Raw genomic sequence first — 57,671 nt, 5'->3', positions numbered from 1 at the left:
TATATTCATATACTGCCTTACACCTGGGCTAGACATTCCGTATTTTGTGATATTAGGATTGATAATCCCCGATATATAGTTTCGCATATAGGATACAAAACCATCTATTTGAAAATAAATATTCGGCTTTCTAAAACTTAATACCATATCTGCCTGATGATTGGTTTCAGGCTTTAGTTTGGGATTCCCCACCATTTCATAAGCATCTAAACCTACTACAAATCTATTGATAAACCGCTCGGTAAGGCTCGCACTTCTCTGCCCTCTCCCTGCCAAAAGGGATAATGTAAAGCCTTTGCCCAACTGCTGTGTATAATCTACACTAACGCTATGATTGAGCTGCTGACTCTCCACATCTCCATATAACGCTCTGAACAATTGGGATACTTCCTCTGCATTTGCATTACTATAATCCATTCGGTAGGCTAATGTAAGACTTCCTTGATTCAATTTTCGTTGATATTCATTGAACCAACCCATCTGGAAGATGCTTGAATTTTGCCAAGCAGAACCATCTCTAGCAGGCATCATCATTGGCATTATCATACTGATATTTTCAGCGTGTTCGTATTTATAATCCAATCCCGTGTATAGGGTATTATCCCGATGGGATAGTTTAAGCTCTGTGCGTGCTCCATAGGTCTGAGATGCTACATCAGAAACCATTGTACGGCTGGTATTTCCCATAGAATGTTTTACATTGGTATAGTAGGCATTCACATCCAGATGCTTCACAATAGCGTTTCTAAACTTAGCCAAATGTTTTGCTTGAATCATCCAAGTTTTATCGTAGATTAAATCCATATGAAGGGCAGCAAACTCCACATCTCTACTCTGGTTGGTATTGATGTGTAAAGATGAAACATTATTCTCATTCCACTTAAAAGTTCCCTTCGTGCCACCGCTATATCTAAGAAACGCTGACCGAACTTCATTACCATTACCATCTTTATACGCTTCCCCCGATTGATATGTTCCCAAAATATCCCACACCAGCCGAGGTGAAGCGAGAGTAGCAGAAAACTCATTTCTTAGAATATTGCCATTGCTTTCATATCCTGTGGATAATCTTCCTCCTAAAGTAGGTTTTTCAGAAAAAGATGCCATTTTAGTCACGAAATTGATGCTTCCTCCAAGTGCTGTACCATACCGCAACTGGTATGGCCCTTTATAAATCTCCACACTTTGCATTGCATTCATATTCACCTGACTAATGGCGGGGTCCATTCTACTAGGACAAGCATTGATGGCATTAGCCGCCCCATCTACCACTATGCTGAGCTGTTCATATTTAAACCCTCTCAACACTGGGTCTGTAGCGTAGTTTCCCGCCTTTCGGATACCACTCATCTCAGGCGTATGATTAAGAAACTGACCTGCATCGTGCCCTAGAAAATCAGAAGACAACACTTCCACTCTTTTTTGATTTCCCTTTGGTGAAAGTTTCAAAAGCTCTATCACTTTGATATTGTGCAATAAGCTATCTCTATCTTGTTGTCCGTACACATTTTGCCCTAAAAGGCATATTACGGATAAATTTAAAATTGTAATCTTTATGGTTTTTTGATTCATAATTCTTGATTTTTTGTTCATAACAAACGATACAATACACAGCAAAATGTAGCGACTTTCTGCTCATCGCTATTAATTTCGGTGTACTGTAATAATTTCAAATCCTTAAAAAAAATCAAGAAATGGGAGGGCGTAATAAACGGCATAAAAAACCAACACTCTCCGACTGTAATCGATGAAAAATAAGTTGTGGTGCGTATTGCTCTATTTTTTTGAGAGGTTCTATCTTAAAAGGCGTGGAAGACGCATAAAAATCAAATTTTAAAGTTGCCATACCATAAGGCAGCGTTTTATTTTCGGTATTTTTTCTCACCTGACACTTCCCGTGGCAGTCCAACTGTGGCTCTGCTTGATTGATACAATATTGCTCGTAGAAAGCTCTATTGATATGATAATCTACCAAGAGTATCATACTTTGAACCCCCAATAGGAGTGCCAATAAAAGTGATATGAAATAATGAGCAACCTTCATATTACAGAACTTCGCAAAAGTAATCAATAAATATTTTAAACCTCAACTGATACATATCAGCAAATATCCTAAATCCATTTTCTTCCCAGCGACACAAGCCCCATCAACCCTCTGATTATTAAAACCATCCCCTCACAAAACCTTGACCATTCACCTTGATTATTAACCAAAAATTCATTTATTTTTTTCAGTCTTCATATCGTTTTCATTGTTTTTATTTTGTAAATTTGCTAAGTCAATAGAAAAGTAGATTATGACGACAAATTCCAGAGTAAAAAAAATAGGTGTTCTTACCTCGGGAGGAGATTCTCCTGGGATGAATGCTGCCATCCGTGCAGTAGTGAGAACCGCCATCTACTACGATATAGAAGTTGTAGGCATTAGAGAGGGGTATAATGGTTTAATACAAGGTAACTTTACCAAATTAGGGGCTCGTTCTGTGAGTAATATCATCAATATGGGGGGAACTATCTTGAAGTCCGCTAGGTCTCTTGAGTTTAAAACCAAAGAAGGAAGACAGAAAGCGTATGACAATTGCGTTGCCCACGGTATAGATGCTTTGGTATGCATTGGTGGTGATGGTACTTTTACGGGAGCTCAGATTTTCGGGGAAGAGTTTGGCATCAAAGTCATTGGCGTACCTGGAACCATTGATAACGATATCTTCGGGACAGATAATACCATTGGCTACGATACCGCTCTGAATACCGCAATGGAAGCCATCGATAAGATTAGAGATACTGCCACCTCGCACAATAGAATTTTCTTCATTGAAGTGATGGGGCGTGATGCTGGCTTTATCGCCCTAAATAGTGGTATTGCTACGGGGGCTATAGACATCCTAATTCCAGAAGAAACAGATAGCCTGGAAGAGATGTTCAATACCTTTGAAAAAGCGAAAAAGAGAGGAAAAAATTCCAGCATTGTAGTAGTAGCAGAGGGAGAAACACTTGCCACGACTTATGAATTAGCCAAAAAAACCAAAGAACAATTCCCAGAAGCAGACATCCGCGTTACCATCTTAGGACACATCCAGAGAGGAGGAGCCCCAAGCTGTGCCGACCGCGTTTTAGCTTCTAAGCTAGGCTATGGTGCCGTAACAGGACTTATGAAAGGACTGACTAATGTAATGGCAGGGGTGCGTTCTAACCATATTGTGTACACGCCAATAGAAGATGCCATTAGAAAGCATAATGAAATCAACCAAGAATTATTAACAATTTCTGAAATTTTAGCACTTTAAAATCATTAAAAAAATAATTTATTAATCTAATAAAAATCAATTATTATGTCAAAAATCAAAGTAGGTATTAACGGATTTGGTAGAATTGGGCGTCTTGTTTTCAGAGCAATGACGGAGAGAGACAACATCGAAGTAGTAGGTATCAACGACCTTATCGATGCTGAGTATATGGCTTATATGCTAAAATACGACTCTGTACACGGGGAGTTTAAAGGAGAGGTTTCTGTAGAAGGTAGCGACCTTGTAGTGAACGGAAAAAAAATCCGTGTAACTGCAGAAAAAGACCCTAACAACCTTAAATGGAACGAAGTAGGTGCTGAGTACATCGTAGAATCTACAGGTCTTTTCCTTACCAAAGAAGCTGCACAAGCTCACATCAATGCTGGTGCTAAAAAAGTAGTGCTTTCTGCTCCTTCTAAAGATGATACTCCAATGTTTGTAATGGGTGTAAACCACACTACGCTGACAGATGATATCAAAATCTTCTCTAACGCTTCTTGTACTACCAACTGTCTTGCTCCTTTAGCAAAAGTGGTACACGATAACTTCGGAATCGTAGAAGGTTTGATGACCACGGTACACGCTACTACAGCGACTCAAAAAACTGTAGATGGTCCTTCTGCTAAAGACTGGAGAGGTGGGCGTTCTGCTCTTAACAACATCATCCCTTCTTCTACAGGTGCTGCTAAAGCAGTAGGAAAAGTAATCCCTTCTCTTAACGGAAAACTTACAGGGATGTCTTTCAGAGTACCTACAGTAGATGTTTCTGTAGTGGACCTTACTGTAAGATTGGAAAAAGAAACAACTTACGAAGAAATCTGCAAAGCAATGAAAGCTGCTTCTGAAGGTGAATTGAAAGGCATCTTGGGTTATACAGAAGATGCAGTAGTTTCTCAAGACTTCGTAGGTGAAAAGAGAACTTCTGTTTTCGATAAAGATGCAGGTATTATGCTATCTCCTACCTTCGTGAAACTTGTATCTTGGTATGATAACGAAATGGGATATTCTAATAAATTGGTTGACCTATTGGTACACTCTGCTTCTTTGTAAGAAGATTGTTATATTGATATTTCATAAAAAGGAACTTCCAGCGATGGAGGTTTCTTTTTTTTGTTGGATTAAAGATTCAGTTTAACGCTTAAAATCTATGGTTTAATCTGAGTTAAAATACAAATACCCTTTTACTACCTATTAAATACCCTTCATTAATGTATTAAATACCCTCCCGAAGGGGATAAAATACCTAACCCAACCCTATTAAATACCCTTTATTAATACATTAAATACCCTTCCGCAGGGGATAAAATACCTAACCAAACCCCATTAAATACCCTTTATTAATGTATTAAATACCCTTCCGAAGGGGATAAAATACCTAACCAAACCCTATTAAATACCCTTCATTAATGCATTAAATACCCTCCCGAAGGGTATTTTTTTCTGTTCTAAAGAGTATTCTGATATGAAACCAGCTATTTTAGGCTTGTGTAGAGGTTTTTCATTTCCTACAGGTTAAAGTTAGCATTTTAAACTTGTTTTGGGAAGCATTATATTCTGAGAAACCCATAGCAATTAATTTTCTAAAAGAAATCATCCGTGATTTTTAGTGCTTTTAACCTAATGACTAAAATATTATCATCTAAAATCTAAAATTTTCCGTACTTTTGAAAAAATTTATAGACAATATGAGCACATCTGAAGATAAAAAAAACAGCACAGCAGAAGGCAAGAAAAGCGGAACTATAGAAGACAAGAAAAAAGCCTTAGCATTAGCCCTTGAAAAACTAGACAAAACCTACGGAAAAGGTACCGTAATGAGAATGGGCGATGCCAATATAGACGACTCTATAGAGGTGATTCCATCGGGTTCATTAGGCTTAGACCTTGCTTTGGGCGTTGGTGGTTATCCTAAAGGAAGAATTATAGAAATCTATGGTCCAGAATCTTCTGGTAAAACCACCCTTACCCTACACGCCATTGCCGAGGCTCAAAAACAAGGGGGCATTGCTGCCTTCATAGATGCAGAGCACGCTTTTGATAGCATCTATGCTAAAAAATTAGGCATCGACTTAGACAATCTGATTATTTCTCAGCCAGATAACGGAGAACAAGCATTGGAGATTGCAGATAACCTCATCCGTTCAGGAGCCATAGACATTGTGGTGATAGACTCCGTAGCTGCCCTTACCCCAAAAGCCGAAATAGATGGCGATATGGGTGATTCTAAAATGGGGCTTCACGCAAGGCTAATGTCTCAGGCATTGAGAAAACTTACCGCTACCATTTCTAGAACCAAATGTACTGTGATTTTCATCAACCAATTAAGAGAGAAAATAGGCGTAATGTTTGGAAATCCTGAAACCACTACTGGAGGTAATGCCTTGAAATTCTATGCTTCGGTAAGAATCGATATCAGAAAAGCGAGTGCTCCCATCAAGCAAGGTGATGAAGCCATCGGAAGTCGCGTAAAAGTGAAAGTGGTAAAAAATAAAGTAGCACCGCCTTTCAAGCAAGCAGAATTTGATATTATGTATGGTGAAGGGGTTTCTAAAACCGGAGAGATTCTAGACACTGCTGTGGATTTAGGTATTGTAAAGAAGAGCGGCTCTTGGTTCAGCTATGGAGATACCAAACTGGGACAAGGTAGAGATGCCGTGAAAGACATCATTAAAGACAACCCTGAACTGGCAGAGGAACTGGAAAATCAAGTAAAAGAAATGATTCTAAACAAATAATCGTTTCACTGAAACTAACAATTTAATTATTTCTATCTTTGCGAAAATCAAAAAATATGAGCAATAAACCCATTACAGAATTTATCGAGAAATATTACCTACACTTTAATGCCGCTGCATTGGTGGACGCTTCCAAAGCTTATGTTGCCCACCTGAAAGAAGGTGGAAAAATGATGATTACCCTTGCAGGTGCTATGTCCACAGCTGAGTTGGGAAAAATCTTAGCCGAGATGATTCGTCAGGATAAAGTACAATTCATCTCTTGTACAGGAGCCAATTTGGAGGAAGACCTAATGAACCTCGTGGCACATACCCATTATAAAAGAGTACCCAACTATAGAGATTTGACCCCAGAGCAAGAGTGGGAGCTTTTAGAAAAAGGACTCAACCGCGTTACCGATACTTGCATCCCAGAGGAAGAAGCTTTCAGAAGATTGCAAAAACACATCTACGAAATTTGGAAAGATGCGGATAACAAAGGAGAGCGTTACTTCCCACACGAATATATGTACAAAATGTTGCTTTCTGGCGTATTAGAGCAATATTATGAAATTCCAAAAGAAAACTCTTGGATGCTTGCCGCAGCAGAGAAAAATCTACCGATTGTAGTGCCAGGTTGGGAAGACTCCACAATGGGGAACATCTTTGCAAGCTACTGCATCAAAGGAGATTTAAAACCATCTACAATGAAATCTGGTATTGAATATATGACTTACCTTGCAGATTGGTATCCTAAAAACTCTGGAGGGAAAGGTGTAGGCTTCTTCCAAATCGGTGGAGGTATTGCAGGGGATTTCCCAATCTGCGTAGTGCCAATGCTTTACCAAGATATGGAAATGCACGATATTCCGTTTTGGTCTTATTTCTGCCAAATTTCAGACTCTACCACTTCTTACGGTTCATACTCTGGAGCGGTGCCAAACGAGAAAATCACTTGGGGCAAGCTGGACATTAACACACCTAAGTTCATTGTGGAATCTGATGCTACCATCTGTGCACCACTGATGTTCCAATATATTTTGGAAAACTCTTAATCATCAACAATCTTTAACAATAGAAAAAAAATGCTCAGCTTGCTGGGCATTTTTTAGTATCGGAATTTCCGTTGCTCCTTCTTTTCAGACATTTTTTTCTTAGCCTGCAAGCGTTTTTCAATTTGAGATTTTGAAGGCTTGGTTTTCAGTCGTTTTTTCGGAATAATCAACGCTTGATTGACCAATATGAGGATTTTCTCCGTTGCCAATTTCTTATTCTGAAGCTGAGTACGGTATTCCGATGCAGAAACTTGTAATAAGCCCTCCGCACTGATTTTATTTTTCAGCTTTACTCTAATCCTTTCAATTTCAAGCTCGGAAAAACATTCAGTTTCTTCCACATTCCAAAGAGCCGTCACCGCCGTTTCCACCTTGTTCACATTCTGCCCTCCTGCTCCACTACTCCGCGTGGTTTTATATTTTATCTCGTTGCTAAAGTCTTTCATTTTCTATTTGGTTTAGAAGTTTTTTTCGCTCCACTTTTCCATTTGGGGTTCGGGGGATTTCTTCAATGAAAATAACATCCTTAGGACGGTGATATTTTTTTTCAAACGCAAGGTTTTGCACCAATTGCTTCAGCTGCTCAGAGGGGTCTCCTTCAATCACAGCAATCAATCTCTGTCCCAATATCTCATCAGGAATCCCTAAAAACACCACTTCATTCTGGATTTCTTTTTTAGCCAAAGCTTCTAATGCTTCGGGAACTATTTTCGCACCACCAGAGTTGATGATATTATCTACCCTACCTAAAAACCTAAATTGTTTTTCATTTTTAAGTTCCACCATATCATTGGTTTGCAATACTTCGGCATTAAGTTTCGGTGCAAAAATCCTTAAACAATCCCTTTCATTTGTAGAAATACCTACCCCTTCCAAAATGGTAAAAACCTTTTCTTCTTTGGGAAAAATTTGCCTCAAAGCAATGTGAGAAAGAGTTTCGCTCATTCCATAGGTTTCATAAATCGTAGTTTGATGATGGTCATCTTCTAAAGTTTTAGCTTCCAAAGCCTGATAGATTTTCTTTTTAAGTTGCTCAGAAACAGCAGCTCCGCCAATGATGAGTTTTTTTATCAAGTGTAATTTGTCCAGCGAATGTTCCACTTGGAGTGGCGTCATCGCACAGAAATCTACTGCTTTCACTACATTTTTTAGAGGCGTAAGTGATGGCGACGAAGCGATGAGTTGCAAATTTCTTTCCAAAGCTCTCACTACCATCATTTTTCCAGAGATATACTGCGTAGGCAAGCAGAGCAATGCCGTTTGATTCTCCTTCAAATCCAAAAAATCACAAGTCATTTTAGCAGAATTGCGCATTTTTTCTTTCTCAATCTCAAAAATTTTTGGTATTCCTGTAGAGCCAGAAGTCTGCACAGATACCTTATCCGAAGTAGAAAACCATTCTTCAATAAAAAAAGTTACTTCTTCCTCATATTTTTTATCTTCTGATAAATAATTTATTTTCAAATCATTAAAAAAATCACCACGCATAGTAGAGTAAAAATTTTAGGTAAAAATAAAAAAAATACTGCAATCCTCTTGCATTGAATAAAAAAAGTTGTATATTTGCACCACGAAAAACAAAGACCCATAGTGTAACGGTAGCACACCAGATTTTGGTTCTGTTTGTCGGGGTTCGAATCCCTGTGGGTCTACAATCACACTCCAATAACTCGTTGATTTTCAGCGGGTTATTTCTTTTTATAACTGATTTTGCCGACATTTTACCGATTTTCGCCAACAAAACAAAAAGCCTCAGCGTATTTGTTTGCTGAGGTATCTAAAAAAAGTATTAATCTTGATTCATAGAAGATGAAAAAAAATAGTTCCACCTCGCCCCTTGAAGAACTGAAAGAAGGAGAAGTATTATTGGAGTTAACCCTCAAAAAAACAAAAAATAATTAAATTTGAACCCGATTATCAACTTAAATTCGCTTAAATTTTGGATACAGTATAGGGGATACCATATAGGGTATAAATTTAGCTCCACCTCCAAAAGACAACTTATTCATTTTTTTTATTAAAAAGTGGTACTGTTGTAACAATCCGTCCAAAATTGTTACTTATATAAGAAAAACAACCGCAATGCTGAAGATAGAAAATCTCCACAAATCTTACGATATTGGACAAAGCCAACTCCACGTTCTTAAAGGAATTAATCTGGAAATATCAGAGGGAGAATTTGTTTCCATTATGGGGAGTTCTGGCTCTGGAAAATCTACACTACTGAATATCATCGGAATTTTGGACGAGAAAGATAGCGGAACTTACGAGCTAGACGGCATTCCCATAGAGCATCTCAATGAAACTAAAGCCGCTGAATACCGCAGTCGGTTTTTAGGATTTGTCTTTCAGTCATTCAATTTGATAGGTTATAAAACGGCATTAGAAAATGTGGCGTTACCTCTATACTATCAAAATGTTCCCCGAAAAGAAAGAAACCAAAAAGCCTTAGAATATTTGGAAAAAGTAGGCTTGGCTCAGTGGGCGAATCACTATCCAAATGAGCTTTCAGGAGGACAAAAACAAAGGGTTGCCATTGCCAGAGCTCTTATTACCAATCCGAAAGTGATTCTTGCCGATGAACCTACGGGAGCATTAGACAGTAAGACCACCCACGATATTATGAAACTTTTACAAGACATCAACAATGAGGGCAAAACCATCATCATCGTTACCCACGAGCCCGATGTAGCTGCACAAACCAAAAGAAATGTCTTCCTAAAAGACGGCGTGATAGAGACCGATGAAATCATCACACAGCAGGTATTAGGAGAATATTCAGCGTCTGTATAGAGGAAATTTACAGAAGTATAACCAGCCAAAAAAAAGAAAAAATGTTTGATATAGATCGTTGGCAAGAGATATTCAGCTCCATTCGCAGTAATGTCTTGCGTACCGTACTTTCGGGGTTTACGGTAGCTTTGGGATTGTTTATTTTCATTGTTTTGTTTGGCATCGGTACAGGATTGCAAAACGCGTTTACCGATGGATTTGCAAGAGATGCCAAAAACTTGATTCAGATTTTTACCGACCGTACCACCATTGCCTATGGGGGAATGCAATCTGATAGGCTCATTGTTTTGAAAAATGAGGATTACCAAGATATCATTGACCAGGAACCTGAAAAAATAGAATATGCCTCACCACAATACAGTGCAGGACTGATGGTAAAGTACGATAATGAAGGCGGTGTTTACCGTATTTCTGGTTCCAATGGTGATGAAAAAAACATCGAAAACAGAACGCTGGTAGAGGGACGCTACATCAACGAAGGGGATATTGCTAGAGGACAATATGTGGCGGTTATTGGGCGATTGGTTCAGAAAGATTTAATCAAAAAGAGCAATCCCATAGGAAAAGATATCAATATCAATGGAACGATGTTCAAAGTGATTGGCGTATTTGCTGATGAGGGAGGCGATTGGGAAGAGCGTGCCATCTCTGTACCCATCAGTACCTTACAAAAGATGAAGAAAAACTCCGATACCCTTAGCAATATTCGGCTTACCTACCATCCAGAGCTTACCCCAAAAGAGGCTTTGGAATACAGTGATAGGATAGAAAAACACCTGAAAGCAAAACATAAAGTTTCCCCTGATGATGAAAATGGCATCTGGGTAAGAAACAACGCTAAAAACCTAGAAGACACTTTTTTATTTATGTTTGTGCTTACCATCATTGTAGGGTTTATTGGTTTGGGGACGCTTTTGGCTGGGATTATTGGCATCAGCAATATTATGGTGTACATTGTGAAAGAACGCACCCAAGAGATTGGCGTAAGAAAAGCCATCGGAGCCAAACCGAATAGCATTATCGCATTGATTCTTCAGGAAAGTGTTTTTATTACTGTGATTTCAGGATTTGTAGGAGTTGGTGCAGGGGTTTTGACCTTAAAAATGATTGGCAATAGCTTAGAGAAATATTTCATCAAAGACCCTAATGTAGGGATAGGGCTCATCATTGCGGCGTTCTTTTGTTTGGTCCTTTCTGGGTTGCTAGCAGGGTTTATCCCCGCATACAGAGCCAGTAAAATAAAACCGATAGAAGCGTTGAGAAGTGAGTGATTGTGAGATGTTAGATGTTAGATGTGAGATGTTAGATGTTAGAAGGTTAGAAGGTTAGAAAGCTGTAGAGATAATTGTTAATTGTCAATTGTTAATTGTAAACCAACTCAAAACTCAGCACTCAACACTTAAAACTCTTAAGAAAGTCTTTTCTCTTTCCTCTTTCTTCTTTCTTCTAAAAAAAATAAAAAAATGAAAATATTATTGAAATACGATACTTGGCAAGAGATTTATTATTCCCTTCAGAATAACAAACTGCGTACTTTCCTTACAATGATAGGGGTAGCGTGGGGAATGTTCCTCTATGTTTCGCTTTTGGGTGCTGCCAAAGGTATGGAAAATGGTTTTGATAAATTGTTTTCTGGCTTTGCTACCAATACGATTTTCCTTTGGCCACAGAGTACCAACATTCCTTATGCTGGTTTTCCCAAAGGACGAATAATGGAGCTCAAAATAGGGGATATGGACTATCTCAAAAGTAAAATTCCAGAAATTGATTATATCTCTCCTCAAACCTCCAAAGGAAATTTTGGTTCCGAAGGTGTCCAGATGTATCGCAACGAAAAGAAAGCTACCTATACCCTGAATGGTGACTATCCCATCGGGAATAAAATATCAGAAAAAGCATTGATTTTTGGGCGTTATCTGAACGATGCCGATGTTGCCGAAAGAAAAAATGTAGCCGTAATAGGCGAGGAAATTTATAAAAACTTTTTCGACCATAAGAAGAACGAAAATCCCATTGGAAAATCCATCAATATCAGAGGAACTTTCTTCAATGTGATTGGCGTTTTTAGAACCAAAGGCGTGGGAATGGAAAATGACCAAACGGTATATATCCCACTATCCACCTTTACACAGATGTTTAATGAAGGGGATAATGTAGGGCATTTTGCCATCGTAGGAAAACCCGATGCCGATATTACCGCCATAGAAGAACGGGCAAAAAATGAACTGAAAAATAAATACAATGCCTCGCCAGAGGACGCCAACGCTTTTGGAAGTTTTAACCTAGGGAAAGAATTTGCCAAGCTTACAGGCTTTCTACAAGGAATGCAGCTGCTCACCATCATTGTAGGGACACTCACTATCTTAGCGGGAGTTATTGCCATTTCCAATATCTTGCTCATCACCGTGAAAGAAAGAACCAAGGAAATCGGTATCCGCCGTGCTTTGGGTGCCAAGCCATCGGAGGTACGCAATCAGATTTTACTAGAAAGCATCGTCATTACACTTTCCTCAGGTTTATTAGGATTTATGATGGGAATGCTCCTGCTGATGCTTTTGGACACACTCACACAGGGACAAACGGAATTTCCGTTTTACAACCCGAGCGTAGATTACACCAATGTATTCTCTGCAATGGCAGTAATGCTCACCTTAGGCTTGGTGGTGGGGATGATACCGGCACAAAGAGCCATCAAAATAAGACCGATAGAAGCATTGAGAAGTGAATAATCACAATAGATTTATGCAAAAACAAAAAATATAAATAGAAAAAACTTTGAATTAATAAAAATAATTTTGCATTTGATTTCCCGCAATGTGTTTGAAATAAAATGTAATTGCAGGAGAGGACAAACAAGGTTGTTTGTAACCAAATGCAATCGCAGGAAAGGAGAAATAAGGTTGTTTATAACCAAATTCAACCGCAGGAAAGGACAAACAAGGTTGATTATAACCAAATGCAACGGAAGGAAAGGAAAAACAAAGTTGTTTTAAATAAAATACAGTATTAGGAAATCACAAACAAGGTTGATTGAAATCAATTAACCATTAATAATTAACCATTAACAATTAAAAAAAATGAATAAAAAATCCAAATTTAAAAAAGCACTATACATTGTGCTAGGTATTGTAGGACTTGGAGTTTTGGGTGCCGTACTGAACTATTTCATCAGCTCCAATTCTGAAAAGCAAGAAGAGTTTCTTACCAAAAAACCTTTTGTACAAACCCTAGAAGACAAAGTGATGGCAACGGGGAAAATTGTTCCGAGAGAGGAAATTGAAATAAAACCCAATATGCCAGGTATTTTGGATAAAATCTTGGTGAAAGAAGGCGATGTGGTAACGGCTGGTCAGCTCATTGCAACCCTTAGAATCGTACCGAATGTACAAAGTGTTAATGCCGCTCAGCAGGAGGTGAACAACGCCAATCTACAAATCAGCAATGCTAATCTGAACCTAAGCAATCAGCAGAAACAATTTGAAATGCAACAAAAACTGTATCAGCAGGGCGTTATCTCGAAACAAGAATACCTCACTTCCCAACAACAATTGCAGTCGGCTCAAATCCAACTGAAAAATGCCCATCAGCAACTGACCACAGCACAGAAAAGTTTGCAAATTGCCAGAACAGGCGTTACGCCAGAGCTTCAAAACCTTGCCACTACGCAAATTCGTTCCAAGGCATCGGGCACCGTACTAGAAGTACCCGTAAAGGTGGGTGAGCAGGTGATAGAAGCCAATTCCTTCAATGCTGGGACTACCATTGCTTCTGTAGCCAATCTCAATTCCTTGATTTTTGAAGGCAATATAGACGAAGCCCAAGCAGGAAAACTGAAAGAAGGAATGCCTATGAACATCATCATCGGGGCTCTTCAAAACAAAAAATTCTCTGGGCGACTTACGATGATTGCCCCTAAAGGAAAGGAAGAAAGTGGCACCATCAAATTTCCTGTGGAAGGTGATGTTTTCAACCCTGATAACGAGTATATCCGTGCTGGCTTTTCTGCCAATGGAGAGGTGGTGCTTAGTTCTCATAAAGATGCCTTGCTTTTAGACGAAAGTTTGGTACAGTATGAGAAAAAAGATGGAAAAGATGTTCCATTCGTAGAAGTGAAACAAGCCGATGGTAAGTTTAAAAAAGTATTCGTAAAACTAGGCGGTAGCGATGGTATCAATGTTCAAATTCTTTCTGGCTTAACCAAAGATTCTGAGGTGAAAGTATGGAACCCTAGCGATAAAGACAAAGAAGCCCTAAAAGAGAAAAAGTAAAAATCTAAAATCTAACCTCTAACCCTCTAATTTCTAACCTCTAACCCCCAACTTCCAATGAAAAAAACATTCGTTATACTATTCTCCTTATCCTCCTTCTGGGCATTTTCTCAAAAGAAATGGTCTCTGAAAGAGTGCGTGGATTATGCACTAAACAACAACCTTCAGATTATTTCCAACCAATATCAGAAACAAATCCAAGACAAAAATCTGGCAATAGCAGAAAATGAATACTTGCCCTCAGTAGGTGCTAATGTGAACAACTCTGTAAGCTTTGGACAGACCCAAGGCTTCCAAGGCAGCATTGGACGAAATGATAACTTTAACAATAGCGCTAATATCTCCGCCAATGTATTGCTCTACAATGGTAAAAGATTGGAGAAGCAAGTCCGAAGAAGTCAGTTTAATGTAGAAGTGGCTCTACACGATTTGGAAACCGTGAAGAATAATATTTCCTTACAAATTGTACAGCAATATTTGGCTGTTCTACTCAATAAGGAAATTCTAAAAATCAATACCAGTGCCTTAGAAAACGCTCAGAAACTCTATGACAGAGCCAAAATCACTACAGAAGTAGGCACCACAGCACAGACGGTATTGGCAGAAGCAGAGGCAGCATTAGCAAGAGAAAAACAAAACTATAAAACCGCAGAAATAGACATCAAGCGGAATCTTTTTGCCTTAGCCCAACTGCTTCAGTTGAAGGATTATCAAGATTTTGATGTGGAAGATATTCTCCTGCAAGACCAGCTAGACCCTGCACAGCAACAGTCATTAGAAACAGTACTGAACAATGCCTATACCCAGCAACCTGAAATAAAATCTGCTGAGCAAAAAATTAAAATAGCGGAAACCGAAACCGAAATTGCTAAGACCAATTTCCTACCTACTGTAACGGCAAATGCAGGATTGGGCTCTTTCTACTTCAATTCTTTGGTCACCGATATCACGGGGATGGATGCTTTCGGGAATATCATCAAAGAGAAAAACTTTTTTGAGCAGTATAAAAACAATTTTTCCCAGCAACTGGGGTTATCCATTAACATCCCAATTTTCAATAAAGGAAATACCAAGCTGCAAGTAGAACAGGCTAAAATAAATGAAGCCATCGCCAAAAACAATTTAGCATTACAGAAGCAAGAATTACTGCAAAGCATCCAAAAAGTTTTCTTTGATTTAGAAGCCAATTATGAAAATCACCTAGCCGCCTTAGAAGCCGAAAAAAGCTCTAAGTTGGCATTAGAATTTACAGAAAAAAGCTATCTAGCGGGGCGTTCTACCATCTATGACCTTAATATTGCCAGAAATAACTTTGCCAATGCCCAAGGCACTGTAGCCCAAACGAAATACAATTTTATGTTTAATCTGAAGCTACTTCAGTTCTACACCGATGGAAAATTGGAATTGTAAACATAATCTGTCACATATTGAGATTCTTCTAGGCAAAGCTCAAGCGTATTAGGAGATAAAAAGCCTGCTTTCACTAATTGTGAGCTGGCTTTATTTTTTTTTATGAAGTTCATCTTAAATTATGCAATAGGCTTTAAGCCGTAAGTCATAAGCTTTGAAACAGTTCAAAGAACAAATTGTCAGCCTGAGCGAAGTCGATCCGCCTGAACGAAGTCGAAGGCTGATTCTGTCCTCTGCATAAGCCCTTTGTGTCCTTTGTGGTAAAAAAAACACCGCTAAGACGCCAAGAAACGCGAAGATGTTAATTGTTAATGATAAATTGTTAGCTGTCAACCAACTCAAAACTCAAAACTCAAAATTTAAAAAAAATCACTGCACTTCCACTGCATCATAGTCGCTTTCGTTGCCCAATCTATCCACTGCTTTGATGGCAACATCCGTTAGATTTCGTCCATATTTTTGCATTGGCAATAGTTTGTTTTGCTCCTTTGCAGTCAAAATTTCGGTTTCCCATTGGTTGCCATATTTGGCGTATAAAATCCAAGCTCTTACCTGCTTTTCGTTTCGGGATAGCCATCTCGTTTCCAGATTATTCCCTATTTTTCTAGCTGTGAGTTCTGGCTTTACGATAGCCTCCGCTTTCAGCCAAGGACTAACGGGCACTAGGGCTTTTTCTTTATAAGCGTCTTTCAGAGCAGAGAGCATCGCTGGGCTTTTAGAAATCCCATCCATACTATAATGGATTTCCCCCGCTTTCTTCCCTAGTAGCGAGCGAGTGGTACGGATTTGCCCTACAATTTCCGCTGGGCGATCGCTAGATTTTACACCAATAGTATTAAGCCCTGCCCAAAGATGGATGTTTTTATAGTTTTCATCATTCCACCATTTTAGAAGTGCGGAGAAACTCTGGGCTCCCCCTTCTTTCCAATACAACTGTGGAGCAAAATAATCACACCAGCCTTCATTGAGCCACAATTTGGCATCAGCAAACAATTCATCATACTGAGATGACCCCGTAATTCCTTTAGGATAGCCAGGTTTCCAAATTCCAAATGGCGAGATACCAAATTTTACAAATGGCTTTTCTGCTTTGATTTCATCGTGAATCCTTTTGATAAATTTATTGACATTAGCCCTTCTCCAATCTGCTCGGGACAGTGTTCCTCCTTCATTCTGATAAGCTTTCCAAGTTTTAGCATCGGGGAAATCCTTACCACCGTTATAATCTCTATAAGGATAGAAATAATCATCAATATGAATGGCATCTATATCATAGCGTTTTACCAAATCTTTTATCACTCTGGAAGTATGATTTTGCACTTGTTGATCAGACGGGTCCATCCAATACATCCCATTTTGTAAACGATGGATAGATTCAGGCATCTGATGCACAATGCTTTTACTTGTAACTGCTCCTCCCGAAGAATGGTGAGCACGATAAGGATTCAGCCATACGTGAAGTTCCATTCCGCGTTTGTGTGCTTCTGAAATCCAAAATTCTAGTGGGTCATAAAACGGCGAAGGCGATTTCCCTATCTGCCCTGTAAGAAAATAAGACCAAGGCTCTAAATCACTTTTATACAAAGCGTCTCCCGAAGGTCTTGCCTGAAATACCACCGCATTGAAATTGGCTTCTTGCAGCATATCTAAGATTCTTATGGCTTCCGCTTTTTGCAATTCTGTATTATAGTTGCCTTTAGATGGCCAGTTGATATTAGCCACCGTAGCAATCCAAGCGGCACGAAACTCTCTATTCACCGAAGGCAATTGATATTGCTTCACAGCTTTAGGTTTCTCTGCTCTGGGTTTTTCGGCAGGTTTTGTAATAGGCTTTTGTTGAGCTACAACAGGTGTTGTTTTTTTAACAGTTGTTTTCTTCTGTGTAGCACATCCTCCGAGTACAGCCACCGAAAGAATAAGTATAGCGTGTTTTAATTGACTTATTTTCATATCGCAAAAATAAAGTTTTTTTGATTATAGATGTTAGAAATTAGATGTTGGAGGTTAGAAATTAGAGGTTAGAGATTGGAAATTGGAGGATTAAGAAGATTTACTTTGTTTTAGATTCCTCTTTACCCTCAATAAAAACCACTTTATACACTACCTTGTAAAAAATATTAGCTTTGATTTTCAATTGATTAAAAATAAATATACTACTTTGTATTGCAAGTTACTATTTTATTTTTATATCTTTGCGATGTAATTAAGAGAAGAAGAACAATTAAAATTTAACAAACCTAAAAAATATGAATACCGAAAATACGAAAGCACAGATGCGAAAGGGTATTTTGGAGTTCTGCATTCTTTCGCTTATCAATAGAAAGGAAATGTATGTTTCTGACCTGATAGATGAATTGAAAAAAGGACAATTGGACGTTGTGGAAGGCACACTCTACCCTTTACTCACCAGATTGAAAAATGGAGAATTTCTCTCTTACAGATGGGAGGAATCCACGGGAGGTCCTCCAAGAAAATACTATCAAATTACCGATAAAGGTAAAATATTCTTGCAAGAACTTCAGAATACTTGGAACGAACTTACCAGCTCCGTCAATCAAATCACTCAAAACCCAAACTAAAAACATTACCATTATGAACAAGACACTTTCCATAGCACTCGCAGGTTTCTCTTTCATCATAGAAGAACACGCCTATATCAAGTTGAGCGATTATCTCGCTGCCCTCAGAAATACTTTGGATGCCAACGAAGCCGATGAAGTAATGCACGATATCGAAATCCGAATGGTGGAAATTTTTAAAGAACATCTGGGCAAGAGAGAAGTCCTCAATACAGAAGATGTAGAACGCGTTATCGCCCAAATAGGAAAACCAGAGCAAATAGAAGAGCAAGAAGATGCTTATTTCTCTGAATACTCTTCTCAACAAACTAAAACCAACGCCACCACAGCGCAAAAACAACTCTTCCGCGACCCTTCTCAGCAAAAAATTGCAGGGGTATGTGCTGGCTTGGCTCAGTATGTGGGCTTAGATGTCAGCCTAATGCGTGCCATCTGGCTAGGAATGGCATTCTTGGGTATCTTTACTGCAGCGGTTTCTACCACACTCATTATCATTGTTTATATCATCCTTTGGATTGTATTGCCAACGGCTAAAACAGCATCAGACTTTCTGAAAATGAAAGGACAACCCGTGAATTTTGACACTCTGAAAGAGGAATCCAATAAACTGCTAAAATTTGCCAACGATTCTTCCCAAAAAGTAGGTGAACTGTATAACGAAAACAAACCCTACATCAATTCCGCAGGGCAAGGCATCTGGAATGTAGTTCGCTATGTGTTGGGAGGTACTCTCGCCTTTATGGCAATATCTTGTTTCTTGGGCATCTTTGCCATCTTCGGACTTTTCGGTATTGATAATATGGAAGGGTTCAATCAATTAGATTATATCTTTGAAGACCAAACCTCTTTCCTTCTCAAAATATTGATGACCATAGGCATTTTAATCCCTACTTTATTGTTTGGATTACTGTCCATCAAACTTCTTTCGCCAAAGACTAAAATCCGAAACTTAGGTTTTGTATTGGGGGGACTATTTGTGGTACTTTTAGGCTTGGGAACTTATTTCGGGGTTGCCATTGCCAAGAACGATATGCTCTACAAAGGCTACAAGGAAGACACGGAGGAGATTGCCATCAATACCGATAGAGATACCCTCTATGTAGATTTGAAAAAAGTAGAAATTCCTCAGAAATTGACCGCTTACGATTCGGATTTATTCTCGGATAAAAAGATAGTATTCGAAGGTGATCATCCCGATATAGAAATTACCCAAAAGGCTGATGTAAAAACCCCTTACCTCATCGTGAAGAAAAATGCTAAAGGGTATAATGTGCCAATGGAAATGAATATCCCTGTAGAGATTATCGGTAATAAAATATTGCTTCCTAACTTTATAAAGTATCCATACCAGCACCGTTTCAGAGATTATAATGTAGATTATGAATTGGTGGTTCCTGAAAATACTTCGGTCATTTCACTCTCGGATAAAATTGACATCGATGATGATGAAAATTTTAGCAACCCTAATGCACAGGATAATAGCAGTAGCTCTAGTTCTATCTCCATAGACAACGGAAAAATTACCATCAATGGCAAAACACTTTCCTTTAGTGATAAAGACAGCGTTATTATAGATAATAAAAAATACTCTAAAAAAGAGGCTGAAAAAATCATTGGGAAAGATGTAGATAACATTAAAAAAGAAGTGGAAACCGAAATGAAAAATCTGGAAAAAGATATGAAAGACTTAGAACAAGACTTAAAAGAGCTTTCTAAAGAGTTTTAACAGCAGATTTTATAGCTTATCCAGCAAATAGAAGAGAAAAAAGTCAGATGATTATCCATATTAAACTAACTACTGATAACCATTAACGAAACTAACCATCTGGCTTTTCTCTTGCCTATCCCCACCCATACGGTGAACATCTGCCACATCTTCTGCCACTTTTCCTATACCATAGTGCAGATTTCCCAAACCTTAGCACAGCTCCCCCGAAGAATAGTGAAGGTCTCCCAAACAATAGTAGAGCTCTCCCGAAGAATGGCAGACCTCTGCGGAGAAACGGCAGAGATTAAAATTCAAAAAACATCATTTACTATTAAAAAGTCTATCTATACTAAACCTCAGGAGAGATACACTATTCAATAGATAAGATTAAAATTTGAAATATTCATTATTGACGCCCATTCTTTTACTGAAAAAATATCATTCAAGATGTAATGAAACGGCTCGTTCAGTTGTCTTAATTAAGGAAGAAAGAAGAAAGAAAACTTAAATACCTTATTAAACATTAAATCAAAATTATGAAAAAACTAATCATCACTACCGCAATGCTATCATTTGTAATCCTAACGGCACAAGAACAGCCTAAGAAAGATAGCCTATCTACCAAGAAAATAGAAAGCGTTACCATTACTAAAAAGGTGGTGCAGCATAAAAGCGACCGTCTGGTGTTTGATGTTTCTGCAACGCCCTCTACCAAAGGGAACTCCGCTTTTGAAGTGCTAAAACAAACCCCTACCGTAAGCACTACCGATGATAAAGATTTTAAAATATTAGGTAAAAACAGCGTGGTGTTTTACATCAATGGGCGTCCAAGTAATATGAATAGCGATGCTATTCTTCAACTTCTAAAAAGCACCCCTGCGGAAAACATCTCCAAGATAGAAGTCATCTCTACCCCTGGTAGCGAATATGATATCCCTTCTGGAATGGGCATCGTGAATATTCTGATGAAAAAGAAAACCACCGATGGCTACAATGGCACTCTGAAGCTGGAAAACACCCAAAGAGTCTATAATAACAGTAATTCTAATGTAAACCTCAACTTCCGAAAGAATAAACTGGCAGGAAACTTTAATATAGGCTATAGTGATTTTACAAACAAACAAGATATGGTCTTGGAAAGCGGCTCCAGCAGCATCAGCACCAAGAGCGTTGGAGAAAGCATCACTCCTAAAAAGGACCTCAGCCTTAATGCTTCTTTGGATTATGATTTAACGGATAAAAGCTACCTCAACTGGACGCTCAATAGCTACTTCTCCGATTCTAATAATGATATCATGAAGTTTTACAATGAAACCTTTGTTAATAGTCTTTTTCAAGAATCTACTTTAATGGAAAACCGCTCCACGAAAAATACTAAAAACTTTTCCATAGGGCTCAATTATGATTTGAAACTAGACGACAAAGGGAGTAAACTGATGCTGAAAGCTGCCTATATGCACTATGAGAACCAGCAACATCAGCAGAATAGAAATTACCAAGCGTCTTCTATGGCATTGCTGTATGGGTTCAATCAATCTTTGCCACAAATTATTGATAATGTTTCTTTCAAAACCGATTGGATTAAGAAATTTAAAGATGAATCTACACTGTCCATCGGCGGAAATTATAACTTTACCAAAACTGATAATAACACTTATTTTGAAAAAGGAGATGGCATCCACTTTGTAAAAGATGATGAGCAAAGTAATCACTTTACCTATCAAGAAAATGTAGGAGCCCTCTATGCCAACTATGAAAGAATGTTGAGCGAGAAAATCAGTTCCAAAATAGGGCTACGCTATGAATTGACCCATACCAAAGGCGATGTACTGGGCAAGGTGGGAGATTTTTATCACTTTAAAAATCAGTACGGCAATCTTCTTCCTTTCTTGAACTTGGCATATAACATCAGTGACCAGCACAATCTGTCTTATAACTTCAGTAGCAGAGTGGGAAGACCATCTTTCTGGGAAATTAACCCTGTGAGAACCTATGTTACTAATACCAACTATATTCAGAACAGCCCTTTTCTACTGCCTATCAAAAGTTACATCCAAGAGCTGACCTATATGTACCGACAGGCTTATTTCCTTTCTTTGGGATACGGCTATTATGATGATGAGAGCACCCAGATTCCCTTGCAAAGAGATAATACCATACGCTATATCCGTACCAATTATGGCTCTAAACAACAGATGACTGCCACGCTGGGAATGCAAAAAACATTCTTCAAAAATAGATGGGTTGCCAACTATACCTTTACTATAGTACACGATATTTTCAAAGGAAAAGTAGATACAGACCCTATTACTCAAGAGAAATTTACGCCTTATGTTTTAGATAGGACTTCCTCTTTCTTTGTCATCAGTACCAATAATCAGGTTGGTTTAGATAAAAACAAAACCCTTTGGCTGGGGATGAATTATGTCTATGTTTCTTCCCAGAATATGGAGCTTGGAAAACTAAAACCTATACAAGGATTAGATATTTCATTAAGGAAAAATTGGAAAGATTGGACCTTCAAAGCCAGCGTAAATGATATATTCAATAGTATGGGGAAAATCACCATTCGCAATTTCCAAAATGGACACTTTAATAATGTTTGGCAAAATTCTAATATGAGAAGCTATGCCCTCTCCATCACCTACAACTTTGGAAATCAAAAACTGAAATCCATAAGGAAAAGTGAAAATGCCAACGAAGAAATACGCAGCAGAACGGGAAAATAAAAAAGACTAATAAAAGAGGTAGGATTCAATGGAAAATCCTGCCTTTTTCTTCTAAAAATAAACCGTACTTTTGCAAAATGATTTAGCACAATGCTAAAACGCAACAAAAAGAAACAATTTTTATGGAACTAATACATCGCAATCTTCTCATCGGTATTCACGATGCTCTGAAAGAAACCTTTTTTGAAAAAAATAAATACGCAGACAAAGTTATAGAACGATTGCTGAAAGCTCATAAAAAATGGGGAAGCGAAGATAGAAAAACCGTTTCTGAAATTTTCTACAACATCATCCGTTGGAAAAAACGCTTAGAATACTATATGGGCGAAGGGGTAAAGCCTGGCAATATCTACAAGCTAATCTTGGCGTATCTTCTGTGGAGTAAAACCAAATATAAAAAATTTGAAGAATTTGAAGGGATTAAAATCGCAGATATTCTGAAAAAATTAGACAAAAATACCTTCCCTTCCAAAGCGATAGAGCACTCTATTCCAGATTGGCTGGCAGAGACCTTAGAGAAAGAGTTGGGCAATCATTGGGAAAAAGAAATGAAAGCCCTCAATGAGCAGGCTCCTACGGTATTGCGTGCCAATACACTCAAAATTACGGTGAAAGACCTCGTCCAAGAGCTGAAAGAAGAAAATGTAGAAGCTATGCCACTAAGCCACTATCCAGATGCGGTGCAATTGGCTGAAAAGAAAAATGTATTCCTCACTTCCGCTTTCAAAGATGGTTGGTTTGAAGTGCAAGATGCCAGTTCGCAGAAAATTGCCCACCTTTTAGATGTAAAAGAAGGAATGCGCGTAGTAGATGCCTGTGCAGGAGCAGGAGGGAAAACCCTTCATCTTGCTGCTTTGATGAAAAACAAAGGGCAAATCATAGCCTTGGATATTTTTGATTGGAAACTCGCCGAGCTAAAGCGTAGAGCAAAGCGTGCAGGGGCTCACAATATAGAAACACGCCTTATCTCTGATAATAAAGTCATCAAACGCCTTCACGAAAAAGCTGATAGGCTTCTGATAGACGCACCTTGTTCTGGCTTAGGTGTTCTAAAGAGAAATCCTGATAGCAAATGGAAAATAGACCAAGATTTTATCAATCGCATCAAGGAAGAGCAACAAAGCATCTTGCAAGATTACTCTAAAATATTGAAAAAAGGAGGAAAGATGATTTACGCCACTTGTTCCATTTTACCTTCTGAAAATAATGAGCAAGTCACCATCTTTTTAGAAAGAAACCCTGATTTTAAATTAGTGAAAGACGAAAAAATAATGCCAAGTGAAGGCTATGATGGCTTCTATATGGCATTGATAGAAAGGGTATATTAAATCATTATTATAACCCGATGTAAAAAAAAAGTAGTACAAATATGTATAGTAATGGCTTCCAATTTTTAGGAAGCCATTGTTGCTTAAAACTGATAACTAATGGTTGCTCTCACATTGCGTCCGCGTCCTAGGTAGGCTTGCATTGCAGATTGATACACTTCGTGAGCAGGGTCGTTGCTGTACAAATCGTTATTAGACAATGCACTTCGGAAGTACAATTGATTGAAAATATTTTCTACATTCAAACCAAAACGAACTTTACTTTTCGTTTGGTAATACACTGTTCCGTTGGTTAAAACATAGGAAGGCAAAGTCTGGGTGTTGAACTGGTTTTGATAAGTTTTATCCGCATAGTACACGCCAATACCCACACCGAAACCTTTTAGTTGGTGGTCAAATTCATAATTCAGCCACGAGTTGAAGGTATGTTTTGGTGTCCACGGAGTGCGGTTGCCAATGATGTCTTGGCTTTCGGTGCTTTGTCCTTTGGAGATGAATTTAGCATCGGTAAAGGCGTAGCCTAATTTTAAATACACTTGGCGGGTTGGCGACCAATCGGCATCGAGTTCAAATCCTTTAGACGCAGCACCGCCCACTTGGGAGATGATATTATGCCCTACCAAAACATTGTTTTTCTCTATGTAGAACCCCGCCAGATGGATGTTGTATTGCTTAGGCTTAGACCATTTTGCACCAGCTTCCACCTGATAGCCTCGTTCTGGTTTGAAAGGTTCATTAGTTCTATGGTTGTGCGAACGCATTGGCTTAAAATAATTGGATGTAGAAGCATAAACGCTCAATAATTCAGGGATGGGCTGGTAAGAAATGCCTAATCGGTAAGTTAAATTATTAAACTCATCTCTGTTGAATTGCTCTGGAGCTGAAGGAGCTTGTCTCGGCATATATTTCCCTGAAAAATAATCGTACCGAAGACTTACCAAGGCTTGTAATCTTTCCGAAAACTGTATCCAATCGCTGAAATAAGTTCCAATCATCAATTCATTGATTTTCAAAATACCCCACGCATCACCAAGGTATTTGTTTCCCATAGTATGGAAATTGTCCACGGGGATATCTGTGTTAGCTACTGAGGTGTGCACATCTCTGTAAATGGTTTTTCTGTCCAGATAAGATATGGTATTGCCCACAAGGAACTGATGTTTGGTTCTCCCTAAATCAAAATTGAAATGATAGTGCAACTGATTGCTGGTAGGACGCGTAAGGTGGTTGAAATGGTATTCCCCATTATAAAACGAAATGGTTTGTTGATTCGGGTTGAAAAACAGCACTTCATCCATCATATAATCAATGTTGTCTCTGTAATGCGAGAGAACATTTGTGAGTTTGCTATTGTTATTGAAACGGTGGGTGAATTTCCCCTGAATTTCGGTTCTTTTGTTTTTGATATAGTCAAACGGGCTGGTGTAGTTTTTTTGATAATCAATCCCCGAAATGACATCACCGTGATTGTCTGTAGGGATTCCTGCATCGCCGCCATAATGGTCTTTGTTGTATTGTACATAAAGTTCAAATTCCGTTCTTGGCGAAGCAAGATATTGAAAGGTTGCCGAGATATTATTGGTATTTTCTGGGACATTTCGCCAGCCATTAGATTTGTTAAAACCAGCATCTATGCGATATCTCAGTTTATTAGAAATAGGGCCACCCACTCCAAAAGTAGAGTAATAAGTATCATAACTTCCGTAGGTAACCGCAGCATTTCCTTTAAGGCTTGCCGAAGGTTTTTTTCTCACGATATTGATGATGCCACCCAATGCAGAATGCCCAAAGATATCTCCACTAGGGCCTTTTAGAAACTCTATTCGCTCTACATTGGCAAGGTTGGTAGATGGGGCACTTTGGGTAATGTTATGCCTTTCATCTCTCACACCGTTATTGAGAATCACAAAATTATCAAACCCACGAACATTGAAAAACTGAAATCCTCCGTATTGATTCACCGAATGAACCCCTGGAATGTTTTGTACCACATCTTCCATTTTGGTAATATTTTGTTCTTCAATGAAGCTATGAGGCATCACATTGATGGACATTGGTGCTTTTAGCCCAGAGATATCCAAATGATTCACTTGTAGTTTCTTTTCTGCATTGATGATGATTTCTGCAATGGTTTGTACAGAATCTTTTTGGGTTTCGATATGTTGTGCCGTTGCAGAAGCGGATAACAATAGAATAGGAATAAGTATTTTGTTCATAAATTGTAGTTTTTTTTAAAAAAAAGTTTTGAGTTATCCCCCTCACCCCCGAAGGGGGAAGAAGTGTTTATATTATTTTTTTTCTAAATTTTGAGTTTTCACTAATTAACAATTGACAATTAACCACTAAAAATTAATAGAGGATCATCAACCGAGAACTGACAACTATCAACCACTTTTTAAGTTTTAAATAAGTTTGCTGGTTACCAGTTTCCCGTGGATAATGCCTTTTAGGCTGATGAGTTGCTTGGCGAGGTCGGTAAGCCTTTCCGCTTTGCCTTTCACAGCAATGATTTCTAAACAATTATCGTGGTCTAGATGAAAATGCTGAGATGAAAGAATTTCCTCAAAAAAATGATGCTGAATGTGCGTCATTTTTACACCTATATCCGATTTATGATGGTCAAATAAAAGGATGATAGCCCCTGAAACCAATTTGTTTTTGTTCCAATTATTTTCAATAGAATTGCTTTCTATCAAGTGCCTGATGGCTTGTGAGCGATTGGGAAACTGATGCTCTACAACAAAATTGTCTAAGGTATTGAGCACCTCTTCATCCAAACTCACACCGAATCTTACTTTTGACATCGTGTTACGATTTTTATAATTAGTGCTACAAAGTTAAAGAATATTTTATTAATATTGCAACTACAACAGAAAAGCAGTAGGCGGTATTTTAAGTTGAACAAAACGGAGGTCTTTCATTTTGTTTTGAAGCAAGATGACGCACCAATTGATTTTGGATTTTTAAATAATTCAAATGAATTAATTTAATAGTTAATTTATTTAAAACAAGATTAAAATTATATTGAAAATTTATACTTTAATTTTCCGCATTGTGTTTGAAATAAAAGAAGGACTACGGAAAGGAAAAACAAGGTTGTTTGTAATCTCACGAGCAACATTAACTAAAAATCCAATGCTTATCTGCATAATTAAAACCATTAAATGATGAAAATGAAATTAATATTAAATCTATTATTTGCGATTATACTTTTATCAGCTTGTGGGCAAAAAGACACTCAGGCTACGCATTCCGCCGCCATTTCTGTAACCGATGCCAAAGGGAATGCTGTTCAGCTGAATCAACCTGCCCAAAGGGTGGTGGTGCTTTTTGAGCCATTGCTAGATGCGGTGTATATGTTGCAGTCGGAAGACGCTTTGGTGGGCATTTCGTCTAAATTGTATCTTAATGAAGATACCTTTCATCAGCTTCGCTTGATAGATGATAGGGTGAACAATAAAACGCTGGCAACACCAGGCGATGAAGAAAGCCTCAATATAGAAAGCGTGGTGGCTCTGAACCCAGATTTGGTGGTGGGCTACAATATCCCAGAATCTGTGGTGAGCAGTTTGCAAGATATGGGGATAGCGGTTTACATTGGGCGTTCGGAGACCTATGCCGATACTGAAAAGGAAATTCAAGATTTGGGAAAACTTTTAGGAAAGGAAAAACGAAGCCAAGAGCTGCTGGACTTTGCAAAAGAGGAATTTAAAAAGCTACAAAACAACACGAAAAATATAACACCCAAAAAGGCTTATTTTTCTTGGGCAAACGGCAGAATTTTTACCACCGCAGGTACGGGAAGTATGATGGGGCAATGTTTAGAATTTGCTGGCGTGAAGAATGTAGTAGCGTCAAAGATTGATGTACCGAATATCAACCCAGAGACTTTGGTATCTTGGAATCCTGATGTGATTTATATGTGGAATGATAGTCCAGAGTTGTTTTACAAACACCCGCAATTACAATCGGTTCAAGCGGTGAAAAACCGCCAAGCGTACAATCTATTGCCGATGTTTTTCTACAATCCTCATACTTTAAAGGCTTTACTGACTACGCTTAGGATTCAAAACTGGGCATACCAATTAAAAACCGAAGAGGAAGTGAAGCAAATGGAGCAATCTTATTTGCAAAAGCTTTATGGAAAAGAAAGAGGCGAGAAATTTCATTTTTAAACAATGAACAAAACACTGGTCTTCATATTATTCTATCTTTTGCCGTTGCCTGTGGTGGTTATATCCTTGTTTGTAGGTTCCAGCGAGCAGGCTGCTTTGAGCGAATATATCCCCATTGTCCTGAAAAAACTTTCGGGCGCCCCCTTGCATCAAGCAGAATTGCAATATTGGCAAACCGCTAATAATATCCTTTGGAATATTCGTTTGCCAAGGGTATTGCTCACCTTTATCATCGGGGCAGCATTGGGCGTTTCGGGCACGGTATTGCAAGGAATTCTCAAAAATCCGTTGGTAGATTCCTATATTTTAGGCATATCTTCAGCATCAGCATTTGGAGCCTCTTTGTCGTTGGCATTTGGTTTTTTAAACACCAATGTTACGGCATTTGCATTCGCTGTTTTATCGGTATTATTTACTTTTCTCATTAGTAATAACAAGGGCGTTCACAGTATCGTATCTGTGGTGCTTTCGGGGATGATAGTTTCTGGGATTTTCACGGCATTACTTAGTGCGATACAATATATCGTAAACCCGTTTAAACTTTCCGCTATCGTACAATGGACTTTGGGGAATCTACACGCTGCCTCGTGGAAGGAGCTTAATACCGCTTTGTTTCCGATAGGCATTGCGATGCTGGTGGTTTTTGCACTACGCGAACGGATGAACCTCCTTGCTTTGGGTGATGATACTGCAAAAGCAGTGGGCGTAAATCCTCTTGTGGATAAAGTTTTGCTCTTTATTGCTGTTACGGTAATGACGGCGGCTTCGGTTTCTGCTGTGGGGATTATCAGTATGTATGGACTGTTTTTGCCTCATATTGTGAGAATGGTAGCGGGGGCTAATCACAACATTACAATCCCTGGCAGTATATTGTTTGGTGGTACTTTTTTATTGATAATAGATAATGTTTCACGAACTCTTTTTGAGTTTGAAGTTCCTATAGGGATTTTTACAATGATTTTAGGAGGTGTGTTTTTTATTTATCTGATGAAAAAAAATAAACTCAATTGGTTTTAAGATGAAAGAATCAGAAAACGCCATAGAAGTGCATCAGCTTTCGGCATCGTATGGAGATGTGAAAGTTTTATCCGAAGTGGAAGTCGCTTTCCCTTCGGGGAAATTTTCCGTTTTGCTAGGGGCTAATGGCAGTGGAAAATCTACACTCTTTAAAATTCTTTCAGGATTATTAAAGGCAGATGGTGGTGAAATAAAATTTTTCGGAAAGGCAAAATCTGAAATATTGAAACAATACCAGAAAAATGAAAATACCTCACTTTTAGGATTCCTTACCCAGAGCTTTAGCTCGATATTTCCGTTTACCGCCAAAGAAATAATGCTTACGGGCAGAGCATCTTATTCACGATTTTCGTCTTCAGCTAAGGATTGGGAAAAAGTACAGCAAGTTGCACAGCAACTGGAGATAGAGCATTTGCTTGAGCGGCCGTTTCATCACCTTTCGGGAGGGCAACAGCAGATGGTGCTCATTGGAAGGATTTTGGTGCAGAATCCTCGCATCATTCTTTTGGACGAGCCTACCAATCATTTGGATTTACCGCATCAGCATCATCTTTTACATCGTCTAAAAACCCTCAAAGAGCAAGGTTATACGGTGATTGCTATTATGCACGACCCTGTTTTGGCACATCAATATGCCGATGAGGTATTTTACTTAAAAGACCAAAAAATATTAGGTTCTACACTTTCCACAGTACCTCATCTTGATTTTTTACAACAAGTTTACGAAATGGACTTTGAGCTGATTGAAACCCGAGAAGGAAAGAGATTGTTTGTTGTTCCTCTTACTTCTGTACAAAAAGCTTAGCGATTCTTAGCGGTTGTTTTTTTTTATGTTCCAGTAAATTTGTTAATCCTCTTTAAGAAATTTCATTTTCTTTATCAGCGGTTTTAAAGGGTTTTCAGAAGTATTTGTGATTTAATATGTTAAAAAGTGTTAAATAAAACATTTTGACTCTACTTTTATAAGGCACAATTCTCCTTTGTTTGTATTTTGGCGTTTCATATCTAAAGTAAACGATTTCACTTTAATTGATTGTAAATGAGTGAATTTTAAAATATTTTAGATGCTAAATAGAGGATGATGGATGGAGGAATGCTTTGGAGAAGCCTTTGGTGATAAAAATCAGAATAGAAAAGAGGTAGCTGAAAGCGAAAGTATTTGTAAATCAAATAAAAATAAGTATCTTTATCACGAGATAAAAAAATAGAAAAAGAAAATATAGAAACAATATGAGACTTACACCAAGAGAAGTAGAAAAGTTGTTGCTACACCAAGCGGGTGAATTGGCAGCAAAAAGACTGAAACGAGGGGTGAAACTAAACTACCCTGAGTGTATTGCTTACATTTCTAGCGAACTGATGGAAGCCGCAAGAGATGGAAAAATGTCTGTTTCTGAGATGATGGAATGGGGAACCAAATTACTCAGAAGAGATCAAGTAATGGAAGGTGTTCCAGAAATGATCCACGATGTACAGATTGAATGTCTTTTCCCAGATGGAAATAAATTAGTAACCGTTCACGACCCAATTAAGTAATGGATAAGTTTAAAAAAGTAGAAGGCAAAGCCTCATCAGGAAAATCTGGAGCTATGATTCCAGGGCAAATCATCCTTAGAAAGGAGGATGTAGCGTGTAATGCTGGGAAAAAGACCATTGCCATAGAGGTGAAAAACTCTGGTGATAGACCAATACAAGTAGGTTCTCACTTTCATTTTTTTGAAGTGAATAAGAAATTGACATTTGATAGAGAAAAAGCTTTTGGAATGCGTCTTAATATCCCTGCAAGTACGGCAGTGCGTTTTGAACCGGGAGAAGCGAAACAAGTAAATCTTGTAGAAATTGGAGGTAATAAAAAAGTCTTCGGACACAATAACCTCGTGAATGGTAGCGTAGATGAAGCTTCTAAAGCTAAAGCACTAGAAAAAGCAAAAGAATTGGGATTTATTCCATAAATTAACCATTAAAGGAACTAAAAATGTCAAATCAAGATAATAAAGAAAACAACAAGCCTCTTTCTACAGAAAATCAAAAGGAAGAAGGCGGATGGTCTCGAAGAGATTTTATTAAGGTGGTAGGTGTGGCTACAGCAGGGGTTTCCCTTATGGGATTAAGCCCACTTTTGGCGGCGAACTCCAATGATGTAAGAATAGAAAACGGAAACCTCTATGTGAAAAGAGAGCTCTACGCTAGCCTTTTTGGAGCTACCACAGGAGACAAAATCCGATTGGCAGATACCGAACTTTTCATCGAAATTGAAAAAGATTTCCAAACTTACGGGGAGGAAAATAAATTCGGTGGTGGTAAAACCATTCGTGACGGTATGGGGCAGTCTGCATCTGTTTTAGATAAAGACGCTTTGGATATGTGCCTTCTTGGTGCTACCATTATAGACCACTGGGGAATAGTAAAAGCGGATATCGGTATCAAAGATGGTAAAATTGTAGGCATCGGTAAGGCAGGAAATCCCGATACTCAAGATGGTGTAACAGAAGGTATGATTATAGGACCAGCAACGGAAGTACACGGTGCGTGGGGCTATATCGTTACAGCAGGAGGGATTGATACCCACATCCACTACATTTGTCCAGAGATTGTAGATACGGCATTATACAGTGGGGTTACTACCCTCATTGGTGGAGGAACAGGACCTAACGATGGTACCAATGCTACTACCGTTACGGGAGGTAAGCACCATATCAGAAAAATGCTAGAATCTTCCGAAGAAATGCCTATCAACACAGGGTTCTTCGGGAAAGGAAATGCAACCAATTTTGAAGCTCAGGCAGAAATGATAAAAGCAGGTGCTTGCGGTACTAAAATCCACGAAGACTGGGGAACAACACCAGCTACGATAGATATGGCACTTCAGGTGGCAGATAAATATGATGTGCAGGTGGCTATCCACTCTGATACATTGAATGAAGCTGGCTATTTGGAAGATACCGTAAAGGCTATTGGCGATAGAGTAATCCACTCTTTCCACACGGAAGGTGCAGGCGGTGGACACGCCCCTGATATTATGAAAATTGCTCAGTATCCAAATATCTTACCAGCATCTACCAACCCTACCAAGCCTTATACCGTGAATACTGCGGCAGAGCACTTGGATATGTTAATTGTGTGTCACCACTTGGACCCTAATTCTAAAACAGACTTAGCGTTTGCAGATTCTAGAATCCGTCCTTCCACTATTGCAGCAGAAGATATTTTGCAAGATATGGGGGCATTGTCCATTATGAGTTCAGACTCACAAGCAATGGGGCGTGTAGGAGAAGTGGTTACCAGAACTTGGCAAACGGCTCACAAGATGAAAATCCAGCGTGGAGCATTGCCAGAGGAGAAAGGTAAAAATAACGACAACTATAGAGTAAAACGCTATGTGTCTAAATATACCATCAACCCCGCTTTGGCTCACGGTATTTCTGAATATGTAGGTTCTATTGAAAAAGGTAAAATTGCAGACCTTATCGTGTGGAAACCAGAAATGTTTGGCGTAAAACCAGAGTTAATCTACAAGGCAGGGATGATTGCAGGTGCTAAAATGGGAGACCCTAATGCGTCTATCCCTACACCACAGCCTATTATTTATAGAAAAATGTTTGGTTCATTAGGTAAAGCAGTAGCAAAAACTTCTTTCAACTTCGTATCAAAAGCTTCTATAGATGAAGGTGTTATCGCATCTTACGGATTGGAGAAAACTTGTCTTCCAGTGAAAGGATGTAGAACGGTAAGAAAAGCAGACCTTATCCATAACAATGCTACACCTACCATTGATATAGACCCAGAAACATACGAAGTAAAAGTAGATGGTAAAGTGGCGACTTGCGAACCATTGAGCGAATTGCCAATGGCTCAGCGTTACTTATTATTCTAAAATAATGACAATAGAGATAAAAAGAATAAATGGTGATAGCAATATCACCATTTGTTTCATAAATCAAAACCTAATATGATTCTTGTAGATTCTGTATTAAAAGATTTTGTTCCCGCCCCTCATCAGAAAGAAGATGTTTTGCAAATAGAATGGTATGAAACTTCAAAATCCGTTCTGAGAAGAAAAACACTGGGCAACAGAGAGATTGGTCTAAAGAAAAACAATAGAATACCCCTGCAAGATGGTGATGTCCTCTATGCAGATGAGGAAGTCCACATCAAAGTAGAAATAAAACCTTGCGACTGTATTGTGATACAACCCAGAACCATTACCGAGATGGGCATCGTTTGTTTTGAAATAGGAAATATGCACTTGCCTATTTTCATAGACGAAGCAGAGCAGATTAATGTAGCCTACGAAGCTCCACTTTATGATTTTTTGCAACGGAAAAATTATCCTTGCTTCATAGAACATAAAAAACTTTTGCAGAACCAGATGCTCAATATCCACCAGATAAAACGATAAGCTATGCAGCAACTTCTCACATTATTACAAATCAATGATTCTATGTTTCCCATCGGAGGGTTTACGCACTCCTATGGGTTAGAATCTTATATTGCTGCCGATTTGGTAAAAGATACACCCACGGCAAAAAAATATGCAGAAAATATGCTCAGGTACAATGTGTTTTACAATGATGCCGCTTTTCTGAATAAAACCTATCAAGAATTTTCTGGGCGAAAAGTCATCAAAAAACTGATAGAATTAGATGATTTTGTTACCGCACTGAAAGCCCCTTACGAGATACGAGAAGCCAGTAGAAAACTCGCCATTCGTTTTCTGAAAACCGCCCAAGAACTAAAACCACACACTTTCTGTCAAAAATATTTGGATTTGATACAGAAGAAAGAAGTTTCGGGGCATTATGCCATTGCTTTTGGTCTATATGCAATGCTCTCTGGGATTGAGAAGAAAGATGCCCTTACGGCGTTTTATTATAATACCCTCAATGGTATTGTAACCAACTGTGCCAAAGCGGTTCCTATAAGCCAGATGCACGGACAGAAAATCCTTTTTGATTTGCAAAGCACCATAGAGGAGCTGGTAGCACAGCAAGATGGCTTGGATGAAGAAATGATTGGCTTGTGCTGCATTGGGCAGGAAATCAAATGTATGCAACACGAGAAACTCTATACAAGGATTTATATTTCGTAAAGCTAAAAGGTTTAATGATTTAAGAGATTTTAAAATTTAATCCTTGATTTTACAATAAATAAAAATATTAAATAGAACAAAATGGAAAAAACATATATAAAATTAGGAATTGCAGGGCCAGTAGGTTCTGGTAAAACCGCACTCATTGAAGCACTTACAAGGATAATGAGCGAAGAGTATAGCATAGGCGTTGTTACCAATGATATCTATACCAAGGAAGATGCTCAGTTTATGATAAAAAACTCCAAGCTACCCGAAAGTAGAATTAGAGGGGTAGAAACGGGAGGTTGCCCACATACTGCCATTCGAGAAGATGCTTCTATGAACCTCGAAGCGGTGGAAGATTTGGTAATGCAGCACCCAGATATAGAGTTGGTATTCATAGAAAGTGGAGGTGATAATTTGGCGGCAACTTTCAGTCCAGACTTAGCAGATTTAACCATCTTCGTTATCGATGTAGCCGAAGGGGAAAAAATCCCAAGAAAAGGAGGACCAGGCATTACGCGTTCGGATTTATTGTTGATTAATAAAATAGATTTGGCACCGTATGTAGGGGCAAGCCTAGAAGTAATGGAAGCTGATGCTAAGAGAATGCGTGGTGAAAAACCATTCTTAAAGACCAATCTGAAAACCAAAGAAGGACTCGATGAAGTGATTGATTGGATTAAGAAATATGCACTTCTAGAGAATTAAACTCTTTTTTTTAAAAACAAAAATGAATATTAATAAAGACAATTCCCTAAGCAGCAAAATCTTCCTTTCTTGCCATAGAAGCGAAGAAAAAACCGTTTTAGGAGAACGCTATTTTGATATTCCTTACAAGCTTACCCACTATGGCAATGTAAGGGATACCGACCATCTGGAAATGATTCTGATGAGTTCTTCTCCAGGCATTATGGGAGGCGATACCCTACAGCAAGATATCATTTGTGAGGAAAATGCAGCGTTTAAATATTTTACCCAATCGTTTAACAAGGTGCATCCTGCCCATAAAAGCGAAGGTTCAAAGCAGATTTGCAACTTTACCTTAGAAGCAGGAGCCAAGTTTCTCTATGTGCCGCATCCTACCATTCCGTATAGAGATTCCTCTTTTGAAGCGTTGAATACCATCAAAATGACATCTTCTTCGCATCTTATTTGGGGCGACATCATCAGCGGAGGACGCATCCACTCTGGAGAGCGATTTGAACTGAAAAAATACCATACCAAGACCAAAGTATATAGAGATGAACGGTTGATTTTATTTGATAATCAATTGATAGAACCTTCTACCCAGCCTGTGGAAGACCTTTTGTTTTTTGAAGGCTATACCCATCAGGGAACTTTACTCTTGATAAGTCCCTATGCAGAAGCATTTAAAAGAGAATTGGATGAAATACTCTTGGAGCAATTTACCGATAGCAGCTATGGTTTTACAATGTGTGCAGAAAATGCAATAATGGTAAGGATAATGGGGTATAGTGGCGAGGCGTTGCACGATTGGCTATTCAATATCGGAAATATGGCGTGGAGTTTCTTTGAGTATCAAGAAAAAGAAGCATCGGAAGCGAAACAAACCAAGGCAGAAATCAAAGAAATCGCAGTGAAAAAGCAAGAGCCTAAACCTAAAAAAAAGGTAACAGCAAAAGCAAAAACTCCCACAGCGAAAAAGCCCAAGACCACAGCGAAATCTAAACCATCTGCTAAGAAAAAAACGGAGAAATAATGCACGAAGTATCCATCGTAAGAGATATTATCCACAATTTGGAAGAACACTATGGCAACCGATTTTCCGAAATTTCTTCGGTGAAAATAGAGGCGGGATTGCTCTGCAATGTTCAGCCTATTTTGATTCAAAATGCTTTTGAAGCCTTGGTTTTAGAAGATCCAAGGCTAGAAAATATAGACCTGCAAGTGGTATTACTTCCCATCATTGCCCATTGCAAAAGTTGTGAAGAAGATTTTGAAGTGAAACGGCATCGTTTTGTATGTCCCAACTGCGAAACGCCTTCACGCAACATTGTGCAGGGAGAAGAATTGAGAATTAGCCAAGTAGAGTTTTTTTGAAAAATTGAAGAATTAAAAAATAGAAAGCACAAGAATAATCTTTTAATCCTTTAATTATTAAATTTTTAAATCTATAAAAAAATGAATACAAAACCTAAAAGTAATCAGATGCCCGTAGGCTCTGTGCAATGCGATAATACAACGCTAAATCTATTGAAAGCCAACGATTTTGTGGCAAAAGCCATCAGAGAAAGATTACCCCATCTACTGGTGGTTAATATCTGCTCATCACCAGGTAGTGGCAAGACCACTTTGCTCCAAGAAACAGGAAGAAGATTGGGCAAAGAGCTGAACCTTGCCGTATTGGTGGGCGACCCAGAAACAGAACGAGATGCAGTAAGACTAAAAGAGGCAGGGCTGAATGCCTTGCAAATCGTAACGGGAGGAATGTGCCATATCGAAGCACAGATGATTCTCCAAGCCTTAGACCATATCAACCTAGAAGGAACCGACATTTTATTTATCGAGAATGTGGGTAATTTGCTTTGTCCATCGGCATTTGATTTGGGTGAGGATGCCAGAGTAACCCTTTTGGCATCAACGGAGGGCGATGATAAGCCGAAAAAATATCCTAGAATGTTCCTCACCAGTGAGCTGATGCTGGTATCCAAAGCTGACCTATTGCCGTATGTGCCGTTTTCTGTAGAAGCAGCTGCCAAAGATGCAAGAGAAGTCAATCCAGATTTGGAAGTTATCCCTATCAGCACCCTAAAAGGCGATGGGCTAGACGAGTGGTGTGAGTGGCTGAAAAAGCAATTGGCTAAAAAGCGAGGGGGTTAATCTTTGAAATAAAAATGAAGCTAATAATGAAAAAGTATCTTTTGAGTTTGGCTCTTTTAGGGGCTTATTCGCTGAACGCCCAGTCGCTTAGTGATAACATTAACGAATTGAAAGAAAATTTTGATATTAATTTTTACCTACGAAGCTCCTATGAAGTTTCGGATAACGATGCTAAAGCCAATGCCTTTAAATTGAATGAAGCGCGTATGGAAATTATGGGAAACATCACAGAAGACCTTTCGTTTCGTTCCAGATGGCGTATGAATAGGCAAGTGGAGACATCCACTATTAGTAATGCTCCAGGTTCTTTAGACTACGCTTATCTCAGCTATAAGTTTGGCGAGGATAAAAAGTATGCCCTTACGGTGGGTAAGCAGATGAATAATTTCGGAAGCTGGGAATTCTTTGATAATCCCATTTTTGAATATCAATATTCTAATTACATCAATAAGCAGCAGAACCTTTTCCCTGTAAGTGTTGAGTTCTCATATAAACTTAATCCTCATCATACTTTCCATCTCCAAGCTTTTAATCCATCAGAATATAGTTTTGATGAATTGCACGAAAACACAGGCTATACAACCAATGGGCTGGAAATGGCAAAACTACCTTATGGAGTCAATCTAACTTGGGAAGGGAAAATGTGGGATAATAAATTCCGTACCATCTATACCGTTACTTCCTCCAAAATAGCAAAGGATAAAACCAACTTCCAAGTATCATTGGGTCATAAACTCGTATTGGATAAATTCAGTGGATATTTAGATTTACATCATACGGATATGGCGGTAGATTATGTGAATATGGCCTCTCCTGCTCTCAATACTTACCATACAACCATTAATCCTAATTATACCAAAGGATTTGCACAAGATTTACAATTTCAATCTGCGGTAATGAGGCTTAACTATGCCATCACGCCAAAATGGCATATCAACGGCAAAACCGTTTTTGAAAGTATCTATGCAAAGAATAATTCGGATTTGAAGCATATTACCAAGCATTATGTCAATCAGATTGCATTAGAATACAAACCTTTTGAAAAGCAAGATTTCAAAATTTTCGGATACTATGCTCATTTTAATACCAACTATGCTGATAAACTAAAAGCAACTACGCCTAATACCCAATACGGAATGTTTGCCATTGGAGCCCTTTGGTATTTAAACGCTTTATAAAATGATTTAAAGCAATATAAATCCCCGTAAAGCATTACGCTCTACGGGGATTCTAAAACATATGTACTATGAAAAACTACCTATCTAAAAAGACGCATCAGAAAATCTGAAACTTCTATCACTATTTCTATTAAAATCTGTATCATAATTTTTGTGTTTTCTATCCGTTGCTAAGATAAAACTAAAAATTGAATTATACAAGTCAAGAAGTCTTTCCTCTTTCTTCAAAAAAACTCAAAACTTTTTAATCTCTTTCATAAAATTCCAAAGGGAGTCCATCGGGGTCTTGGGTGAAGAAAAAGGATTTCAGGGTAAATTCATCGGTGCGTATGGCTTCGCAGGGCAATCCTTTGGCGATGAGCTGATTTCGGGTAGCTTCTACATCTTCCACCGAAAAAGCCAAATGCCGCAGTCCACAGGCTTCGGGATGCGAAGGTCTTTGGGGAGGATGAGGAAAGGAAAACAGCTCTATCACATAGTGGCTGCCAATGGCTAAATCTAATTTGTACGACTGTCGCTCTGCACGATAAACTTCTCGCAAAATATTAAGTCCCAAAATTTCAGTATAAAATCTTTTGGACACCTCGTAGTCTGAACAGATGATGGCAATGTGGTGGATGGTCATTTTTTTTTGGTTAGAGGTTAGAAGTTAGCTATTGGAGGTTAGAAGTTAGATATTGGAGGTTAGAAGTTAGATATTAGAGGTTAGAAGCTAGAAAGTTAGAGGTTAGAAATCTATAAAGCTAAGAAGTCTTGTTTCTTTCTTCTTTCTTCAAAAAAACTAAAGAGAAATAGTATTAGAGCATCTTCTCCCTTCGGGGGTGAGGGGGCTAACTCAAAACTTCATCTCATCTTTCACTACGCCGCCTTTCTGGGTATGCTGAAGGAGCTCGCTTTCAATAAAGCTTTTGATTTGATCTTCCTCACCATTATTCGGGAATAGAAGGTGGACATTAGCCCCAGCATCTAAGGTGAAGAACAAGGGTAAGCCTGTTTCGTTTCGGAAGTTCCAAACTTTATTAATCACCTCCATTGTTCCAGTTTTCATTAGGATAAATGCAGGCTCGCTCATCATCATCATAGCGTGGAGGGTAAGCGCCTCGTGCTCTACCAGCGTGATGAAGCGTGCCATATCTCCAGATTTTAGAATGTCTTTCAGCGGAACAAAATTATCTCTTGCTTCTTGGAAACGCCTTTCAGCATAGGGATTGGTGTTCATTAGTCCGTGTCCTACAGTAGAGCTTACAGACTTTTGTCCCTCGTGAATGAGGAGTACCCAGTCATTAAAATTCTTGAAAATAGGGTGAATATCATCATTGGGATACGGCACCGCAAAGAGGTCTGAACTGCCTTCTACTTCAGGTGTTTCGCCCCAAACTACCAATCCGTTATAAAGACTTCTACACGCACTACCACTACCCAAACGAGCCAAAAAAGAGGCTTTTTGATTGATGGCAGTTGGCTGATGGCTGGTGGTAAAAGCCTGCTCTATTTCTACCAAACATTTTGCAATGGCACCAAACCCCGAAGCCGAACTGGCAATGCCTGAACTGTGGGGGAAAGTATTTTCAGTAGAGATGGTATAGCTGCCCTTTAATATCCAAGGTAGGTAAGGCTCTATATTTTGGAAATAACGCTTTATTTTTTCTGCAAATTGAATTTCCTCTTTTCCTGCCAAAAAGGTTTTTACTTCAAAAGGTGCATCGGCTTTGAAAACCATCGTAGTATTGGTTTTACAATGGTTTAGGGTATAGCTGATGCTGGGATTGGCAGGAATCTGATTGGCATACTTACCCCAATATTTTATCAATGCAATATTGCTGGGGCAACTGACAGATACTTCAATATCTTTTATCGTGAAATGAGGATTTCCTAAAAATTGTTCAGACATAGTTTTAAGTGTTGAGTTTTAAGTCAGCCCCCTAGCCCCCGAAGGGGGAAGAAGCTCTAATACTATTATTTTTTTTAGTGTTGAGTGTTTAGTTTTTTTTTGAAGAAAGAAGAAAGAGAAAAGACCAACAACCATATTCTTAGTTTTGAGTGTTGAATTTTGAGTTTTCATCAATTAACCATTAATAATTAATAATTAATAAAAGACCATCTAACCTCTAATCTCTAATCTCTAATATCCAACTTCTAATATCCAACTCTAATGATGATACATTTGCTCTATCAGGTCGGCGTATTTAGCAAGCACCACATTGCGTTTTACTTTTAGCGTAGGGGTGATTTCTCCAGTACCGATTTCAAACTCCGCAGGCATCAGTGTAAATTTTTTTACCTTTTCAAAACCTGAAAGCGTCTGCTGTATCTCTTCTATTTTGTGGTGGTAAAACTCTTTGATGCGTTCCATAGAAACGATATCTTGCCAATTGGTAAAGGTGATATTCATCTTTTTGAGCTGTTCTTGTAGTGCCTCAAAGTTGGGGATAATCAGTGCTGTAACGAAGGGTCTGCCCTCTGCTACCACCATTGCCTGCTGGATGTATTGGTTGTTAGACAACAGATTTTCAATAGGCTGTGGGGTGATGTATTTTCCGTTGGAAGTTTTCATCAGGTCTTTGATTCTATCGGTAATGAAGAGGTTGCCGTTCTCATCCATATAGCCAGCATCACCTGTTTTGAACCAGCCATCTTCTGTAAAGGTAGCGGCGGTTTCCTCGGGCTTATTGTAGTAGCCTTTCATAATGCCACTGCCTTTGGCAAGGATTTCATTGTTTTCGCCAATTTTAACCTGTGTGTCTCCCAAAGTAATTCCCGCTGAACCGTGTAGGTAATTCTGAAATGGGAAAGCGGTAAGCGTAGCAGTAGTTTCGGTAAGGCCATAGCCCACGGTAATGTGGATGCCCATTGTATCAAAAAACTGAGTTACTTCGGGCGAGAGAGAGGCACCTCCACAAGGCATAAACCATAGTTTACCTCCCATTTTATTTTTAATTTTTTGAAATACCAGTCGATTGGCAATATTGTTTTTGATGTTGAGAAGTAGCGGAATAGATTGCCTTTTTCTTTTTCTCTCTGCCACCTGTGAGCCGATGTCCATTGCCCAATTGAAAATGTTCTTCTTAGCATTAGAGCCATTGGCAACCATTTCATTAACTCCCGCGTAGATTTTTTGGTAAAACCTTGGTACGGCACACATCATTGTAGGTTTTACTTCCGTAAGTGCAGAGGCAATAAGCTTGGTGTTTTCTAGGAAAGAGACTTTGGCTCCACCGTAGAGACAGAGCAGAGACCAGCTTCTTTCAAAGACGTGGGTAAGAGGTAAAAACGCTAAGGAATGTTCGTTTTTAAAGTTTTTAAATTTGAAAAAATCAAAATGAGCGTCAAAGCATTTTTGGAAGTTACCGTGTGTAATCATTACCCCTTTGGGGATTCCCGTAGTTCCAGAGGTGTAGATAAGCGTGGCTAAATCTTCTTCGTTTTTAGGAACAATTTCAGAATGTTCATCAGCTGTTTTGATAAAATCTTCCAAAAATTCGGAGTACTCGGGTTTTATCCAGACTTTCTTTTTAGAAACAATAATCTTCTGCAAGGAAGCGTGCGGCATCAGAGAATAGATGGCATCATACTGCTCTTGGTTGCCTACCAAGATGGCTTTGGCTTCAGCATCATTGATGATGTATTCCGCTTGCTCCAGATTATTCGTAGAATAGATGGGCACGGTAATGGCACCAATGGATAAAATGGCGAGGTCAAACACCATCCATTCTGCAGAGTTGTCAGAATAAATCGCTACTTTGTCATTTTCCTTGATGCCGATACCTTTTAGGGCATTGGCGGTTTTAAAAACCATTCTTCGGAAATCTTTCCAGCTCAGGTCTTTCCATTCATTATCTTTTTTGAAGGAAATGGCAGCTTTGGTAGGCGATTGTTCGGTATTGGTGTTTAGAAATTGGGTGATGTTCATTCTCAGAATGTTTATTTAGCTCTTTTATCGTTGATATAATGATTGAGGTGAAACGCAATGCTCTCTGATATGGGGATAAACTCATAGTGGAGCGTTTCTTTGATTTTTTTATTGGAAATGGTGTTGAATGATGTTACCGCTTCTATATTGGTTTTGGTTGCCATTCTCAGGATGGGGAATAGCCAGCCGAGTAGAAAATTGAGAACTCTACCCAGATTTAAAACCGATTTCGAAATGATTTTAGGTTTGGAAAGTCCCAACTTTTTTCTCACGGCAGACATAAAATCGGTATAGCGATAGTTTTCTGAAACCACAATGAAGCGTTCTGAAAAGTGGTTGCGTTCCATTAGGGCAAGGGCAATTTTTGCCACATCCCTTACATCTACATAAGAGGTGCCTCCTGCAAAGGTGTAGGGGCTTTTCTCTGAAGTAGAAAATAGCTCGCCACTGCTTTGCGACCAGTTTCCGGAACCAATAATCACCCCAGGATTTAGGATTACCGTGCGAAGTCCCTCGGCATTGGCACGCCATACTTCCATCTCGGCAAGGTGCTTGGAGATGGCATAATCGGAGTGGTTGAGTTTGGTATTGAAATCAGAATTTTCATCCATCTCGCCTTGCTCATTATAGCCATCGAGGACGGCAATGGAGCTGATGTAGCAGAATTTTTCCACCGTAGAATTTTCGCAGGCGTAGAGTAGGTTTTTGGTTCCTCGGATGTTGGTACGGAAGAGTGTCTTTCTATCCTTGGGATGAAAGCTAACCTTAGCCGCACAGTGGTAAACTTCCTTTACATCAGTTAAAGCATTTTGTAGAGAATGAATATCTTCAAAATCTACATCCACCCATTGGATTTGCTCAAAATACGCATTGTGATTTTCGGTGTAGAACGCTAAAGAATGCTTTACTTCTTGGAGATTGCTGTTGGGTCTCTTGGTGGCACGCACGCGTTTTCCTTGCTTTAGCAGTTCTAAAACAATGACCCTTCCAAGAATACCTGTAGCACCTGTTACTAAAATCATAGATGTCGCAAAAATAGTTATAATACCAGCAATCACCAATTATTCCGTGAAGATTCTTAATCTTCCAGCAGAAACGCTTTCACGGCATTGTTAAAATCCTTGGGATTTTCAGCCTGAACCCAATGTCCAGCATTAGGGATTTGAATGATTTTAGCATTAGGAAACTGTTGCTTGATGAGAAAGCCATCTTGAGGCAAGATATAGTTGGATTTTTCCCCAGCGATGAATAGCGTATTCCCAGAAAACACTCCGAATCTAATGGCGTTGCTTACAAACTCATTATACTTCTCGGCTAAAGTGTTGAGGTTAAAACGCCAGTTGAGTTTTTTATCTTCTGTCCAATACAAGTTTTTGGTCAGAAATTGAATAACCGAAGCCTCTGGAATGTATTGAGAAAGAATAGCCTCCACTTCATTCCTAGATTGGATGGCGTTGAAATCTACAGATTGTAAAGCTTTGATAATACCTTGATGATGTGGAGGATAGGCTTTGGGGGAGATGTCAGCAACGATGAGTTTTTCCACTCGCTCAGGAAATTTGATGGCGAATTGCATTACCGCCTTTCCTCCTAAAGAATGCCCTAAGAGATTGACTTTTTCCAGCCGATGGGCTTCCATATAATTAAGTATATCTTGAGCTAAATCATCGTGCGACATATTCTCAGAGTGAAAACTTTTGCCGTGGTTTCTGAGGTCTAAAAGGTGTACGGGGAATAATGCTCCAAACTCTCTTCCGAAGCTGCCCCAATTATCGAGCATACCAAATAAGCCGTGGAACACCAAAAGTGGTGTACCTAGCTGCTCCTCACCATATATTTTTGAATGTAGTATTTGCATTGTTTAGATGTTGAATATAGAATGAAATTAATCGGGGCAATTTACGAAAAAATGTGGTATAAGACAGATAGGATTTTAAGGTATTGAAAATGAAAATACTGAAGAGGTTGAGAGGACGAGAGGTGTTTTGGGAAGATTAATAGGGTGATTAAATGTTAAAATTTGAGTTTTCGATATGATTTTGGTCATATTTTGATTGAATTAATATCATTGAAAATCAGTTGATTATCTTTGGTATTAACATAGTATTAAGTTTTTTTTAATATAAAATGATGTTGATATGATAAATTTCATATATTTGAATTATTGAAAAATTAATTGAATATGAAAAAACTAACGACGAGTGTTTTAGCCGTGGTGCTGACTTCCTCATTTGCAATGATGGATGCTCAGGTAAAAAAAGATACCACTACTAAGACTAAGGACATCGAAGGTGTAGTGGTAACTGCATTAGGGATAAAGAAAAGCGAAAAAGCGCTTGGATATTCAGCTACAAATGTTGGAGGTGACGCGTTAAAAACTACTCCTTCTCAGAACTTGGTAAATTCATTGAGTGGAAAAGTTGCTGGGGTGCAAGTAGTGGCTTCGGGCGGTGCACCAGGACAGGCTTCCAGAATGGTAATTCGTGGTGGTGCTAAATCTCTTACTAACAGTAATGAACCTTTATATGTTATCGATGGAATTCCTGTGAGTAACGCTAATGATGGTAATGCTGATACCGTAGCGGGGATGGCTTCTCCTAATAGGGTGGCGGATATCAACCCAGATGATATAGAAAGTGTAACCGTGCTAAAAGGTGCAGCAGGAGCTGTTCTCTATGGTAATAGAGGGTCTAATGGGGTGGTTTTGATTACAACGAAATCTGGAAGAAGCTCTGGAGGAAAAGCCGTGTTTGAGTATTCTTCTCAAACTTCATTTGATAATGCATTGGTATTACCAGATTATCAAACAAAATATGCACAAGGTAGTAATGGAAACTATGTGGAAGGAACTTCATTATCTTGGGGTCCTGAAATTACAGGGCAAACAGTAATGAGTGCAGGAGCAGGAGCAAGATACGGCCTAGGGGCTCAGAGTATTACTTTGAGAGCTTATGACCCAAGAAAACAATATCTAAGAACAGGGTTTACAACGACTAATAACATCTCGGCTCAGCAAAGTATAGGGAAATCTAACTATTTTGTTTCTGCAGGATACTCTAATCAGTCTTCTATTATTCCAAATCAAGGGTATAAAAAATTCAATTTTAGATTTAACGGAAACACGCAGTTTACGGATAAATTTAGTGCAGGGGTAAATGCTTCTTACAACAAGTCTTGGGGAGATGTTCCTTTTACAGGGCAGGATGGCAACAACCCAATTTTTGCATTATTTCACGTGCCAGTGAGCTGGGATTTAGCAGGATATGGCTATGAAAGACCTAATGGAAGACAGATTAACTTCCGTGGAGGTTCTTTTGATAACCCATATTGGTCTGTGTACAAAAACTTTGCTAATACAAACAGTGACAGATTTATTTTAGGGTTAAATCTTAATTATAAGATGACCAATTGGTTGAATTTGTCATATAGAGTAGGTAATGATAAATTGATAGATAATAGAACACTCTTTAGAGATATGTACTCTGGAGGTTCTCCTAATGGTAGTCTTTTGTATAGTGATATCTCAAGAAATGAGATTACATCAACATTTATGGCTAATATCAATACAAGCCTTGGGGATCGATTCAATTTAACAGCTAACTTGGGGCAAGATTACAACGAAAGAAGATTTAGACAAAGTGAAATTTCAGGTAGTGCATTAGTATTACCAGGGATTGCAAATACTAATAACATAGCAGCCTTTAATCCAGGATACAATTATGAATCAAGAAGAACATTGTTTGGTGTATTTGCAGATGTTTCATTAAGCTATAACAACTACTTGTTCTTGAACTTGGTGGGAAGAAATGAATGGTCTTCTACTTTGCCAGCTAACAATAGAAGTTATTTCTATCCAGGGGCTAACTTGTCATTTGTCTTTACAGATGCTTTTGGAATCAGTAAAAATGTGATGAACTATGGTAAGATAAGATTGGGAGCTTCTAGAACTGCAAGAGATGCAAACCCTTATCTCACGATTGACACTTATAGAAAAGCTGAGTATGCCGATGGATTTACAGATGGTATTACTTTCCCATTCGGTGCTTTACCAGGATACACGGTTGCTAATACAATCAATAACGCTAATCTAAAGCCAGAGTTTACTACAGAATATGAAGTAGGTGCAGACCTTAGATTCTTAAATGATAGAATTGGTTTAGATGTATCTTATTTCTACAACAAGAATACAGACGGTATTATTCCTTTGGATATTTCACCAGCATCAGGGGCTGTATCTTCTGTTATTAATAGTGGAGTTACAGAGTCTAGAGGTATTGAAGCTGCTCTTAGACTTACTCCAATAAGAACTTCTGATTTCAGATGGGATTTGAATTTTAATTTCAGTAGAATAAGATCTAAAGTATTAGAAACTTATGAAGGTGTAGATAAAATCTATCTGGGAGGATTTTCGGGAAATCCTGCTATCTATGCAGTGAAAGGAGAGCGTTTTGGCTCCATCATTGGTAGTGGATATGTAAGAAATGATCAAGGGCAAATCTTGGTAGATGATAATGGGATTCCATTGTATCAAGATGGTGTTAATCTAGGACACGTAGAACCAGATTGGACTGGTGGAGTTTCTACTTCATTCTCTTACAAAGGAATTTACCTGAATGCAGCATTGGATATGAGAATGGGAGGATATCTGTATAATGGAACAGAAGAGCTGTTAGACTATTACGGTGTTTCTGCAAAGACCGCCAATAGAGGGACTTCCGCTGTTTTCAATGGTATTAATGAAACAACAGGGCAAGCTAATACCGTAGCAAATTCACAAGATTTCGCTTGGTATTATTTCTCTCAAAATAACGAAATGTATGTGTATAAAAATAATTGGGTTAAGCTAAGAGAATTGGCATTAGGATATAGATTTAAGCCATCAGGATTCCCTGCAATAAGACAAATGGAGCTAGGATTGTATGGTAGAAATTTATTCTTATGGACTAAAATACCTCACATCGATCCAGAGTCAAGTTCATTTGGTACAGGTAATGCACAAGGTGTTTCTAGATTTGCCTTCCCAACAACAAGAAGTTTTGGAGTTAATTTCAAAATTCAATTTTAAATCTTAAGAAAAAATGAAAGTTATTAAATTAAATATTTTAAAATATGCATTGTTATTAGGGGTAGTAACCACTACTGGGTTTACAATGCAGTCGTGTACCAGCGAATTGGACATTAATGTAGATCCTAACAATCCTGCGGAGGTACCGTTGAGAACTTTACTTACAGCTTCACAGGTAGGCTTAGGATATGCTATAGGAGGAGAAGGGACAAGGATGCCTGCTAGTATTGTACAGTATTATGCAGGGCACAGAGGTCAGCCATTGGATTATGCTACGTATAATATTACTCCCGCATCTACTGATGGTACTTGGACTTATTTGTATAACGTAGCAATGGATTTCAATGAAATCGAGAAAAAAGGAACTGCTTCAGGTGATTTGGTTTATGTAGGTGTTGCTCAAATTTTAAAAGCATATACATTCAGCGTACTTACAGATTTATTTGGAGATGTTCCATATTCTGAAGCTCTACAAGGTAGGAATAATATCACACCTAAATATGATACGCAAGAAACAATCTATGCAGATTTAATTGTACAGATAGATAAAGGGATTGCCAATGTGAAATCAGGGCAAGGGACTTTGGCACCATCTACAGATGATGTTATCTATAGCGGTGATGTTGCGAAATGGGAGCGTTTTGCCAATTCTTTAAAGCTAAGAATATACAATCACTTAAGTAAAAGAAACAGCGGAAAAGCAGCAGATTTTTTGGCTACCAATCCTAGCTTGATAGAAGTTTCTGGAAACGATGCTAAAGTGACGTTTGGTACCACTAATGCCAATGCGAATCCTATCTATCAATTTGATGAATTATCGGGTAGAAAAGATCAAGCGGTTGCGAGTACCATTGTTGATAAAATGAAATCCTTAAATGATCCAAGAGTAGATCTGTACTTTAAGCCTATTGCAAATGGTACATTGGCAGGGCAAATTGTAGGAAATACTCCAGGAGGAAGTGAAGATGACTCAGGTGAATCAAAGTACTCAAGAGTAGGATCTGCTTATGCGTCTATCAATTCTCCAGTGGTATTGATGTCTGCTGCAGAGGTTAATTTTATCAAATCAGAAGTTTACTTTAGAGCGGGCAATACATCTGATTCACAAACGGCTTACGAAACAGCAATTACTCAGGATTTCACAGCTTTAGGATTGTCAAGCTCAGCAGCTACTTATCTTGCTCAGACTGATGTTGCATATGATGGTACACTTAAGAGAATAATAGAACAAAAGTGGATTACAATGTATCAGGCTCCTTATGAAGCTTGGGTAGATTGGAGAAGAACAGGATATCCAGAATTGCAACTACCAGCCGTGGTAAGAACAAGTAATTTTACACCAAGAAGATTGCCATATCCTCAAGTAGAGATTAATGTAAATGGCGTTAATTTGGCAGAAGGTCCAGGTATTCCAGTCGTATTTACAGGAATGGCCACAAGAATGTGGTGGGATGTTAATTAATTCTTCTTACCATAAAAAACCGCTTTCGGGCGGTTTTTTTATTTCCGTATATTTGCAGTCTCAAATTTCTAAGAAATGAATATCAAAGGACATATACAAAACGAAATTTCTAAAGTAGTAGAGCATCTTTATCAGTTGCAAAATATTACCTTGGAAGTGCAAGAAAATAAAACCGACTTTGAGGGAGATTTTACCGTGGTGATTTTCCCTTTGGTAAAACAATTGAAAAAAAGCCCAGATGTTTTGGGAAATGAAATAGGAGAAGCTTTAGCTCAGCAAGTCGATTTTGTGCAAGGTTTCAATGTGGTAAAAGGCTTTCTGAATTTGTCGGTGAACAATCAGTTTTTTATAGAAGCCTTGAAGGCGACACAAGAGCAGTTTGATGTTATTTCGCCACAGAATCAATCCGTGATGGTAGAATACTCTTCCCCTAATACCAATAAGCCTTTGCATCTGGGGCATATTAGAAATATTCTTTTGGGCTATTCTGTATCACAGATTTTGAAAGAAGCAGGATATGAGGTGATTAAAACCCAGATTGTGAATGATAGAGGAATCCATATTTGCAAATCTATGTTGGCGTGGGAGCAGTTTGGAAACGGAGAAACTCCTGAAACCAACGGACTGAAAGGCGATAAATTGGTAGGAAACTATTATGTGAAATTTGACCAAGAGTATAAAAAACAAATCCAAGAATTGGTCGCTGAAGGAATGAGCGAAGAGGAGGCCAAAAAGAAAGCTCCTATTTTCCTTGAAGCTCAGAAGATGCTCGTAGATTGGGAAAAAGAAGACCCAAAAGTGCGTGAGCTTTGGGAAATGATGAATGAGTGGGTGTATGCTGGTTTTAACGAAACTTATAAGCGTCTTGGGGTGGATTTTGACCAAATTCAATACGAAAGCAATACCTATATTCTGGGGAAAGATTTAATTTCGGAGGGACTTGCCCAAGGTGTGCTTTACAAGAAGGAAGACAATTCCGTTTGGTGCGACCTTACAGCAGAAGGGTTAGATGAAAAACTCCTTCTCCGTGGCGATGGTACTTCGGTGTATATGACTCAGGATTTGGGAACGGCTGTAGAGCGTTTTAAGCAAAATGATATTCAGAAGCTTATCTATACGGTAGGGAATGAGCAAGATTATCATTTCCAAGTTTTGTTTAAAATCTTGAAAAAATTGGGCTATGAATGGGCAGATCAGTTGTATCACCTTTCTTATGGAATGGTGGAACTTCCTCACGGAAAAATGAAATCCAGAGAAGGAACAGTGGTAGATGCCGATGACTTGATGCAGGAAATGTATCTTACAGCGAAGGAAAAGGCTCAAGAGTTAGGAAAATTAGAAGGGCTGAATGATGAGGAAAAGGAAAAATCTTACGAAATAGTAGGAATGGGTGCCTTGAAATACTTTATGCTGAAAGTAGATCCTAAGAAAAAAATGCTTTTCAATCCAGCAGAAAGTATTGATTTTAACGGCAATACTGGACCTTTCATACAATATACTTACGCCAGAATTCAGTCGTTATTAGATAAGGCAAATTATCAGCCTACGGCGGTTACAGCAATAGAAGTAAATGAGTCTGAAAAAGAATTGATTACTCGCTTGGCGGAGTTCAAAGAAGTGATTGTAAAGGCAGCAGAAACATTAAGCCCAGCACAATTAGCAAATTATATTTATGATTTGGTGAAAGCTTATAATTCGTTCTATCAAAACAATCCTATTTTGAATCAAGATGATGAGGCGGTGAAAAACTTCCGACTAACACTATCTCATCTTACCGCAAAAACCATTAAAAAGGGGCTTAATCTTTTAGGCATCGGTGTAGTGAATAGAATGTAATGGTTTACCATTTATTTTAGAAATAAAAATCCTCTCGCAATCTTGTGAGAGGATTTTTTATGGTACTTATCAAAGTGAAATTATTTCTTTTTGATAAATCTAGCAGATGTTGTTTGTCCTTGTTTATTCTTAGCACTTAGAGTATAGACCCCATTGCTAAGATGGTTGATTTGGATAGGTTTTCCATCGAAGAAGCCTTCTTTTATCAATCGCCCAGAGGCATCGTAGATTTCATAAGAGATAAAATCTTTAGTGTTGCTTAGGTTGATTTCTGTAGAAGCAGGATTAGGATAAAGCGTAAGGTTATCTTTAGTACTATAATCTGCTACAGAAAGCGTGGTATTGGTAACATCAAGAATCAGCTGGTAAAGAGGAAAAACTCTATCAAAAAATCGGTCAATTGCAGATAGAGATTGATTTCTTAAAAAAAATTAGGAACGCTAGAGGAATAAAAGAACGGAAAAAAAATGATAGACAAAGGGCATTGCTTGAGCCTTAGTAGGCAGTGTAACTTATTGTGCATTAATAATCAATCTAATCAAGGGGAGCTAATATACCTCTAGCCATTGGTTAGATTTTATGGAAAATCACAATATAAAAGTCAGTATGGATGGCAAAGGCAGGGCTACGGACAATATCTATATCGAACGGTTTTTCAGGACGATAAAGCTCGATTACATCTATCTCAATCCTGCGGAATCAGGCTTGGAACTGTACGAAGGGATTAGAGATTTTATTGCAGGATACAACAACCGAAAACATCAAAGAATTAACTATCAAAAACCAAAAGATTTAATTAAATTTGAACCCAATTATCAACTTAAATCCACTTAACTGTGGTCTAAATTTGGGGAACATCATATTTTTGGATTGGAAATCTAACATTTTAAATATAAGCAACAATCATAGAAAAAACTTTAAGTTCAATAAATATGGATTTAATTTGACCCAAGAAAAAGATAAAATTTTAATAAAGTATATTATTGATAATTCAGAAGCAAGCAAAAAAGGACTTATATTAGGGGAACAAGTAATATCCATTAATGACATAACTAATCATTGTGATATGTATAATGAACTAAAAAAGATAGTATTAAATTAAAAAATAATCGTAATGTTTATGAATTTAAAAAATAATCTAAAAATAATTTTCAAATATTTAGTAGTTTTTATAGGATGTATCATTATTGCAAAGTTTCTTCATTTTGATATAGATATTTTTTTTGAACACATAAAAAACTTAATTAAAACACTTCTGTGAAAAGTAAAATTTATATTTTTATCATTTTTTTATTTTTTCTACAATATCTTCATTACCTCTAATCAAAATCCCTGTTTCTACATCGGCTCGTGGGATAGTTCGTGCCTCACAAGAGAATATTCCTATTTCTGCAATGGTTAATGGTAGAGTTTATGTTTTCTTAGTGTGTAATTAGAATTATTATTAATTTTTAAATTTGCAAAAAAATGAATTTGGAATCATTAAATACCGAAGAGTTAGCAAGCATTGATGGAGGAAGAAGACTTCCAAAAGTAGATTAGAAAAAAGTACAAACAAAATTAGAAGATACTTGGAACTGTGTCACAGAATTTTGTGCTGGTGTTTGAGATGGTTTAACAGATTAATTAAATATATACTTATGACAAATTTAACTTATACTGAACTATTGTGTATCGAAGGAGGAGCTAAAAAACCTTGTGGATGTAGATCTGCTGGGAAAAAGCTTGGCAATTTCATTGAAAATGTCGGTATTGATATTGCAACAATGGTTAATGATGGATGGGATACTATCACAGGCTGGTTTGACTAAATAAAAAATTTTAAAAAAACAATCCTTATATATTCTAAAAGGATTGTGTTATCATTATTTAATTATGTTAAAACATATTACTAATTTTTTATACAAAGGAATAATAGAAGAACACACATTTAGTATTTTTGGAAACATCAAGTTTATTGTTTCTAAATATTTTATAATACTGCTTTTACTTCTTTCAATACTTATTATTGCTTCTTTATTAAATATATCAGCTTCCGAGGTTGGGAAAGGAATAAAACCAACTACCATAGGTAAAATTCTTTTCATCTGCCTAATCGCTCCAATACTTGAAGAATTAATTTTTAGATTACCACTGGTAGTTAGCAAAACTAACTTGATAATTTCAGTATCAACTTTTGCTCTTTTTGCATATTCTTTTACAAGAAAATATCTTATTAACTATGAATATATAGGCTACATTGCTATATTTTTCATCGTAATATTTTCCATATACCTATTGACATATAGGTATCATCATATATACTCTTTTTTAACTAAAAACAAATTATTACTTATTCATTTTTCATCCCTTTTTTTCTGTACAATTCATTTTGGAAATTATAATTTTAGTTACAATGCTTTTGTCCCTTCCTTAATGCTACTCTTTACCTTAATCATTGGATATTATTTATCGTACATAAGATTAAGATTTGGAATAGGCTACTCCATTTTCGCCCATTCATTTCACAATATCCTAGTGTCTTTACCTATAATAATCAAATTTATAACTAAATAAAAAGAAAACATTACATTTACATTGCTATACTAATTTTAGCCATTATATTTTGGGAAGAAATCTATTGGTTCTGCATAGGTTTTTGGGAAGGATTCACAGGTATAGATTGTAAATCTTGTTAAATAGATTATGCTACAATTTCTCATCTCCATCATCATAGAGATTACGCTTTTTATAATGTCATTATATGCATAGTCGTTCCATATACATCGGGCTATTGGGGTTTATTATCTCTGTACTTATAGCCTTGCCTGTTATTAAAATCCCTGTTTCTACATCGCCCAGTGGCATAGTCCGTTCTGCAAAGGAAAACACCGGCATCTCCGCCGTAGTCAGTGGCAGAGTGATTAAAAACTATTTAGAGAAAAATAATCAAAATATTAGCAAAGGAGATTATGCAGAGTGTTAAATTTATGTTAAAATATATTTTTTTTCTCTGGAAAATTTTGTATGAATTTGCGGTGAGAAAAATAAAACAATACGCGTACAATATTTTTCTTAGTGTGTAATTAGAATTATTATTAATTTTTATTTTAAAAAAAAATGAAACCAACTACTTTAAAAACCTTTAATAACACATTAGATACTCCCTAAACATTTAAAACTTATAATTTCAAATCTAAAATTTCTTTTATTACCTTTGCCATTCAACGCTTTTTAAAACTACTGAATAATGAAAATAGGAATACTCGGAGGCGGGCAATTGGGAAGAATGTTCATCCAAGAAGCCTTAAAATACGATGATGAGTTTTATGTCTTAGACCCCACCGCAGATTGCTCGTGTGCTTATATTTCTCGTTTTACACAAGGGGATTTCAATGATTATCAAACCGTAATAGATTTCGGAAAAGATAAAGATGTACTCACCATAGAGATAGAACACATCAATGCCGATGCCCTTGCGGACCTTGAAGCACAGGGCGTACGCGTGGTGCCAAGTGCCAGCATCATCAAGACCATTCAGCAGAAGATTTTGCAGAAGCAATTCTATGCAGAAAACCATATCCCTAGCCCCGATTTCCAGATTATTCAGAATAAATCCGAAGCCTGCTTCCCATTGCCCTTTGTGCAAAAACTCAATACGGGAGGCTATGATGGCAAGGGCGTACAAGTCATCAGAACCGAAGCCGATTTAGAGAACCTCTGGGACGCTCCATCGGTCTTAGAATCTTTGGTGGATATTGATAAAGAACTTTCCGTGATTATCGCAAAAAACGACAGAGGAGATATAAAAACCTTCCCCGTAACGGAAATGGTAGCCGACCCAAAACTCAACCTATTAGACTTTAACATCTGCCCTACTCAAATCTCCAACGCTGTACAACAGCAGATAGATGAAATTGCCCAGAAATTCATCTCCGCGGCACAGTCGGCAGGGTTATTTGCCATAGAACTATTTTTGGATAAAGAAGGGAAAGTTTGGGTGAATGAAACGGCTCCTCGCCTGCACAATTCGGGACATCAGAGCCAAGAAGGCAATAGCAACTCTCAGTTTGAGCAATTCTACCGTGTCGTGAAAAATCTTCCTTTGGCAGATACCGATTTCTGTGGCTTTTCGGGAATGCTCAATCTGGTGGGCGAAGATGGCTTCACAGGGAAAGTGAAATACGAAGGCTTAGAAGATGTACTCCAATTGCCCCAGACCTACATCCACCTCTATGGTAAAACCGAAACCAAACCAGGAAGAAAGATGGGACACATCAATGTACTTGCCAATACCCGCGAAGAACTGATGCAAAAACTCATCAGCATCAAAGCAATGGTAAGGGTAATCAGCTAAACTGAATATCATTCTCAGGAAAGTACAGAAAAAGAAGAGAAAAACCACGCTCTCTGCTCTTTATCTTTATTTCAAACCTATAATTGAAAAAATATTTGAAGAATCATCAACTATGGATACCTTTCATTGGGTATTTTATCCTCACAAGTGGTATCATTATTTGGAAAGGAGCCACCCATCTTTTCTTTGCTGAACGAGGGCTGAGCATCTTAGTATTTATCGGAATATTCATTTTGCAGAAAGGGCTAAAGCCCTTTTTGTTGCCTAGGCATTTCCAATTGTTCTCCGTTCTAAGTCTTTATGCCGCACTTACCGTTTTATACAAGGAAACGGCTACACTCAATCTACTCTTTCGCCCAGAGATAGACCCTTGGCTAATACACTTAGACCATCTTTTATTTGGTTTCCAACCTGCCGAGCGATTTTCGGAAGTTTTCCCAATGGCGTGGTTTAGCGAGCTGATGTTCTTCGGGTATTTTTGGTATTATCTGATGCCACTTTGGGTATTGTATTGGGTTTACACCAAAATTCCCGATAAGATAGCATCTTTTGGTTTTCATCTGCTTAGTTCGTTTTTACTTTATTATTTCATTTTCATATTAGTTCCCGCTGTAGGGCCTCAGTTTTATTTTGAAAGTCCTCAAAACGAAATTGCTTCACAAGGAATTTTCGGAGATACCATCAAGCTTATTCAGAAAAATGGTGAAGCCCCTACGGCAGCATTTCCAAGTTCTCACGTAGGCATTTCGTGGATTGTTTTGATATGGGTTTGGAAAAATTTAAAAAATCAATGGTTGTTTTTACTTCCATTTATCATTCTACTGATGACCGCTACGGTCTATATCAAAGCACATTACGCCGCCGATGTATGGGCGGGCTGTCTCTCGGCTATTGCGGTGTATGCTATTATTAATTTTAGTTTAAAAAAATTGAAGAATGTCTATCATCATTAAAGAAATCACCTCAGAACAAGATTTAAAAACCTTCATCTACCTTCCTGAGCGATTGCACCAGAAGCATTACAATTGGGTACCTCCGCTATATATTGATGAAAAGAAGTTTTTCAACCCGAAGAAAAATCCCGCCTTTTCTCATAACACCACCGCATTATTTCTTGCCTATAAAAACAACGAAGTAGTAGGCCGCGTGATGGGCATTGTGCCATTGGATTTCAACCAATTAAAAAATGTAAAATCTGCCCGTTTCAGTTATTTGGAAACCAATGAAGACGAAGCCGTTTTCCAAGCTTTGATACAAAAAGTGGAAGACTGGGCAAGGCAACAAGGTTGCACCGAAATGATTGGCCCAATGGGATTTTCTGATAAAGAGCCACAAGGTTTTTTACTAAAAGGATTTGATGAACCTCAGATGCCCGTTACCAACCATAGTTTTCCTTTTATGGTAGATTTCATCACCAGACAAGGCTACAAACCTTATATAGAACTTTGCCAATACGAAGTCCCTCTATCGCAAGAAATGGTGAATCGGTATGATATTTTTGCCCAAAGGGTTTTACAACAGCACCAAATTAGCATCAAAGAATTTAAACACATACGCGAGGTGAAGCCTTATGTAAAATCGGTTTTTGAACTGATTAATTCCACTTATACCGATATCTATGGCTTTACAAAAGTATCCGAACAAGAGGCGGAAGAATTTGCCCAACGATTTTTACCACTCCTCAATCCAAGGTTAATTAAAATCGTTACCAACCAAGAAGGAAAGGTAATTGCCTTCGTTATTGCGATGCCCAATGTCAATGAAGGGATACAAAAAGCCAAAGGTCATCTATTTCCATTCGGTTGGTTTCATATTTTACGAGCGATGAAAACCTCTAAGCGACTGGTGCTGCTTCTGGGTGCCGTGCAAAACGAAATGCAAAACAAAGGGCTTGATGCAATGCTCGCCCTGAAACTTCTCGGCTCTGCTATCAGCTTAGGTTTTAAGGTAATGGACAGCCATCTCATAATGAAGGAAAATACCAAAATGCGAGGCATTATAGAACGCATTGATGGTAATAGAATGTATAAAGAATACGGTATTTTCCGAAAAGAAATTTAGCTTGAAACAAGAGTAAAGAAGAAAGAGCAAAAAGCCAAACTACAAAAAAGTCAAATCATTCTTCTTTCTTCTTTGCTCTTTCCTCCTTTTTCTCAATTGGTATAAAACTGAAATGCCTCTTCCAAACTTTGGAATTGATTTTTAAACGCCTCTATAGGGCAATCTTGGATAATGTTCCCCTGATGAATCAGGATTACACGGGAACAAAGAGCCTCTACTTCTTGCATAATATGAGTGGAAAGGATTACCGTTTTTTGTTTTCCTATTTCCTTGATGACATTGCGTATTTCCACTATCTGATTAGGGTCTAGCCCATTGGTTGGTTCATCTAAAATAAGCAAATTAGGTTCGTGCAATATGGCTTGTGCCAGCCCTACCCGTTGTTTATACCCTTTGGATAGTTGCCCTATTTTCTTAGATTTTTCTGGCGTAATGCCCACCAAGACGATTACCTCCTCCACTCTATGAGAAGAAATTTTATGAATATCCGCTACAAATTGCAGATACTCTCTCACATACATCTCGTGATACAGAGGATTGTTTTCTGGTAAAAAACCGATGGTTTTCTTACTTTCCAAAGGTTTTTCCGTAATAGATTGCCCATCCAGCAATATTTGCCCTTCTTCAATCTCCAATATTCCTGCAATGGATTTCATCAGCGTAGATTTTCCTGCACCATTAGGGCCTAATAGCCCGATGATTTCATTATGTTCTATCTTGATATTGATATTATTTAAAGCCACTTGGTCTTTAAATGTCTTGGTAAGATTGATGATTTGAAGGGACATTAATTCTATTAAATTTTTACGCCGTAAAAGTAAATAAAAAAGTTGAGATTTAGATTT

At 38.1% G+C, this 57,671-nt stretch carries 51 protein-coding genes and 1 tRNA gene (1 of these 52 running past the window's edge); 38 read left to right on the top strand and 14 right to left on the bottom strand.

Annotated features, from left to right (window positions below; all coding sequences use genetic code 11):
* Window positions 1-1,572: the 5' portion of a TonB-dependent receptor domain-containing protein gene (locus ACFFUE_RS08790; protein WP_376834529.1), read on the bottom strand. It extends 441 nt beyond the left edge of the window; the window shows 1,572 of its 2,013 coding nt (coding positions 1-1,572); the start codon lies at window positions 1,570-1,572; its stop codon lies beyond the left edge, outside the window.
* A gap of 115 nt (window positions 1,573-1,687) precedes the next feature.
* On the bottom strand, window positions 1,688-2,044 hold the full coding sequence (locus ACFFUE_RS08785; RefSeq protein ID WP_376834527.1) for a hypothetical protein: 357 nt from the start codon (window positions 2,042-2,044) through the stop codon (window positions 1,688-1,690).
* A gap of 253 nt (window positions 2,045-2,297) precedes the next feature.
* Between ACFFUE_RS08785 and pfkA the strand changes: the two genes are divergently transcribed.
* From pfkA to ACFFUE_RS08765, 4 genes are all read left to right on the top strand, one after another.
* The gene (gene pfkA, locus ACFFUE_RS08780; RefSeq protein ID WP_327984091.1) at window positions 2,298-3,287 is read left to right on the top strand and encodes a 6-phosphofructokinase; all 990 of its coding nucleotides are present in this window, start codon (window positions 2,298-2,300) and stop codon (window positions 3,285-3,287) included.
* Between the two features lie 45 nt (window positions 3,288-3,332).
* Complete coding sequence (gap, locus tag ACFFUE_RS08775; protein ID WP_327984090.1) at window positions 3,333-4,337, top strand: type I glyceraldehyde-3-phosphate dehydrogenase; 1,005 nt, start codon at window positions 3,333-3,335, stop codon at window positions 4,335-4,337.
* A 635-nt stretch (window positions 4,338-4,972) separates the two neighbouring features.
* A complete protein-coding gene (gene recA, locus ACFFUE_RS08770) occupies window positions 4,973-6,022 on the top strand; it encodes a recombinase RecA (protein ID WP_376834525.1) in 1,050 nt (349 codons plus the stop codon).
* Between the two features lie 56 nt (window positions 6,023-6,078).
* Window positions 6,079-7,056, top strand: a complete 978-nt coding sequence (locus ACFFUE_RS08765) for a deoxyhypusine synthase family protein (RefSeq protein WP_327984086.1) — start codon at window positions 6,079-6,081, stop codon at window positions 7,054-7,056.
* Between the two features lie 53 nt (window positions 7,057-7,109).
* Here ACFFUE_RS08765 and arfB read toward each other — a convergent pair whose 3' ends face one another.
* A complete protein-coding gene (gene arfB / locus ACFFUE_RS08760) occupies window positions 7,110-7,502 on the bottom strand; it encodes an alternative ribosome rescue aminoacyl-tRNA hydrolase ArfB (protein ID WP_327984085.1) in 393 nt (130 codons plus the stop codon).
* A complete protein-coding gene (locus tag ACFFUE_RS08755; protein ID WP_376834522.1) occupies window positions 7,489-8,544 on the bottom strand; it encodes an AMP-binding protein in 1,056 nt (351 codons plus the stop codon). The genes arfB and ACFFUE_RS08755 overlap by 14 nt, the downstream gene beginning before the upstream one ends.
* 93 nt (window positions 8,545-8,637) lie before the next feature.
* Between ACFFUE_RS08755 and ACFFUE_RS08750 the strand changes: the two genes are divergently transcribed.
* The 6 genes from ACFFUE_RS08750 to ACFFUE_RS08725 all read left to right on the top strand — a co-directional run bounded on the left by ACFFUE_RS08750 (window position 8,638) and on the right by ACFFUE_RS08725 (window position 15,527).
* Window positions 8,638-8,708 (top strand) — tRNA-Gln (locus ACFFUE_RS08750).
* A 430-nt stretch (window positions 8,709-9,138) separates the two neighbouring features.
* Window positions 9,139-9,849, top strand: a complete 711-nt coding sequence (locus ACFFUE_RS08745) for an ABC transporter ATP-binding protein (RefSeq protein WP_376834520.1) — start codon at window positions 9,139-9,141, stop codon at window positions 9,847-9,849.
* A 41-nt stretch (window positions 9,850-9,890) separates the two neighbouring features.
* Window positions 9,891-11,120 carry an ABC transporter permease gene (locus tag ACFFUE_RS08740; protein ID WP_376834518.1) on the top strand — a complete coding sequence of 410 codons (1,230 nt, stop codon included), beginning with the start codon at window positions 9,891-9,893 and terminating at the stop codon, window positions 11,118-11,120.
* A gap of 192 nt (window positions 11,121-11,312) precedes the next feature.
* On the top strand, window positions 11,313-12,578 hold the full coding sequence (locus ACFFUE_RS08735) for an ABC transporter permease (RefSeq protein WP_376834516.1): 1,266 nt from the start codon (window positions 11,313-11,315) through the stop codon (window positions 12,576-12,578).
* Window positions 12,579-12,926: 348 nt separating this feature from the next.
* Entirely contained in the window at window positions 12,927-14,117 is a 1,191-nt protein-coding gene (locus tag ACFFUE_RS08730; protein WP_376834514.1) for an efflux RND transporter periplasmic adaptor subunit, read from the top strand.
* Window positions 14,118-14,174: 57 nt separating this feature from the next.
* The gene (locus tag ACFFUE_RS08725) at window positions 14,175-15,527 is read left to right on the top strand and encodes a TolC family protein (RefSeq protein ID WP_376834512.1); all 1,353 of its coding nucleotides are present in this window, start codon (window positions 14,175-14,177) and stop codon (window positions 15,525-15,527) included.
* A gap of 369 nt (window positions 15,528-15,896) precedes the next feature.
* On the opposite strand, the gene ACFFUE_RS08720 is transcribed toward ACFFUE_RS08725, so the two are convergent.
* Complete coding sequence (locus ACFFUE_RS08720) at window positions 15,897-17,477, bottom strand: glycoside hydrolase family 10-like protein (RefSeq protein ID WP_376834510.1); 1,581 nt, start codon at window positions 17,475-17,477, stop codon at window positions 15,897-15,899.
* A gap of 296 nt (window positions 17,478-17,773) precedes the next feature.
* Here ACFFUE_RS08720 and ACFFUE_RS08715 point away from each other — a divergent pair, with 296 nt between their 5' ends.
* From ACFFUE_RS08715 to ACFFUE_RS08695, 5 genes are all read left to right on the top strand, one after another.
* On the top strand, window positions 17,774-18,106 hold the full coding sequence (locus ACFFUE_RS08715) for a PadR family transcriptional regulator (protein WP_376834508.1): 333 nt from the start codon (window positions 17,774-17,776) through the stop codon (window positions 18,104-18,106).
* Between the two features lie 13 nt (window positions 18,107-18,119).
* Complete coding sequence (locus ACFFUE_RS08710) at window positions 18,120-19,832, top strand: PspC domain-containing protein (RefSeq protein WP_376834506.1); 1,713 nt, start codon at window positions 18,120-18,122, stop codon at window positions 19,830-19,832.
* 216 nt (window positions 19,833-20,048) lie between these two features.
* Window positions 20,049-20,195, top strand: a complete 147-nt coding sequence (locus ACFFUE_RS08705; protein WP_376834503.1) for a hypothetical protein — start codon at window positions 20,049-20,051, stop codon at window positions 20,193-20,195.
* Window positions 20,196-20,350: 155 nt separating this feature from the next.
* Entirely contained in the window at window positions 20,351-22,543 is a 2,193-nt protein-coding gene (locus tag ACFFUE_RS08700; protein ID WP_376834501.1) for a TonB-dependent receptor domain-containing protein, read from the top strand.
* Window positions 22,544-22,665: 122 nt separating this feature from the next.
* Window positions 22,666-23,871 (top strand): RsmB/NOP family class I SAM-dependent RNA methyltransferase, encoded by a 1,206-nt coding sequence (locus ACFFUE_RS08695; RefSeq protein WP_376834499.1) that lies wholly within the window; start codon window positions 22,666-22,668, stop codon window positions 23,869-23,871.
* 83 nt (window positions 23,872-23,954) lie between these two features.
* On the opposite strand, the gene ACFFUE_RS08690 is transcribed toward ACFFUE_RS08695, so the two are convergent.
* Together ACFFUE_RS08690 and nikR are read right to left on the bottom strand one after the other, a co-directional pair.
* Window positions 23,955-26,087 carry a TonB-dependent receptor gene (locus ACFFUE_RS08690; protein ID WP_376834497.1) on the bottom strand — a complete coding sequence of 711 codons (2,133 nt, stop codon included), beginning with the start codon at window positions 26,085-26,087 and terminating at the stop codon, window positions 23,955-23,957.
* A gap of 186 nt (window positions 26,088-26,273) precedes the next feature.
* A complete protein-coding gene (nikR, locus tag ACFFUE_RS08685; protein ID WP_376834495.1) occupies window positions 26,274-26,675 on the bottom strand; it encodes a nickel-responsive transcriptional regulator NikR in 402 nt (133 codons plus the stop codon).
* Between the two features lie 369 nt (window positions 26,676-27,044).
* Between nikR and ACFFUE_RS08680 the strand changes: the two genes are divergently transcribed.
* From ACFFUE_RS08680 to ACFFUE_RS08620, 13 genes are all read left to right on the top strand, one after another.
* Complete coding sequence (locus tag ACFFUE_RS08680; protein WP_376834493.1) at window positions 27,045-28,046, top strand: ABC transporter substrate-binding protein; 1,002 nt, start codon at window positions 27,045-27,047, stop codon at window positions 28,044-28,046.
* 3 nt (window positions 28,047-28,049) lie between these two features.
* Entirely contained in the window at window positions 28,050-29,063 is a 1,014-nt protein-coding gene (locus tag ACFFUE_RS08675; RefSeq protein ID WP_376834491.1) for a FecCD family ABC transporter permease, read from the top strand.
* A gap of 1 nt (window position 29,064) precedes the next feature.
* On the top strand, window positions 29,065-29,868 hold the full coding sequence (locus tag ACFFUE_RS08670; RefSeq protein ID WP_376834489.1) for an ABC transporter ATP-binding protein: 804 nt from the start codon (window positions 29,065-29,067) through the stop codon (window positions 29,866-29,868).
* Window positions 29,869-30,293: 425 nt separating this feature from the next.
* Window positions 30,294-30,599 (top strand): urease subunit gamma, encoded by a 306-nt coding sequence (gene ureA / locus ACFFUE_RS08665; protein ID WP_376834487.1) that lies wholly within the window; start codon window positions 30,294-30,296, stop codon window positions 30,597-30,599.
* Window positions 30,599-31,015, top strand: coding sequence for an urease subunit beta (ureB, locus tag ACFFUE_RS08660; protein WP_376834484.1), 417 nt, complete (start codon window positions 30,599-30,601; stop codon window positions 31,013-31,015). Before ureA ends, ureB begins: the two co-directional genes overlap by 1 nt.
* A gap of 23 nt (window positions 31,016-31,038) precedes the next feature.
* Entirely contained in the window at window positions 31,039-32,937 is a 1,899-nt protein-coding gene (gene ureC / locus ACFFUE_RS08655) for an urease subunit alpha (protein WP_376834481.1), read from the top strand.
* A gap of 75 nt (window positions 32,938-33,012) precedes the next feature.
* Window positions 33,013-33,462: an urease accessory protein UreE gene (locus ACFFUE_RS08650; protein ID WP_376834479.1), complete on the top strand. Its 450-nt coding sequence runs from the start codon at window positions 33,013-33,015 to the stop codon at window positions 33,460-33,462.
* Window positions 33,463-33,465: 3 nt separating this feature from the next.
* Window positions 33,466-34,152, top strand: coding sequence for an urease accessory protein UreF (locus ACFFUE_RS08645; protein ID WP_376834477.1), 687 nt, complete (start codon window positions 33,466-33,468; stop codon window positions 34,150-34,152).
* 81 nt (window positions 34,153-34,233) lie between these two features.
* A complete protein-coding gene (gene ureG / locus ACFFUE_RS08640) occupies window positions 34,234-34,845 on the top strand; it encodes an urease accessory protein UreG (protein WP_376834474.1) in 612 nt (203 codons plus the stop codon).
* 22 nt (window positions 34,846-34,867) lie between these two features.
* A complete protein-coding gene (locus tag ACFFUE_RS08635) occupies window positions 34,868-35,857 on the top strand; it encodes an urease accessory protein UreD (protein WP_376834472.1) in 990 nt (329 codons plus the stop codon).
* A complete protein-coding gene (locus tag ACFFUE_RS08630; protein WP_376834470.1) occupies window positions 35,857-36,198 on the top strand; it encodes a hydrogenase maturation nickel metallochaperone HypA/HybF in 342 nt (113 codons plus the stop codon). Before ACFFUE_RS08635 ends, ACFFUE_RS08630 begins: the two co-directional genes overlap by 1 nt.
* Before the next feature lie 81 nt (window positions 36,199-36,279).
* Entirely contained in the window at window positions 36,280-36,978 is a 699-nt protein-coding gene (gene hypB / locus ACFFUE_RS08625; RefSeq protein ID WP_376834468.1) for a hydrogenase nickel incorporation protein HypB, read from the top strand.
* Between the two features lie 26 nt (window positions 36,979-37,004).
* Entirely contained in the window at window positions 37,005-38,156 is a 1,152-nt protein-coding gene (locus ACFFUE_RS08620; RefSeq protein WP_376834466.1) for a porin, read from the top strand.
* A 244-nt stretch (window positions 38,157-38,400) separates the two neighbouring features.
* Here ACFFUE_RS08620 and gloA2 read toward each other — a convergent pair whose 3' ends face one another.
* The 5 genes from gloA2 to ACFFUE_RS08595 all read right to left on the bottom strand — a co-directional run bounded on the left by gloA2 (window position 38,401) and on the right by ACFFUE_RS08595 (window position 43,924).
* Window positions 38,401-38,781 (bottom strand): SMU1112c/YaeR family gloxylase I-like metalloprotein, encoded by a 381-nt coding sequence (gloA2, locus tag ACFFUE_RS08615; protein WP_327984075.1) that lies wholly within the window; start codon window positions 38,779-38,781, stop codon window positions 38,401-38,403.
* 210 nt (window positions 38,782-38,991) lie between these two features.
* Window positions 38,992-40,047 (bottom strand): diphosphomevalonate decarboxylase, encoded by a 1,056-nt coding sequence (locus tag ACFFUE_RS08610; protein ID WP_327984076.1) that lies wholly within the window; start codon window positions 40,045-40,047, stop codon window positions 38,992-38,994.
* A 258-nt stretch (window positions 40,048-40,305) separates the two neighbouring features.
* Window positions 40,306-42,066 (bottom strand): AMP-dependent synthetase/ligase, encoded by a 1,761-nt coding sequence (locus tag ACFFUE_RS08605; protein ID WP_376834463.1) that lies wholly within the window; start codon window positions 42,064-42,066, stop codon window positions 40,306-40,308.
* A gap of 11 nt (window positions 42,067-42,077) precedes the next feature.
* Window positions 42,078-43,088, bottom strand: coding sequence for an NAD-dependent epimerase/dehydratase family protein (locus ACFFUE_RS08600; RefSeq protein ID WP_376834461.1), 1,011 nt, complete (start codon window positions 43,086-43,088; stop codon window positions 42,078-42,080).
* Between the two features lie 56 nt (window positions 43,089-43,144).
* A complete protein-coding gene (locus ACFFUE_RS08595) occupies window positions 43,145-43,924 on the bottom strand; it encodes an alpha/beta fold hydrolase (protein WP_327984079.1) in 780 nt (259 codons plus the stop codon).
* Window positions 43,925-44,248: 324 nt separating this feature from the next.
* On the opposite strand from ACFFUE_RS08595, the gene ACFFUE_RS08590 reads away from it, so the two are divergent.
* From ACFFUE_RS08590 to argS, 3 genes are all read left to right on the top strand, one after another.
* The gene (locus ACFFUE_RS08590; protein ID WP_376834459.1) at window positions 44,249-47,131 is read left to right on the top strand and encodes a SusC/RagA family TonB-linked outer membrane protein; all 2,883 of its coding nucleotides are present in this window, start codon (window positions 44,249-44,251) and stop codon (window positions 47,129-47,131) included.
* Window positions 47,132-47,144: 13 nt separating this feature from the next.
* Window positions 47,145-48,593, top strand: a complete 1,449-nt coding sequence (locus ACFFUE_RS08585) for a SusD/RagB family nutrient-binding outer membrane lipoprotein (protein WP_376834457.1) — start codon at window positions 47,145-47,147, stop codon at window positions 48,591-48,593.
* 75 nt (window positions 48,594-48,668) lie between these two features.
* Complete coding sequence (gene argS / locus ACFFUE_RS08580) at window positions 48,669-50,429, top strand: arginine--tRNA ligase (protein WP_376834455.1); 1,761 nt, start codon at window positions 48,669-48,671, stop codon at window positions 50,427-50,429.
* An 80-nt stretch (window positions 50,430-50,509) separates the two neighbouring features.
* Here argS and ACFFUE_RS08575 read toward each other — a convergent pair whose 3' ends face one another.
* Entirely contained in the window at window positions 50,510-50,788 is a 279-nt protein-coding gene (locus ACFFUE_RS08575) for a T9SS type A sorting domain-containing protein (protein ID WP_376834814.1), read from the bottom strand.
* Window positions 50,789-51,008: 220 nt separating this feature from the next.
* Here ACFFUE_RS08575 and ACFFUE_RS08570 point away from each other — a divergent pair, with 220 nt between their 5' ends.
* The 7 genes from ACFFUE_RS08570 (at window position 51,009) to ACFFUE_RS08540 (ending at window position 56,826) form a co-directional block, all read left to right on the top strand.
* A complete protein-coding gene (locus ACFFUE_RS08570; protein ID WP_376834453.1) occupies window positions 51,009-51,263 on the top strand; it encodes an integrase core domain-containing protein in 255 nt (84 codons plus the stop codon).
* A gap of 806 nt (window positions 51,264-52,069) precedes the next feature.
* Window positions 52,070-52,240: a hypothetical protein gene (locus tag ACFFUE_RS08565; protein ID WP_376834451.1), complete on the top strand. Its 171-nt coding sequence runs from the start codon at window positions 52,070-52,072 to the stop codon at window positions 52,238-52,240.
* Between the two features lie 64 nt (window positions 52,241-52,304).
* Window positions 52,305-52,985 carry a CPBP family glutamic-type intramembrane protease gene (locus tag ACFFUE_RS08560; RefSeq protein ID WP_376834449.1) on the top strand — a complete coding sequence of 227 codons (681 nt, stop codon included), beginning with the start codon at window positions 52,305-52,307 and terminating at the stop codon, window positions 52,983-52,985.
* Between the two features lie 187 nt (window positions 52,986-53,172).
* Window positions 53,173-53,394: a hypothetical protein gene (locus ACFFUE_RS08555; RefSeq protein ID WP_376834447.1), complete on the top strand. Its 222-nt coding sequence runs from the start codon at window positions 53,173-53,175 to the stop codon at window positions 53,392-53,394.
* A gap of 264 nt (window positions 53,395-53,658) precedes the next feature.
* The gene (locus tag ACFFUE_RS08550; protein ID WP_376834445.1) at window positions 53,659-54,765 is read left to right on the top strand and encodes a 5-(carboxyamino)imidazole ribonucleotide synthase; all 1,107 of its coding nucleotides are present in this window, start codon (window positions 53,659-53,661) and stop codon (window positions 54,763-54,765) included.
* Window positions 54,766-54,860: 95 nt separating this feature from the next.
* The gene (locus ACFFUE_RS08545) at window positions 54,861-55,718 is read left to right on the top strand and encodes a phosphatase PAP2 family protein (RefSeq protein ID WP_376834443.1); all 858 of its coding nucleotides are present in this window, start codon (window positions 54,861-54,863) and stop codon (window positions 55,716-55,718) included.
* Window positions 55,702-56,826, top strand: a complete 1,125-nt coding sequence (locus tag ACFFUE_RS08540; RefSeq protein WP_376834441.1) for a hypothetical protein — start codon at window positions 55,702-55,704, stop codon at window positions 56,824-56,826. Before ACFFUE_RS08545 ends, ACFFUE_RS08540 begins: the two co-directional genes overlap by 17 nt.
* 92 nt (window positions 56,827-56,918) lie before the next feature.
* Here the strand turns inward: ACFFUE_RS08540 and ACFFUE_RS08535 are convergent, their stop codons facing one another.
* Window positions 56,919-57,614, bottom strand: a complete 696-nt coding sequence (locus tag ACFFUE_RS08535; RefSeq protein WP_376834438.1) for an ABC transporter ATP-binding protein — start codon at window positions 57,612-57,614, stop codon at window positions 56,919-56,921.
* Window positions 57,615-57,671: the final 57 nt, after the last annotated feature.

This window comes from Bergeyella porcorum (assembly GCF_042427575.1).
Classification (GTDB): domain Bacteria; phylum Bacteroidota; class Bacteroidia; order Flavobacteriales; family Weeksellaceae; genus Bergeyella; species Bergeyella porcorum.
This window is presented reverse-complemented; position numbering and strand designations above follow the sequence as displayed.

Coding starts and splice junctions, on each gene's coding strand:
- ACFFUE_RS08605 (WP_376834463.1), bottom strand. CDS start 42,066: ATGAACATCACCCAATTTCTAAACACCAATACCGAACAATCGCCTACC.
- ACFFUE_RS08730 (WP_376834514.1), top strand. CDS start 12,927: ATGAATAAAAAATCCAAATTTAAAAAAGCACTATACATTGTGCTAGGT.
- ACFFUE_RS08565 (WP_376834451.1), top strand. CDS start 52,070: ATGACAAATTTAACTTATACTGAACTATTGTGTATCGAAGGAGGAGCT.
- ACFFUE_RS08560 (WP_376834449.1), top strand. CDS start 52,305: ATGTTAAAACATATTACTAATTTTTTATACAAAGGAATAATAGAAGAA.
- arfB (WP_327984085.1), bottom strand. CDS start 7,502: ATGAAAGACTTTAGCAACGAGATAAAATATAAAACCACGCGGAGTAGT.
- ACFFUE_RS08620 (WP_376834466.1), top strand. CDS start 37,005: ATGAAAAAGTATCTTTTGAGTTTGGCTCTTTTAGGGGCTTATTCGCTG.
- ACFFUE_RS08550 (WP_376834445.1), top strand. CDS start 53,659: ATGAAAATAGGAATACTCGGAGGCGGGCAATTGGGAAGAATGTTCATC.
- ureC (WP_376834481.1), top strand. CDS start 31,039: ATGTCAAATCAAGATAATAAAGAAAACAACAAGCCTCTTTCTACAGAA.
- ACFFUE_RS08725 (WP_376834512.1), top strand. CDS start 14,175: ATGAAAAAAACATTCGTTATACTATTCTCCTTATCCTCCTTCTGGGCA.
- ACFFUE_RS08570 (WP_376834453.1), top strand. CDS start 51,009: ATGGAAAATCACAATATAAAAGTCAGTATGGATGGCAAAGGCAGGGCT.
- gloA2 (WP_327984075.1), bottom strand. CDS start 38,781: ATGACCATCCACCACATTGCCATCATCTGTTCAGACTACGAGGTGTCC.
- argS (WP_376834455.1), top strand. CDS start 48,669: ATGAATATCAAAGGACATATACAAAACGAAATTTCTAAAGTAGTAGAG.
- ACFFUE_RS08720 (WP_376834510.1), bottom strand. CDS start 17,477: ATGAAAATAAGTCAATTAAAACACGCTATACTTATTCTTTCGGTGGCT.
- ACFFUE_RS08670 (WP_376834489.1), top strand. CDS start 29,065: ATGAAAGAATCAGAAAACGCCATAGAAGTGCATCAGCTTTCGGCATCG.
- ureB (WP_376834484.1), top strand. CDS start 30,599: ATGGATAAGTTTAAAAAAGTAGAAGGCAAAGCCTCATCAGGAAAATCT.
- ACFFUE_RS08630 (WP_376834470.1), top strand. CDS start 35,857: ATGCACGAAGTATCCATCGTAAGAGATATTATCCACAATTTGGAAGAA.
- nikR (WP_376834495.1), bottom strand. CDS start 26,675: ATGTCAAAAGTAAGATTCGGTGTGAGTTTGGATGAAGAGGTGCTCAAT.
- ACFFUE_RS08690 (WP_376834497.1), bottom strand. CDS start 26,087: ATGAACAAAATACTTATTCCTATTCTATTGTTATCCGCTTCTGCAACG.
- ACFFUE_RS08645 (WP_376834477.1), top strand. CDS start 33,466: ATGCAGCAACTTCTCACATTATTACAAATCAATGATTCTATGTTTCCC.
- ACFFUE_RS08700 (WP_376834501.1), top strand. CDS start 20,351: ATGAAAAAACTAATCATCACTACCGCAATGCTATCATTTGTAATCCTA.
- ACFFUE_RS08675 (WP_376834491.1), top strand. CDS start 28,050: ATGAACAAAACACTGGTCTTCATATTATTCTATCTTTTGCCGTTGCCT.
- ACFFUE_RS08735 (WP_376834516.1), top strand. CDS start 11,313: ATGAAAATATTATTGAAATACGATACTTGGCAAGAGATTTATTATTCC.
- ACFFUE_RS08710 (WP_376834506.1), top strand. CDS start 18,120: ATGAACAAGACACTTTCCATAGCACTCGCAGGTTTCTCTTTCATCATA.
- ACFFUE_RS08540 (WP_376834441.1), top strand. CDS start 55,702: ATGTCTATCATCATTAAAGAAATCACCTCAGAACAAGATTTAAAAACC.
- ACFFUE_RS08535 (WP_376834438.1), bottom strand. CDS start 57,614: ATGTCCCTTCAAATCATCAATCTTACCAAGACATTTAAAGACCAAGTG.
- ACFFUE_RS08745 (WP_376834520.1), top strand. CDS start 9,139: ATGCTGAAGATAGAAAATCTCCACAAATCTTACGATATTGGACAAAGC.
- ureA (WP_376834487.1), top strand. CDS start 30,294: ATGAGACTTACACCAAGAGAAGTAGAAAAGTTGTTGCTACACCAAGCG.
- ACFFUE_RS08740 (WP_376834518.1), top strand. CDS start 9,891: ATGTTTGATATAGATCGTTGGCAAGAGATATTCAGCTCCATTCGCAGT.
- ACFFUE_RS08585 (WP_376834457.1), top strand. CDS start 47,145: ATGAAAGTTATTAAATTAAATATTTTAAAATATGCATTGTTATTAGGG.
- ACFFUE_RS08650 (WP_376834479.1), top strand. CDS start 33,013: ATGATTCTTGTAGATTCTGTATTAAAAGATTTTGTTCCCGCCCCTCAT.
- ureG (WP_376834474.1), top strand. CDS start 34,234: ATGGAAAAAACATATATAAAATTAGGAATTGCAGGGCCAGTAGGTTCT.
- ACFFUE_RS08595 (WP_327984079.1), bottom strand. CDS start 43,924: ATGCAAATACTACATTCAAAAATATATGGTGAGGAGCAGCTAGGTACA.
- ACFFUE_RS08610 (WP_327984076.1), bottom strand. CDS start 40,047: ATGTCTGAACAATTTTTAGGAAATCCTCATTTCACGATAAAAGATATT.
- hypB (WP_376834468.1), top strand. CDS start 36,280: ATGAATACAAAACCTAAAAGTAATCAGATGCCCGTAGGCTCTGTGCAA.
- ACFFUE_RS08785 (WP_376834527.1), bottom strand. CDS start 2,044: ATGAAGGTTGCTCATTATTTCATATCACTTTTATTGGCACTCCTATTG.
- gap (WP_327984090.1), top strand. CDS start 3,333: ATGTCAAAAATCAAAGTAGGTATTAACGGATTTGGTAGAATTGGGCGT.
- ACFFUE_RS08715 (WP_376834508.1), top strand. CDS start 17,774: ATGAATACCGAAAATACGAAAGCACAGATGCGAAAGGGTATTTTGGAG.
- ACFFUE_RS08680 (WP_376834493.1), top strand. CDS start 27,045: ATGAAATTAATATTAAATCTATTATTTGCGATTATACTTTTATCAGCT.
- ACFFUE_RS08600 (WP_376834461.1), bottom strand. CDS start 43,088: ATGATTTTAGTAACAGGTGCTACAGGTATTCTTGGAAGGGTCATTGTT.
- ACFFUE_RS08555 (WP_376834447.1), top strand. CDS start 53,173: ATGCATAGTCGTTCCATATACATCGGGCTATTGGGGTTTATTATCTCT.
- ACFFUE_RS08590 (WP_376834459.1), top strand. CDS start 44,249: ATGAAAAAACTAACGACGAGTGTTTTAGCCGTGGTGCTGACTTCCTCA.
- ACFFUE_RS08695 (WP_376834499.1), top strand. CDS start 22,666: ATGGAACTAATACATCGCAATCTTCTCATCGGTATTCACGATGCTCTG.
- ACFFUE_RS08635 (WP_376834472.1), top strand. CDS start 34,868: ATGAATATTAATAAAGACAATTCCCTAAGCAGCAAAATCTTCCTTTCT.
- ACFFUE_RS08755 (WP_376834522.1), bottom strand. CDS start 8,544: ATGCGTGGTGATTTTTTTAATGATTTGAAAATAAATTATTTATCAGAA.
- pfkA (WP_327984091.1), top strand. CDS start 2,298: ATGACGACAAATTCCAGAGTAAAAAAAATAGGTGTTCTTACCTCGGGA.
- recA (WP_376834525.1), top strand. CDS start 4,973: ATGAGCACATCTGAAGATAAAAAAAACAGCACAGCAGAAGGCAAGAAA.
- ACFFUE_RS08765 (WP_327984086.1), top strand. CDS start 6,079: ATGAGCAATAAACCCATTACAGAATTTATCGAGAAATATTACCTACAC.